General features: G+C 70.9%; 40 protein-coding genes and 3 tRNA genes (1 of these 43 running past the window's edge). 14 read left to right on the top strand and 29 right to left on the bottom strand.

The genetic code is table 11. The features are described from left to right. From FXO23_RS51450 to rplJ, 3 genes are all read right to left on the bottom strand, one after another. Positions 1-633: ABC transporter ATP-binding protein (locus tag FXO23_RS51450; protein ID WP_246256928.1), on the bottom strand; the 633-nt coding region annotated here is incomplete at its 3' end. A gap of 301 nt (positions 634-934) precedes the next feature. Then, positions 935-1,327: a 50S ribosomal protein L7/L12 gene (gene rplL, locus FXO23_RS05400; RefSeq protein WP_158881352.1), complete on the bottom strand. Its 393-nt coding sequence runs from the start codon at positions 1,325-1,327 to the stop codon at positions 935-937. A 53-nt stretch (positions 1,328-1,380) separates the two neighbouring features. After that, on the bottom strand, positions 1,381-1,941 hold the full coding sequence (gene rplJ, locus FXO23_RS05405; protein WP_158881354.1) for a 50S ribosomal protein L10: 561 nt from the start codon (positions 1,939-1,941) through the stop codon (positions 1,381-1,383). 316 nt (positions 1,942-2,257) lie between these two features. Here rplJ and FXO23_RS05410 point away from each other — a divergent pair, with 316 nt between their 5' ends. Then, the gene (locus FXO23_RS05410; RefSeq protein ID WP_158881356.1) at positions 2,258-3,187 is read left to right on the top strand and encodes a hypothetical protein; all 930 of its coding nucleotides are present in this window, start codon (positions 2,258-2,260) and stop codon (positions 3,185-3,187) included. 63 nt (positions 3,188-3,250) lie between these two features. Here FXO23_RS05410 and rplA read toward each other — a convergent pair whose 3' ends face one another. The 5 genes from rplA to FXO23_RS05435 all read right to left on the bottom strand — a co-directional run bounded on the left by rplA (position 3,251) and on the right by FXO23_RS05435 (position 6,004). After that, positions 3,251-3,970 carry a 50S ribosomal protein L1 gene (rplA, locus tag FXO23_RS05415; protein WP_158881358.1) on the bottom strand — a complete coding sequence of 240 codons (720 nt, stop codon included), beginning with the start codon at positions 3,968-3,970 and terminating at the stop codon, positions 3,251-3,253. Between the two features lie 76 nt (positions 3,971-4,046). Further along, positions 4,047-4,478 carry a 50S ribosomal protein L11 gene (gene rplK, locus FXO23_RS05420; RefSeq protein ID WP_158881360.1) on the bottom strand — a complete coding sequence of 144 codons (432 nt, stop codon included), beginning with the start codon at positions 4,476-4,478 and terminating at the stop codon, positions 4,047-4,049. A gap of 80 nt (positions 4,479-4,558) precedes the next feature. Then, on the bottom strand, positions 4,559-5,374 hold the full coding sequence (gene nusG / locus FXO23_RS05425) for a transcription termination/antitermination protein NusG (protein WP_158881362.1): 816 nt from the start codon (positions 5,372-5,374) through the stop codon (positions 4,559-4,561). A gap of 73 nt (positions 5,375-5,447) precedes the next feature. Next, positions 5,448-5,903, bottom strand: coding sequence for a preprotein translocase subunit SecE (gene secE / locus FXO23_RS05430; RefSeq protein WP_158881364.1), 456 nt, complete (start codon positions 5,901-5,903; stop codon positions 5,448-5,450). A 28-nt stretch (positions 5,904-5,931) separates the two neighbouring features. Then, positions 5,932-6,004, bottom strand: a tRNA-Trp gene (locus tag FXO23_RS05435). Positions 6,005-6,221: 217 nt separating this feature from the next. On the opposite strand from FXO23_RS05435, the gene FXO23_RS05440 reads away from it, so the two are divergent. From FXO23_RS05440 to FXO23_RS05450, 3 genes are read left to right on the top strand one after another with little or no spacing between them, the layout of a single operon-like run. Further along, positions 6,222-7,454 (top strand): pyridoxal phosphate-dependent aminotransferase, encoded by a 1,233-nt coding sequence (locus FXO23_RS05440; RefSeq protein ID WP_158881366.1) that lies wholly within the window; start codon positions 6,222-6,224, stop codon positions 7,452-7,454. Positions 7,455-7,462: 8 nt separating this feature from the next. Further along, positions 7,463-8,347: a TIGR03619 family F420-dependent LLM class oxidoreductase gene (locus tag FXO23_RS05445; RefSeq protein WP_158881368.1), complete on the top strand. Its 885-nt coding sequence runs from the start codon at positions 7,463-7,465 to the stop codon at positions 8,345-8,347. 54 nt (positions 8,348-8,401) lie between these two features. Further along, positions 8,402-9,307: an SGNH/GDSL hydrolase family protein gene (locus tag FXO23_RS05450; protein WP_158881370.1), complete on the top strand. Its 906-nt coding sequence runs from the start codon at positions 8,402-8,404 to the stop codon at positions 9,305-9,307. 73 nt (positions 9,308-9,380) lie between these two features. On the opposite strand, the gene FXO23_RS05455 is transcribed toward FXO23_RS05450, so the two are convergent. The 7 genes from FXO23_RS05455 to FXO23_RS05485 form a co-directional block, all read right to left on the bottom strand. Then, the gene (locus tag FXO23_RS05455) at positions 9,381-9,785 is read right to left on the bottom strand and encodes a MaoC family dehydratase (protein WP_158881372.1); all 405 of its coding nucleotides are present in this window, start codon (positions 9,783-9,785) and stop codon (positions 9,381-9,383) included. Beyond that, entirely contained in the window at positions 9,782-10,231 is a 450-nt protein-coding gene (locus tag FXO23_RS05460; RefSeq protein ID WP_158881374.1) for a MaoC family dehydratase N-terminal domain-containing protein, read from the bottom strand. Before FXO23_RS05460 ends, FXO23_RS05455 begins: the two co-directional genes overlap by 4 nt. Before the next feature lie 69 nt (positions 10,232-10,300). Continuing rightward, on the bottom strand, positions 10,301-11,383 hold the full coding sequence (locus FXO23_RS05465) for a S1 family peptidase (protein ID WP_158881376.1): 1,083 nt from the start codon (positions 11,381-11,383) through the stop codon (positions 10,301-10,303). A gap of 265 nt (positions 11,384-11,648) precedes the next feature. Then, entirely contained in the window at positions 11,649-11,813 is a 165-nt protein-coding gene (rpmG, locus tag FXO23_RS05470; protein ID WP_005152047.1) for a 50S ribosomal protein L33, read from the bottom strand. A 75-nt stretch (positions 11,814-11,888) separates the two neighbouring features. Then, a tRNA-Met gene (locus FXO23_RS05475) sits at positions 11,889-11,961 on the bottom strand. Between the two features lie 52 nt (positions 11,962-12,013). Beyond that, a tRNA-Thr gene (locus tag FXO23_RS05480) sits at positions 12,014-12,086 on the bottom strand. Positions 12,087-12,152: 66 nt separating this feature from the next. After that, positions 12,153-14,819 carry a putative bifunctional diguanylate cyclase/phosphodiesterase gene (locus FXO23_RS05485; protein WP_158881378.1) on the bottom strand — a complete coding sequence of 889 codons (2,667 nt, stop codon included), beginning with the start codon at positions 14,817-14,819 and terminating at the stop codon, positions 12,153-12,155. 294 nt (positions 14,820-15,113) lie between these two features. Between FXO23_RS05485 and FXO23_RS05490 the strand changes: the two genes are divergently transcribed. The 5 genes from FXO23_RS05490 to FXO23_RS05510 all read left to right on the top strand — a co-directional run bounded on the left by FXO23_RS05490 (position 15,114) and on the right by FXO23_RS05510 (position 21,356). Then, complete coding sequence (locus FXO23_RS05490; protein WP_158881380.1) at positions 15,114-16,052, top strand: GNAT family N-acetyltransferase; 939 nt, start codon at positions 15,114-15,116, stop codon at positions 16,050-16,052. A 171-nt stretch (positions 16,053-16,223) separates the two neighbouring features. Further along, entirely contained in the window at positions 16,224-17,087 is an 864-nt protein-coding gene (locus FXO23_RS05495; protein WP_158881382.1) for an SAM-dependent methyltransferase, read from the top strand. A 148-nt stretch (positions 17,088-17,235) separates the two neighbouring features. Continuing rightward, entirely contained in the window at positions 17,236-17,490 is a 255-nt protein-coding gene (locus tag FXO23_RS05500; RefSeq protein ID WP_158881384.1) for a hypothetical protein, read from the top strand. Positions 17,491-17,600: 110 nt separating this feature from the next. Next, entirely contained in the window at positions 17,601-20,006 is a 2,406-nt protein-coding gene (gene lon / locus FXO23_RS05505) for an endopeptidase La (RefSeq protein ID WP_158881386.1), read from the top strand. Positions 20,007-20,201: 195 nt separating this feature from the next. Further along, positions 20,202-21,356 (top strand): alkaline phosphatase PhoX, encoded by a 1,155-nt coding sequence (locus FXO23_RS05510; protein WP_158881388.1) that lies wholly within the window; start codon positions 20,202-20,204, stop codon positions 21,354-21,356. Between the two features lie 2 nt (positions 21,357-21,358). Here FXO23_RS05510 and FXO23_RS05515 read toward each other — a convergent pair whose 3' ends face one another. The 6 genes from FXO23_RS05515 to FXO23_RS05535 form a co-directional block, all read right to left on the bottom strand. After that, positions 21,359-22,000, bottom strand: coding sequence for a cupredoxin domain-containing protein (locus tag FXO23_RS05515; protein ID WP_246256965.1), 642 nt, complete (start codon positions 21,998-22,000; stop codon positions 21,359-21,361). Continuing rightward, positions 21,997-22,344: a hypothetical protein gene (locus tag FXO23_RS51455; RefSeq protein ID WP_246256930.1), complete on the bottom strand. Its 348-nt coding sequence runs from the start codon at positions 22,342-22,344 to the stop codon at positions 21,997-21,999. The genes FXO23_RS05515 and FXO23_RS51455 overlap by 4 nt, the downstream gene beginning before the upstream one ends. A gap of 76 nt (positions 22,345-22,420) precedes the next feature. After that, entirely contained in the window at positions 22,421-23,389 is a 969-nt protein-coding gene (locus FXO23_RS05520) for a cupredoxin domain-containing protein (protein ID WP_158881392.1), read from the bottom strand. Between the two features lie 28 nt (positions 23,390-23,417). After that, the gene (locus FXO23_RS05525; protein ID WP_158881394.1) at positions 23,418-24,332 is read right to left on the bottom strand and encodes a copper resistance D family protein; all 915 of its coding nucleotides are present in this window, start codon (positions 24,330-24,332) and stop codon (positions 23,418-23,420) included. Positions 24,333-24,335: 3 nt separating this feature from the next. Beyond that, complete coding sequence (locus FXO23_RS52200) at positions 24,336-24,911, bottom strand: hypothetical protein (protein ID WP_158881396.1); 576 nt, start codon at positions 24,909-24,911, stop codon at positions 24,336-24,338. A 304-nt stretch (positions 24,912-25,215) separates the two neighbouring features. Then, on the bottom strand, positions 25,216-25,872 hold the full coding sequence (locus FXO23_RS05535; protein WP_158881398.1) for a DedA family protein: 657 nt from the start codon (positions 25,870-25,872) through the stop codon (positions 25,216-25,218). A gap of 137 nt (positions 25,873-26,009) precedes the next feature. Between FXO23_RS05535 and FXO23_RS05540 the strand changes: the two genes are divergently transcribed. Both FXO23_RS05540 and FXO23_RS05545 read left to right on the top strand, forming a co-directional pair. After that, complete coding sequence (locus FXO23_RS05540; RefSeq protein WP_158881400.1) at positions 26,010-27,176, top strand: sensor histidine kinase; 1,167 nt, start codon at positions 26,010-26,012, stop codon at positions 27,174-27,176. Positions 27,177-27,255: 79 nt separating this feature from the next. Further along, entirely contained in the window at positions 27,256-27,900 is a 645-nt protein-coding gene (locus FXO23_RS05545) for a response regulator (RefSeq protein WP_158881402.1), read from the top strand. A 108-nt stretch (positions 27,901-28,008) separates the two neighbouring features. Here the strand turns inward: FXO23_RS05545 and FXO23_RS05550 are convergent, their stop codons facing one another. After that, the gene (locus FXO23_RS05550) at positions 28,009-28,845 is read right to left on the bottom strand and encodes an EamA family transporter (RefSeq protein WP_246256932.1); all 837 of its coding nucleotides are present in this window, start codon (positions 28,843-28,845) and stop codon (positions 28,009-28,011) included. 161 nt (positions 28,846-29,006) lie between these two features. Between FXO23_RS05550 and FXO23_RS05555 the strand changes: the two genes are divergently transcribed. Beyond that, positions 29,007-30,032, top strand: coding sequence for an ABC transporter substrate-binding protein (locus FXO23_RS05555; protein ID WP_158881404.1), 1,026 nt, complete (start codon positions 29,007-29,009; stop codon positions 30,030-30,032). 68 nt (positions 30,033-30,100) lie between these two features. Here the strand turns inward: FXO23_RS05555 and FXO23_RS05560 are convergent, their stop codons facing one another. The 7 genes from FXO23_RS05560 to entS form a co-directional block, all read right to left on the bottom strand. Beyond that, complete coding sequence (locus FXO23_RS05560; RefSeq protein ID WP_158881406.1) at positions 30,101-33,502, bottom strand: non-ribosomal peptide synthetase; 3,402 nt, start codon at positions 33,500-33,502, stop codon at positions 30,101-30,103. After that, positions 33,496-41,121, bottom strand: coding sequence for a non-ribosomal peptide synthetase (locus FXO23_RS05565; RefSeq protein ID WP_158881408.1), 7,626 nt, complete (start codon positions 41,119-41,121; stop codon positions 33,496-33,498). Before FXO23_RS05565 ends, FXO23_RS05560 begins: the two co-directional genes overlap by 7 nt. Beyond that, positions 41,118-45,485: a non-ribosomal peptide synthetase gene (locus tag FXO23_RS05570; RefSeq protein ID WP_158881410.1), complete on the bottom strand. Its 4,368-nt coding sequence runs from the start codon at positions 45,483-45,485 to the stop codon at positions 41,118-41,120. Before FXO23_RS05570 ends, FXO23_RS05565 begins: the two co-directional genes overlap by 4 nt. Further along, positions 45,482-53,386: a non-ribosomal peptide synthetase gene (locus tag FXO23_RS05575; protein WP_158881412.1), complete on the bottom strand. Its 7,905-nt coding sequence runs from the start codon at positions 53,384-53,386 to the stop codon at positions 45,482-45,484. The genes FXO23_RS05570 and FXO23_RS05575 overlap by 4 nt, the downstream gene beginning before the upstream one ends. A gap of 2 nt (positions 53,387-53,388) precedes the next feature. After that, positions 53,389-53,604 (bottom strand): MbtH family protein, encoded by a 216-nt coding sequence (locus FXO23_RS05580; protein WP_158881414.1) that lies wholly within the window; start codon positions 53,602-53,604, stop codon positions 53,389-53,391. A gap of 80 nt (positions 53,605-53,684) precedes the next feature. Beyond that, positions 53,685-54,488, bottom strand: coding sequence for an alpha/beta fold hydrolase (locus tag FXO23_RS05585; RefSeq protein WP_158881416.1), 804 nt, complete (start codon positions 54,486-54,488; stop codon positions 53,685-53,687). A 153-nt stretch (positions 54,489-54,641) separates the two neighbouring features. Continuing rightward, a complete protein-coding gene (gene entS, locus FXO23_RS05590; protein ID WP_158881418.1) occupies positions 54,642-55,916 on the bottom strand; it encodes an enterobactin transporter EntS in 1,275 nt (424 codons plus the stop codon). A gap of 77 nt (positions 55,917-55,993) precedes the next feature. Here entS and FXO23_RS05595 point away from each other — a divergent pair, with 77 nt between their 5' ends. Further along, complete coding sequence (locus FXO23_RS05595) at positions 55,994-57,592, top strand: (2,3-dihydroxybenzoyl)adenylate synthase (RefSeq protein ID WP_158881420.1); 1,599 nt, start codon at positions 55,994-55,996, stop codon at positions 57,590-57,592. Next, positions 57,589-57,671, top strand: the 5' end (the start) of a protein-coding gene (locus FXO23_RS05600) for a FecCD family ABC transporter permease (RefSeq protein ID WP_158881422.1). The gene runs 952 nt beyond the window's last position; the window shows 83 of its 1,035 coding nt (coding positions 1-83); the start codon lies at positions 57,589-57,591; its stop codon lies off the right edge, out of view. Before FXO23_RS05595 ends, FXO23_RS05600 begins: the two co-directional genes overlap by 4 nt.

Genomic DNA, 57,671 nt, shown 5'->3' on the forward strand with positions numbered 1-57,671 from the left:
CAGGTTGTCCGGCACGGTCCGGGCGACGTTGATGTTGTGCGTGACGATCAGGATGGTCGCGTCGATCTGCGCGTTCAGGTCGATCAGCAACTGCGACAGGTAAGCCGTGCGCACCGGGTCCAGACCGGAGTCCGGCTCGTCGCACAGGATGATCTCCGGGTCCAGCACCAGCGCGCGGGCCAGCCCGGCGCGCTTGCGCATACCACCGGAGATCTCGCCGGGGAGCTTCTTCTCCGCACCGGCCAGACCGGTCATCTCCAGCTTCTCGAGCACGATCCGCTTGATCTCGGATTCGGACTTCTTGGTGTGCTCGCGCAGCGGGGACGCCACGTTGTCGTACAGGTTCATCGACCCGAACAGCGCGCCGTCCTGGAACAGCACCCCGAACAGCTTCCGGGTCTCGTACAGCTTGTGCTCGGAGCAGGTCACGATGTCGACGCCGTTGATCACACAGCTGCCGCGGTCCGGCTTCAGCAGGCCGATCATGGACTTCAGGAAAACGGACTTACCGGTTCCCGACGGTCCGAGCATCACCGACACCTCACCCGGCGGAAGCGTGAGCGTCACATCCCGCCAGATGGCCTGCTTACCGAAGGACTTGGTCAGACCCTCGATGACCACCTCGGCACCCATCGCACCTCCTGGAGCTGTTCGGCGTCGTCGCACGTACCCGGCCCGCGAACCTGGTGTGGCCGCAGGCGGCAGCCGGCGCGTTTCCCGCGTCAACCAGGTGCAACGAGCTGAGTGCGAACAGGTTACTCACCAGTTTTCATTTCGGAACACCCTCTGGGGCATCGTCATCGGGCCGTGACCGGGGCCACCACCGCTCGCAGCACCGTAGTGCATACCCGGGTGGTTACCCACAAACAGCGCTCTGAAATGCGAAAAGGGACGACCACTCGGGCGAGTGGTCGTCCCTTTCGGGTGTTTCGAGTTACTTGACGCTGACCTTCGCGCCGGCAGCCTCGAGCTTCTCCTTGGCCGCGTCGGCGGCGTCCTTGTCGACCTTCTCCAGCAGCGCCTTCGGGGCGCCCTCGACGAGCTCCTTGGCCTCCTTCAGGCCCAGGCCGGAGACGACCTCGCGGACGACCTTGATGACCTGGATCTTCTTGTCGCCGGCGCCCTCGAGGATGACGTCGAACTCGTCCTTCTCCTCCTCGGCCGGGGCGGCGCCCGCGGCGGCGCCCGGGGCGGCGGCGACGACGGCGGCCGGGGCCGCGGCGGTGACGTCGAACTTCTCCTCGAACTTCTTCACGAAGTCGGACAGCTCGAGCAGGGTCAGGCCCTCGAAGGCCTCGAGCAGCTCGTCGGTGCTCAGCTTCGCCATGGTGGCGTTCCTCTCTGGATACGAACTCGGGAGTTCGGGGTGGGGTTTTCGGTTCAGCTCTCGGCAGGTGCTTCGGCCGCGGCAGCGCCACTGTCGGACTCGGACTTGCGCTTCTCCTCGAGCGCGGCGCCCAGGCGAGCGACCTGGGACAGCGGCGCCTGGAACAGCGCCGCGGCCTGGGACAGCTTCGCCTTGAACGCGCCCGCCGCCTTGGAAAGCAGGACCTCACGGCTGTCGAGATCCGCGATCTGCTGGATCTCTTCGACGGTGAGCGGACGGCCGTCCATGTAGCCGCCCTTGATCTTCAGGGCGGCGTTGTCCTTCGCGAAGTCACGCAGCGCCTTCGCGGCGTCGACCGGCTCACCCTCGACGAAGGCGATCGCGGTCGGACCGACGAAGAGCTCCGACAGGCCCTCGATCCCGGCGTCCTCGGCGGCACGCTTGACCAGGGTGTTCTTCGCAACGCGGTACTTGGCACTGGTGCCGAGAGCGCGGCGCAGCTGGGACAGCTGGGTCACGGAGAGGCCGGTGTACTCGGTGACAACGGTGGCCGAGCTGGTGCGGAACCGGTCCGCGATCTCGGCGACGGCCGCCACCTTGTCGGGCTTCGCCATGGGGTCGCCTCCTCTCTTGGCTAGGTGACCGCTGATGGTCATCCAGCCCCGGAAACGACGAAACGCCCCAGCGCAGCAGGCGCGGGGCGTCGTGGTGCACGCGTGTGCACGCGCGGCGAGCCTCGTTCCTCCTGCGCGGGCCGCCCGCACCTCGCGGGGCCTTCGTTCCCCGTGCCCTTCGGCACCGGGAAAACCAGCGGTCTTCGGTAGAACCGTCGACCAGAATACGCGACCCCCTTGCGCCCCAACACGCGGCCCTCGTTTAGCGGGCTAACCGTGTGCCCGGGCTCCCACTGACCGTAGGGGGACCGGCATCATGGGTGACGTGGCGGAGCAGCGACCTGACGAGCGGCGGCCTCCCGGCGAGCACGGGACGGAGCTGGAACGCGCCCAGTCCGCCGCGCCCGAGCAGCAGCCGCAGCAGCTCGACCCGGAACAGCTGCGCCAGTTCCAGCAGTTTCAGCAGTTCCAGGAGTTCCTGCGGTTCACCGAGGCGCAGAAGCAAGGGGGCGAGCTGACGCCCGCCCAGGCCCAGCAACCCGTCCCGGGCGCGGACCCCGGTCAGCAGGCGTGGCTCCCGGCGCAGCCGCCACCGCCCGGCGGGCCGCCCCAGGCCCGCCCGGACACCCTGCCCGCCCCGCTCCCCCGCCCGAAGGCGCCGCGCTGGCTCAAACGCCTCGGCGGCAAACTGCTCAGCGCGCTGCTGCTGCTCATCGTGCTCGCGATCGGCGGCAAGCTCGCCTACGACCACTTCTTCCCCAGCGCCGACGAGAACCTGCCCGCCGACATCGCGGGCAAGGGGACCTACAGCGCCACCGAGCTGCTGCAACCCAACCCGTACCGGGCCGTTCAGCTGGTGTACCAGCAGATCGCCCAGAACCGGCCCGACCTGGCCTGCGGCAACTTCTCGAAGCCGACCCAGCAGAAGTTCGCGGTGGACATGGGCTACGCCGACTGCAAGCAGGCCGTGGAACAGCTGAGCAAGCTCGTCACGAACAAGAGCGAGTACGCGCAGTCGATACCGTTCACCAGCTCGTCCCAGCCGCCGGGGGACGTCGTGCCGATCAGCTCCTGCGACTACGACATCAAGGGCGGCCGCCCGCTCGGATCGTTCACCGTCACCCGGCAGCACAAGGACACCTCGGGCGGCGACGTGAAGGGCGAGCAGTGGCTGATCACCGGGCACGAGCCGGGGGCCTCCCCCTGTGCCACACCGGTCTCGCCCAGCACCCCGCCGACCCGCTGAGCCGGGACAACGAAAGAGGGCGGCCCCGCTGAATGCGGGACCGCCCTCCTATCGGTGAAAGCCTTAGACGGCAGCTTCCTCGGCGAGGAGGTTGCGGGTCCGGGCCGGGTCCACCGGGATGCCGGGGCCCATGGTGGTCGTGAAGGTGACCTTCTTTACGTACCGGCCCTTGGCGGCGGACGGCTTGGCGCGCAGGATCTCGTCCAGCGCGGCGGCGTAGTTCTCCACCAGCTTCTCGGCGTCGAAGGAAGCCTTGCCGATCACCAGGTGCAGGTTCGCCTGCTTGTCCACGCGGAAGTTGATCTTGCCGCCCTTGATGTCGGCGACCGCCTTGGCGACCGCGGGGGTCACCGTGCCGGTCTTCGGGTTCGGCATCAGGCCACGCGGGCCGAGGATCCGGGCGATGCGCCCGACCTTGGCCATCTGGTCCGGCGTCGCGATCGCGGCGTCGAAGTCGAGCCAGCCACCCTGGATGCGCTCGATCAACTCGTCGGTGCCGACCGCGTCCGCGCCGGCGGCCTCGGCCTCGGCGGCCTTGTCGCCAGTGGCGAAGACGATGACGCGGGCGGTCTTACCGGTGCCGTGCGGCAGGTTCACGGTGCCGCGGACCATCTGGTCGGCCTTGCGGGGGTCCACGCCGAGCCGCATCGCGACCTCGACGGTGGCGTCCATCTTGGTCTTGGACGTCTCCTTCGCGAGCCGGACGGCCTCGAGCGGCGCGTACAGCCGCTCCCGGTCGATCAGCTCGGAGGCCTGGCGGTAGGCCTTGCTGCGCTTGGTCATGCTCTGTCCTTAACTTCGTAGATCTGGATCAGTTGTGGTGCGAGCCAGCGCTTGGCTCTTCCACGGTCGGCGCCGACTATTCGACGGTGATGCCCATCGACCGGGCGGTCCCGGCGATGATCTTGGCGGCCTGGTCGACGTCGTGCGCGTTGAGGTCGCTCTTCTTGGTCTCGGCGATCTCCTTGACCTGGTCCCAGGTGACCTTGGCGACCTTGGTCTTGTGCGGCTCGCCGCTGCCCTTCTCGATCCCGGCGGCCTTCAGCAGCAGCTTCGCGGCCGGCGGGGTCTTGAGCTTGAAGTCGAACGAGCGGTCCTCGTACACGGAGATCTCGACCGGCACCACGTTGCCGCGCTGCGACTCGGTCGCGGCGTTGTAGGCCTTGCAGAACTCCATGATGTTGACACCGTGCTGACCCAGCGCGGGGCCGACCGGCGGAGCCGGGTTCGCGGCACCCGCCTGAATCTGCAGCTTGATGATCGCTGCAAGCTTCTTCTTCTTGGGTGGCATTCCTATTTCCTATTCACTGCACAGGTTTCCCCGCGCACCTGCCGTCGGCGCGAGGACTGCCGGCCGCGAAGTTGCGACCGTCAGATCTTGGAGACCTGGTTGAACGACAGCTCGACCGGGGTCTCCCGGCCGAAGATCGACACCAGGACCTTCAGCTTCTGCCCGTCCGCGTTGACCTCGCTGATCGTGGCGGGCAGCGTGGCGAACGGGCCGTCCATGACGGTGACCGACTCGCCGACCTCGAAGTCGACCTCGACCGCCGGGGCGCCGAGCGGGGCCTGTTCGGCCGCGGTCTCGCCCTTGGCCTTCGCCGGAGCGGCCTTCTCGACCTGCGGGGCCAGGAACTTGAGCACCTCGTCGATGGTCAGCGGCGAGGGCCGCGAGGTCGCGCCCACGAACCCGGTGACCCCCGGGGTGTTGCGGACCGCGCTCCACGAGGCGTCGTTGAGGTCCATCCGGACCAGGATGTAGCCGGGCAGCACCTTGCGCTGCACCTGCTTGCGCTGGCCGTTCTTGATCTCGGTGACCTCTTCGGTGGGCACCTCGATCTGGAAGATGAAGTCCTCGACGTCCAGGGTCTGGGTACGGGTCTCGAGGTTGGTCTTGACCTTGTTCTCGTAGCCGGCGTAGGAGTGCACGACGTACCACTCGCCGGGCGCCGCCTTCAGCTCGGCGCGCAGCTTCGCCACCGGGTCGTCGTCGGACTCCGAAGACTCCACGGACTCCTCGACGGCCTCCGGTCCGGCGGCCGCGACGTCTTCGGCGTCCGCCTCGGGGGCGGCCGCCTCCACCGACTCGGTGTGCTCCGAGTCCTCGTCACCGGCCGCCGCGAACACCTGTTCGTCGGAAAGGCCGGTCAGTTCCTGACCGGCTTCTGCGCCGTTCTCGGAGGTCACGTTCCGTCCTCTCACTTGATCGCTTGTCCTGTTCGGGCGGGCCTGGTTCCGCTCGCGGCGGGAGAACCGGCCGTCAGCCGAACAGCCAGAACACGCCCTTGCGGAACGCGAAGTCGAGCAACGCGACCAGCGCGACCATGAAGGCCAGGAAGACCAGCACCACGGTGGTGTAGGTGACCATCTGCTTACGAGTCGGCCAGATGACCTTCCGCAGCTCGGCCCAGACCTCGCGGATGAACCGCATCAGCCGGGCGAACAGGGAGGCCTTCTTCTCCTTGCGATCCCGCTTGGGAGTCGCCCGTTCCTTACCCCCGGTCTTGGCCGGTTTGTCCGACGAGACCGCCTTGCCCTTGGCCGCGGGACGGGTCTTGTCCCCGTCGGCGTCCTGCTTGGCCTCGCCGGCCTTACCGGCCGGACGCGCGGAGGCGCGGCGCTCGCGCCGAGCCGCGGCGGTGACCGGACGGGAGGGGCGCTTGGCGTCCTTCTCCTGGTCCTTCTCGCCGCTGGCGTCGCTGTCGCTCACGACCACTCCTCCGCTTCACCAGTTGGGTACTACGCAGGGGTGACAGGACTTGAACCTGCAACCTGCGGTTTTGGAGACCGCTGCTCTGCCAATTGAGCTACACCCCTTCAACTCGACATCCGGCGGAGCCGACGGTCAAGTTATTGGCCGCATTCCACCCTCCCCACCGGCCGGTGGAGAGCAGGTTCACGCGTTCCAAGTTCGAGAGTCTACGGCAAGCCCTCGGAGGACTCGCAACCGCGCCCTTGATCGCCCCCGGAAGAAGGCGACCAAAGTACCGGGGTCTCGCGCGACCGTTGACACTCACCATGAAAAACTGTAGCCATGGCCACTCCCGGAACCACCGTCACCAGCCCCCGTTCGCGCGTCTCCGCCCGGATCGCCGGCATCAGGCCGTCGGCCACCCTCGCGGTCGACGCGAAGGCGAAGGCGCTGAAGGCCGAGGGGCGCCCGGTGATCGGCTTCGGCGCCGGCCAGCCGGACTTCCCGACCCCCGACTACATCGTCGAGGCGGCCGCCGCGGCCGTGCGCGACCGCGCCAACCACGGCTACACCGCCGCGGCCGGGCTGCCCGAACTGCGCGAGGCGCTGGCCGCCAAGACGCTGCGCGACTCGAACTACGCGGTCGAGCCCACCCAGGTCCTGGTGACCAACGGCGGCAAGCAGGCGGTGTATTCCGCGTTCGCCACCCTGCTCGACCCGGGCGACGAGGTGCTGCTGCCGGCGCCGTACTGGACCACCTACCCCGAATCGATCGCGCTCGCCGGCGGGGTGCCGGTGCAGGTCACCGCGGACGAGTCCACCGGCTACCTGGTGTCGGTCGAGCAGCTCGAGGCCGCCCGCACCGAGCGGACGAAGGCCCTGCTGTTCAACTCGCCGTCCAACCCGACCGGTTCGGTCTACTCGCGCGAGCAGGTCGAGGCGATCGGCCGCTGGGCCTACGAGCACGGCATCTGGGTCGTCACCGACGAGATCTACGAGCACCTCGTCTACGACGGGGTCAAGGCCGAGTCGCTGCCGGTCGTGGTGCCCGAGATGGCCGACCAGACCCTGGTGCTCAACGGGGTCGCCAAGACCTACTCGATGACCGGCTGGCGGGTCGGCTGGATCATCGGGCCGCAGGACGTGATCAAGGCGGCGTCGAGCTACCAGTCGCACCTGTGCGGGAACGTGGCCAACGTGTCGCAGCGGGCCGCGCTCGCGGCGGTCTCCGGGCCGCTGGACGCCGTCGCCGAGATGCGGAAGGCGTTCGACGCGCGCCGGAAGAAGATCGTCTCGCTGCTGTCGGAGATCCCCGGGGTGGAATGCCCGACGCCGGAGGGCGCGTTCTACGCCTACCCGTCGGTGAAGGCCCTGCTGGGCAAGGAGATCCGCGGCGAGCGGCCGCAGGACACCCTGGAGCTGGCGGACCTGGTCCTGCGGGAGGCCGAGGTCGCGGTCGTCCCGGGTGAGGCGTTCGGCACGCCCGGCTACTTCCGGTTCTCCTACGCGCTCGCCGAATCGGACCTGGTCGAAGGCGTGACCAGGTTCGGGCGCCTGGTCGCCGAGGCCAAGTAGCCACCGGGATGCGGATCGGGCTGGGCCTGCCGCACTTCGGTCCGCTCGCCGACCCCGGCGGGATCGGGCGGTTCGCCGCGGCCGCCGAGGAGTTGGGGTACGCGTCGCTGTGGACGGGTGACCGGGTGCTCACCCCGGTCGCCCCGAGCGATCTGTACCCCGGCGGCGGCACCCCGGAACGGCCGTACCCGCCCGAGTTCACCCGGTTCTTCGATCCCCTGGTCGCACTCACCGTCGCGGCCACGGCCACCACGTCGATCCGGCTGGGCACCAGCACGCTGACCGCGACCCTGTACCCGCCGGTCCTGCTCGGGCGCACGCTGACCTCGCTGGACGTGCTCAGCGGCGGCCGCCTCGACGTGGGCCTGGGCATCGGCTGGCTGCGCGACGAGTACACGGCCGCCGGGGTCCCCTGGGCCGGGCGCGGGAAGCGGCTCGAGGAGATCCTCGACGTGCTCACCGCGCTGTGGACGGCGGATCCGGTCCAGCACGACGGCCCACGCTGGCGCATCCCACCGTCCACAATGGACCTACGGCCGGTGCGGCGGCCGCATCCGCCGGTCCTGCTCGGCGGTTTCTCGCACGCCGCGCTGGAACGGGTCGGGCGGCGCGCCGACGGCTGGCTGCCCGGGCGGATGCCACCGGAGACCCTGGGCAAGCTCTGGGACATCGCGCGGTCCGCCGCCGAGCGGGCGGGCCGCGACCCGGATTCGCTGCGCCGCGTGCTGCGGCTCAACCCGCGGCGCGGGACCGCGCTGTCCCAGCTCGCCGACCAGTTCGCCGAAGCCGAGGCCGCCGGGGTCGAGGAGGCCTTCGCCGACCTGCACTACGTCGCCGATTCGATCGACCACGCCCTCGACCTGGCCGCCGGACTGCGCGCGCTGATCGCGTGAGCGTCACCCGGTTCGGCGAGCGGCCGGGGAGCCGTTCTCGCGTAAAAAGGACGCGTGGCAGGGAAAAAGGGCGGCGGCGGGTGCCTACTGCTCCTGGTCGTCGTGGCGGCGGTGATCGGGTTCGGGTACTACCGCTCGCAGGAGGGCGCGTCTTCGGACGCTCCGGAGCAGCCGGGATCCGGGACCGGGGGCGGCACCGGGCGGTACGTCGCGCTGGGCGACTCGTACACCTCGGCGCCGCGGACCGGGAAGCAGGCGGGTGAACCGCCGGGCTGCGCGCGTTCGGACAACAACTACCCGCATCTGCTCGCCGCCTCGCTCAAGCCGAAGGAGTTCGCCGACGTCAGCTGCAGCGGGGCGGTCACCGGGAACCTCGGCGGCGCCCAGCAGACCCGCGACGGCACGAACCCGCCGCAGCTGAACGCGGTGAACGCCGACACCACGCTGGTCACCCTGGGCATCGGCGGCAACGACGTCGGCTTCATCAGCCTGGCCGGGCAGTGCGCGACGAGCGATCCGAACAGCGCGAAGTGCCGGGCCCAGCTCACCGCGGGCGGGCGCGACCAGCTCGCCGAGCGGATCGACGCGACCGCCCCGAAGATCGCCGACGCGCTGGAGAAGATCCACGCCAAGGCCCCGAAGGCGCGGGTCGTGGTGGTCGGCTACCCGACCGTGCTGCCGGACGGGAACGGCTGCTGGCCGTCCCTGCCGTTCGGCGGCCCGGACGTGAACTACCTGCGCGATTCGCTGGACAAGCTGAACAGGATGCTCGCCGCGCAGGCCAAAGCGCACAAGGCCGGGTTCGCCGACACCGCGGCCCCGAGCAAGGGCCACGACATGTGCGCCGAACCCGCCCAGCGCTGGACCGAGGGGGTGCTCCCGGTGGACGCGGCCGCGTTGCACCCCAACGCCAAGGGCGAACGCGCGATGGCGGACGCGGTGCGCAAGGTGATCAGCTAGCGGATCGTGAGCCGCGACGCGGGTCGAAAGTGCGCGCGCTTTCGGCGCGTCCCGGCGGAGGCGACCTGCTCGGCTAGAGGCGGACCACCGCGGTGGCCTTGCCGAGCACGGTCTTCCCGTCGAACCGGGCGGTGATGTCCACCCGGGCCGTGCCGTCCTCGCGCACCTCGCCGATCTTGCCGCTCAGCTCGACCAGCGCGCCCTCGTCGTCGTCCGGCACCACGACCGGCCGGGTAAACCGGACGCCGTATTCGAGGACGCGGCCCGGATCCGGCAGCCAGTCGGTGATCATCCGCCCGGCGAGCGCCATGGTCAGCATGCCGTGCCCGATCACGTCCGGCAGCCCGACCTCCTTGGCGAACCGCTCGTTGTAGTGGATCGGGTTGAAGTCCAGCGAAGCGCCCGCGTACCGCACCAGGCGGTCCCGGGTGATCCGCACCTGGAGGGCGGGGAGTTCGGTGCCGACCTCGACGTTCATGAGCCCTCCCCCCGCACGACGAGCTGCGCGCGGGTGGTGCACACCAGCTCACCGGACTCGTCCTTGATCTCCGCGCGCACGTTGAGGAAGTCGTTGCCCGCGCGGGCCATGATGTTCTCGATGAACGTGGTCAGCAGCAGCCGGTCACCGGCGTGCACCGGCCGGGCGTGGGTGAAGCTCTGGTCGCCGTGCACCATCCGCCCGTAGTCGAGGCCGAGTTCGGGATCGGCGACGATCGCGTTGATCGCGGCGAGGTTGATGATCGTCAGGAAGGTCGGCGGCGCGATCACGTCCGGGTACCCGGCGGCGCGCGCGGCTTCCGGGTCGCGGTAGCAGGCGTTGTCGTCGCCGAGGGCGTCCGCGAACTCCCGGATCTTCTCCCGGCTGACTTCATAGGTACTGGTCGGCGGGTACGTCCGCCCGATGAACGACTGGTCCAGAGGCACGCCCGCACATTACCGGGCGGGGTCGTGAGCGGGCCCAGCCGCTCACGACCCCGCCCCGCCCGCTTGCCGCTACGGGGCGAGCGTGACGCCGTAGGCGCTCAGAGCCTCGTCGACCGGCTGGAAGTACGAGGTGCCGCTGCCCTTGCCGGAGGTGATGCCCAGCCCGACGCTGCCGGAGAACAGGCACCCGCCGGAGTCACCGGGGTTCGCCAGCGCGTTGGTCTGGATGAGCTGGTGCACCGAGCCCTCGGCGTAGTTCACGGTGACGTTCACCCGCTGCACCGAGCCCGAGGTGAGCCGGGTGGTGCTGCCGCTCTTCTGGATGCTCTGGCCCACGGTCGCGGCCGCGGACGAGCTGATCTTCTGGGTGCGGCCGTTGTACAGCTGCACCGCGCCCGGACCGCTGCCGGTGGTGTTGCGGATCAGGCCGTAGTCGTTGGTCGGGAAGCTGGCGCCCTGCGACGGGCCCACGTTCCACTGCGACACCGCGCGGGTGCAGTGCCCGGCGTCGACGATGTAGAGCTGGCCACCCTTGGTCGCGTTGAAGCCCACCGAGCAGCGGGTGCCGCCGCCGGTGATCGCTTCACCGTTGTAGATGGTGGTGTGGAACTCGCCGCTGACCCGCTCGACCCGAACCCGGTCGCCGAGGCGGTTCGCGGCGGCCAGCAGGCCCGCGACATCGCCCTTCGCGGCATCCGAAACGGTCAGCACGACCTGGTTGGTCTTCGGGTCCTGGCCGATCGAGGTGTGCGTCACCGCGGGCACGGATTCCAGCGCCTGCTGGGCCGAGGCCAGTGCGGCGGTGGAGTGCTTCACGAGCTTGGCGGTCGCGCCCGCCGCGCGAACCTGGTCGGCGGCCGCACCGTCGAGCACGTTCACCACGGGCAGGCCCTGGTCGTCGAGGTATCCCCCGGCGGACTGGAAGCCCAGGCGCCCGTCGAGGTCCTCGACGGTGCGCGCGCTGGCGTCCTGGATGCTCAGGATCCGTTCGGCGGCGGCTTCGGTGATGCCGCGTTCGGCGACGAGCGACGACACCGCCGAGCGCTGGACGTCACTGGAGTAGCCCGCCACCGCGGTCGCGGAGGCGACCGAGGGGGTCAGGAAACCGATGGCCGCGGCGCCCGCGATCATCGTGATTGCGATCTTGCGCATACCGGCAACTCACTTTCGCAGGGAAGCGCGGCGCGGATGAGCCGCGCTGTTCAGTGGGTTGACCGGCCACTTCGTGCGTGACCGGCACCGGTGCAAATCCGGTACGCACCAGGGTGTTCTGGGTCACGATGTCCCGATACCGACTTTCGTCGTTACGAGGCAAAAGATAGGTGATCACCGAGTTTTATAGGTAACGCGAACAGGCCGCCCCTCGATGAGGGACGGCCTGTTCGCGAAGTCGACCGGGCGCGAGCGCGCTACGCGCTCAGCGGGTCTCCTTGTGGGTCCGGTGCGTGCCGCAGTTCGGGCAGAACTTCTTCATCTCCAAGCGGTCCGGGTTGTTGCGCCGGTTCTTCTTGGTGATGTAGTTGCGGTGCTTGCACTCCTCGCACGCGAGCGTGATCTTCGGTCGCACGTCGGTGGCAGCCACAGCAAAGCTCCTCTAACTAAGTTTCTGGTCCCCGCCTGCGCGGGGTTCCGGGGCTCGGCCCCAGGGCTATCGGCGTAGCGGTGGCCGGACTTGAACCGACGACACAGCGATTATGAGCCGCTTGCTCTACCAACTGAGCTACACCGCCTCACATGGTCGAAGCCGCGATACCAGTGCAAGCATCGCGGCTCTGGCCACCGAGCCCCTTTACGGAATCGAACCGTAGACCTTCTCCTTACCATGGAGACGCTCTGCCGACTGAGCTAAAGGGGCAAGCTCAACGTTCAAGCCTCGAAAAGATTACATGGCCTGTTCGAGCGAGCGCGAGGGGGGTCCCCTTTACGTCAGCAGGGTCAGCACGGTCTCCTGGTGCCGACCGGGTGAACGGGCCGTTCGTGCCTGCAGCCACGCCTCCAGCCGCTCCTCGGACAGCGGCCGCGAGATCAGGTAGCCCTGCGCGACGTCGCAGCCCATCGCCTCCAGCTGATCGCGTGCCACGTCCTCCTCGACACCCTCGGCGACCACGGTCAGCCCGAGCGAATGGCCCAGTTCGACGATCGAGCGCACCACCGCGAGGTCGCCGAGGTCGGTGCCCATGCCGAGCACGAAGCTCTTGTCGATCTTGACCTGGTCGACCGGGAGTTGCCGCAGGTAGGCCAGCGACGAGTAGCCGGTGCCGAAGTCGTCCACCGCGAGCACGATGCCCAGCGCGTGCAGCTCGCGCAGGATCGGCAACGCCTTCTGCGGATCGGCCATCACACCGGATTCGGTCAGCTCGAAGGTGAGCAGCTCCGGTGGCACGTCGAAGCGGCGCAGCGCCTCGACGACCTTGCCCGGGAAGTCGGCGTCGGCGAGGTTGCGCACCGACAGGTTGACCGCCGCGGAGATCCGCAGGCCCTCGTCGAGCCACTTGCGCACGCGGCGCAGCGACTGCTCGAGCACGAACGACGTGAGCACGCCGATCAGCCCCGCGGCCTCCACGGCCGGGACGAACTCGTCCGGATCGAGCTTGCCGAATTCCGGATGCTGCCAGCGAACCAGCGCCTCGACGCCCTGCACCTGCCGGTTCGGCAGCGAGACCTTCGGCTGGTAGTGCACGCTGACCTGGCCGTCCTCCAGGGACTGCCGGAACTGGGTGACCATCTGGAAACGGCGCATGAAGATCTGGCCCATGCTCGGCACGTAGCCGCGGACCTCCTCGCCGCCGCGGGTCGCGCGCACCGCCACGTCGGCGCGTTGCAGCAGCGCGTCGACGTCCACCGCCTCGCCGTTCTCCTCCAGCGCGGGCGAGGCGTAGCCGACCATCGCGTTGGCCTCGACGGTGAGCCGGTCGACCGGGTAGGGCGCGGACAGTTCGGCGCGCAGCCGTTCCGCGGCCTGGTGCGCCTGCTGCGGCGTGCAGTCGATCAGCAGCGCGGCGAACGAGGCGCCTTCCAGCCGGGCGAGCGGGACCTCGGGCCCGAGCGCGTCCCGGATGCGGCGGCCGGCGGCGATCACCATCCGGTCCGCCCACACGTATCCCAGCGCGTCGCTGACCGTGGAGAACACGTCCAGGTCCACCCGCAGCACCGCGGAATTCGCCCGCTCCCGCAACGGTTCCCGGGCCACCTGGCGGAAGCCGGGCCGGTTGAGCAGGCCGGTCAGTGGATCGTGGTAGGCGTCGTGGCGCAGGGTGGCCAACAGGCGGCGGTTGTCCAGCGCGGTGGCCAGGTGGCTGGCCATGGTGCCGAGCAGTTGCACGTCGTACTTGCCGAAACCGCGCCAGCGGGACAGCCGGTCGTGCGCCTCGACGACGCCGAGCAGCTGGTTGGCGCTGCGCAACGGGACGACCAGGGCTTCCTGTGCGCCGCGGTCGAGCAGGGCGGCGCGGACATCGGGATTGGCCTCGGTGATCCGGAAGTGCCGGACGTGCGCGCCGGGCAGCCGCAGCAGCGGATCGTCGGCGGGCGGTTCGTAACCGGGCAGCGGATCCCCGGCGACGACCGCGCGCATCGCCTCGGTGGGCTCGAGCCGGAGCCGCAGCACCACCCGGCCCGCGGCGAGCTGGTCCTTGATCCGTTCGGCGATGGTGGCCCATTCGCTGACATCGACACCGCCGACCAGATCGTCGGCGCGGCTGGCGGGCCGGGCGGCGGCCTGCTGCCCGGACCGGGCGACCATCAGGCTCACGTCGGAAAGCGCCTCCATGTCGCGCTGTTCGCGCAGCAGGTCCGAATAGGCCCAGTAGAGCGCGGACAGGCCGAGGAACACCGCGAGCACCAGCGGCCAGGCCTTCGGCGTCCCGGAGATCACCAGGTAGCCGGACAGGCCGACCGACGCGTTGACGAAGCCGACCACCAGGATCCGGCCGGTGAGCCGCAACGCGGTGCTCACCCGCATCCGGCGGCGCAGCACGCGGACCGCGGCCAGCGCGAGCAACGTGCTGGTGAGCGGCGCGGTGAGGGTGCCCGCGAGCGCGGCGGGCCAGGGCATGTCGTGGGCGTTCATGGCCTGCTTGACCAGTCCGGCGACCGCGAAGGCGCTGGTGATCTCGAGCAGGAAGGCGCCGGCGTTGTAGAGCACGCGCCCGGACACCTTGCGGGCCAGCAGGGTGCTGATCCCGGCGACCAGGTGCGCGGCGAGCACGACTTCGAAGGGCGCCACGAAGAAGCCGATGACCAACGGGATCTCGGTGAACGAGATGGTCCACGAGATGCCGCTGCGCACGTCGACGTTGATGCCGAGCTGTTCGGCGAGCAGGAAGGAAAGCGCCAGCAGCGGGCCGATCCACCACAGACTCGCCGATCCCTCGAACGGCAGCCACAGGGATACGGCGGCCGCGGTGGCCAGCCCGACGGTGAGCACGCTGAGGGTGTAGATCCGGAACCGGCGCTCGTCGGAACGGGCCTCGCCGCCCTGGATCTGCTGCGCCCGGCGCCCCGCCGACGGCGAACCGCCGCCACGCATGGCAGAGTCGCTGGCTGCCGCCGGGATGTGGCCCGCGGGCCTGCCACCCGAGTCCGGCATGCAACCTCCTTCCCGGCTGCTCGCCCGAAGGCAACGCACCGGTTCACCGCCGCCCAAAGCCTTCACGCAGCGGTCCCAACCGCCGCGTGAAAGTGGGCCTCACTGTACCCCGGAGGGCGTATTTCGGCCTCTTTCCGGCCGAGATGAGATCACCTCAGGGTTAACACTGACCCAACCGCGCTGACCTGCGCCGACCACCGGGTGAAACGAGAGCATTCTTCGCGTTTGCCTTGGTTGCCATGGGTAACCGACCTGGCCGGACCCCGGAACGGCCCGGCCGCTTCAATAGGCGGCATGAACGTGGACGCGATAGCCGCCGAACACGCCACTCGGTTGCGCGACGTCGACCCGCTTTTACCTGCCCCGGCTCGGTTCGGACCGGAGTCGCCGGGAACCGTGCTCACCGCGGCCGCGGCGGGTTCGGCCGCCGCCGGGCTCGCCAGTTTCGCCGAAGTCGCCGCGGACGCCCGTGACGCACTGTGGCGCCCGCTCATCGAGCACCGGCTGAAGGTGCGGCTGGGCGGTCCGGATCCGGCGGCCGCGATGGAGGCATTGCTCGCCGACTGGGAGACCCACCTCGCCGAGACCGTGGCTTCCGGGGACTGGGACACCGCCGCCGTGGTGCCGCGCCCGAGCCGGGATTCGACCGGATCCGCGGAGTTGCTGCGGCACGGTTTCGCCCCGGCCCGCGTGGTCGCGGTGCGGCCCGCGGACCGGCTCGCCGCGGCGGGCCCGGACACCACGCCCGGGGTGCGGATCCGGCCCGCCGAACACGACGATCTGGCGACCGCGGTCCGGCTGCGGCTCGACCTGGAGCGCTACGACGCCCAGTTCGGCATCGTGACCCTGCGGGCGAACGCCGAGCAGGAGGTCACCGCGGAACTGGCCGAGCTGCTCGACGCCGACGAGCCGACGCTGTGGATCGCCGAGTTGTACGGGCAGCCGCTGGGGATCGTGCAGGTGCAGTTGCCGCCCGCGTCGGGCTGGATCGAACCGCTCGTCGCGGCCGACCGGGTCGGCTACCTGACCGCGCTGAACGTGGCCGGGGAGGCGCGCTCGACCGGTGTCGGCTCGGCCCTGGCCGCGCACGCGCACCAGGTGTTCGACGAGGCGGGGATCGAGGCGGTCCTGCTGCACCACGCGCTGGCCAACCCCCGCTCGACGCCGTTCTGGTACGCGCAGGGCTACCGTCCACTGTGGACATACTGGTACCGCCGCCCCGCGGTCCGGTAACCGGATTTCCGGCCTTGGGCCATTTGGCGGATAAGGGCGGGCATAAGGTTCACATTATGCGGTCGTCAATTCCGACCGTTGTTCTTGACCCGAATTCCGATTAGGCGGAGATCGGAAACGAAAGTGCGCACCTGCTGGTACAGACCACCCGCGGTGCGCTACAACTTGGGGGTGACTCAGAGCAGCAGCGCCGCGCCGGAGGCTCCGCAGGGCGTTGACACGGAAAAGCCCTCTGCCGCGCGGGTTTACGACTGGCTGCTGGGCGGGACCCAGAACTGGGCCGTCGATCGGGAATTCGGCCGCCGGGTCGAACGGATGTGGCCGCCGATCAAGCCCGGGGCCAGGCACAATCGCGAATTCCTGCACCGCGCGGTGCGCGCCGCGCTGGATGCCGGGATCCGGCAGTTCCTCGATCTCGGTTCCGGAATGCCCACCGCGGGCAACGTGCACGAGGTGGTCGCCGATTACCTGGCCGACGACGAGCGGGCGACCGTGGTCTACGTCGACTACGAACCGGTCGCCGCCGCGCACGCCACGCTGATCCTGGAACGGCAGAACGCGACCGAATGGGCCGGGCTGGTGCAGGCGGACGTCCGCGACCCGGACGCGATCCTCGACCACGAGACCACTCGGCGGCTGATCGACTTCGACCGGCCGGTGTGCGTGCTGATGGTGGCCGTGCTGCACTTCGTCGGCCCGGACGAGGATCCGGGCGGGGTGGTGGCGGCCTACCGGGACGCGGTCCCGCCGGGCAGCCGCCTCGTGCTGTCGCACATGACCGTCGGCGACGCGACCGGCGAGGCCGCCGCGGGTGTCGAATGGTTCGCCGCGCAGTACCGGCACACCACCAACCCGGTCTGGCTGCGCGATCGCGCGGAGATCGAATCCTGGTTCGCCGACTGGGACGTGACCGAACCCGGGGTGACGCACCTGCCGGACTGGCGCCCGGTCCGTGAACTGGCCCCGGAAGAGGAGATCGCCCGCCCGTTCGCCTGGTGCGGCGTCGCGGTGAAACCGGGGCCGGGCGAACGGTAAGTGACGATCACCCGGTGGTGCGGCACGGCCCGGTGAGGTCCCCGCACAGCCGGGTGACCTGGTCTGGCGGGTCGAGCGGCGGTCGCGGTGCACTGGCCGGTGCGCGAAATCCCGCGCGCCGATCAGGGAGGTTCTCGTGCTCAGATCCATGGTCAGAACGTTCATTCCGGCAGTGCTGCTCGCCGCGACCGCGGTGGCGGCTCCGCTCACCGCTTCGGCGTCGACCGCTCCGCGCAGCTTCGGCGACTGCATGGACCTCGCGGTCGCCGAACACGGCGTCGACCCGTGGCTGGCCCACGACGCGTGCGACGCGGTCAGCTTCGAGGACTGCTACTGGACCTTCCGCCACGAGTACGTGCCCGCGACGCTGGCGGCTGCCGCATGCCGCCTCCGCGACAAGTAGGGCCCGCTTTATTCCCGGAGTGGTGCTCGCTACGGGCGAACAACCAGCGGAAACAAACCAGCGCTCGCGAAAGTTGAGCTGATCAGACTCAACTAGAAGGAGCGCAACCGATGAGCGAAACACGCCTCCTGCCGGTCCTGCCCCTCGACGACGACGTGGTCCTGCCCGGCATGGTCGTCCCGCTCGACCTCACCGACACCGAGACGCGGGCCGCGGTGGAGTCCGCGCAGGCGCGGGTGCCCAGCGCGGCCTCCTTCCCGGGTATCCGGTCGGGGAGCACGGCCAAGGGCGAGGTCCTGATCGTGCCGCGGGTCGACGGCGAGTACGCCGAGCTCGGCACCGTGGCGACCATCGATCGGATCGGCCGGGTCCCCGGCGGCAAGGCCGCGGCGCTGCTGCGCGGTACCGGGCGCGCGAGCGTCGGGGACATCGGCGACGGGCCGGGCGCCGCCCGCTGGGTGTACGCCACCGACGCGGCCGAACTGTCCGACGACACCGCGAAGACCCTGGCCGCCGAGTACAAGTCGCTGGTCATCTCGATCCTGCAGCAGCGCGGCGGGTGGCAGATGATCGACGCCGTCGGTCAACTCGAAGAACCCTCGGCCATCGCCGACCTCGCGGGCAACGCGCCGTACCTGAACGTCGAGCAGAAGCTGGAACTCCTGCGCGCGCTGGACGTCTCGGCACGGCTGGAGAAGGCCCTGGAATGGAGCCGGGAGCACCTGGCCGAACTCGAGGTCTCCGACACCATCCGCAAGGACGTCCAGGAAGGGATGGAGAAGCAGCAGAAGGAGTTCCTGCTGCGCCGCCAGCTCGAGGCGATCCGCAAGGAACTGGGCGAGCTGGACGGCAGCAACCCCGACGAGGACGACTACCGCGCCCGCGTCGAGGCCGCCGACCTGCCCGAGCACGTCCGCAAGGCCGCACTGTCCGAAGTGGACAAGCTGGAGCGGACCTCGGAGCAGTCGCCGGAGGGCGGCTGGATCCGGACCTGGCTGGACACCGTGCTGGAAATGCCGTGGCAGACCCGGACCACCGACGTGCACGACATCGCGGGCGCGCGGGCCGTGCTGGACGCCGACCACGCGGGCCTGGACGACGTGAAGGAACGGATCATCGAGTACCTGGCCGTGCGCAAGCGCCGGGCCGAGTCGGGCAAGGGCCAGGTCGGCGGCCGCCGGTCCGGGGCCGTGCTCGCGCTGGTCGGGCCGCCCGGGGTCGGCAAGACCTCGCTCGGCGAGTCGGTCGCGAAGGCCATGGGCCGCGAGTTCGTCCGGGTCGCGCTCGGCGGCGTGCGGGACGAGGCCGAGATCCGCGGGCACCGGCGCACCTACGTCGGCGCGCTGCCGGGCCGGATCGTGCGGGCCATCAAGGAAGCCGGGTCGATGAACCCGGTGGTCCTGCTCGACGAGGTGGACAAGGTCGGCGCGGACTACCGCGGCGACCCGACCGCGGCCCTGCTCGAGGTCCTGGACCCGGAGCAGAACCACACGTTCCGCGACCACTACCTGGAGGTCGAACTGGACCTCTCGGACGTGGTGTTCCTGGCCACCGCCAACGCGCTGGAGACCATCCCCGGCCCGCTGCTGGACCGGATGGAACTGGTCACCCTGGACGGCTACACCGAGCACGAGAAGGTCGTCATCGGCCGGGACCACCTGCTGCCGCGGGAACTGGACCGGGCCGGGCTGGGCGCGGACGACGTGCGGATCACCGACGCGGCGCTGAGCCGGATCGCCGCCGAGTACACCCGCGAGGCGGGCGTGCGCGACGCGAACCGGACGATCGCGAAGGTGCTGCGCAAGGTCGCGACCAAGGCCGCGCTGGACGAGGTCACCCTGCCGGTGACGATCGACGCCGAGGACCTGGCCACCTACCTCGGGCGGCCGCGGCACCTGCCGGAGTCGTCGCTGCCCGCGTCGACCCAGCGCACCTCGATCCCCGGGGTGGCGACCGGGCTCGCGGTCACCGGGGCCGGGGGTGACGTGCTCTACGTGGAGGCGTCGCTCGCGGACGCGGAATCCGGCGGCGCCGGGCTGACGCTGACCGGGCAGCTCGGCGACGTGATGAAGGAGTCGGCGCAGATCGCGTTGTCCTACCTGCGGTCGCGCGGCGCCGAACTGGAACTGCCGGTGGGCGATCTCAAGGAGCGCGGCATCCATGTGCACGTGCCCGCGGGCGCGGTGCCGAAGGACGGGCCGTCGGCCGGGGTCACCATGACCACGGCGCTGGCGTCCCTGCTGACCGGCCGGGTCGTGCGGGCCGACGTGGCGATGACCGGTGAGGTGTCGCTGACCGGCCGCGTGCTGCCGATCGGCGGGGTGAAGCAGAAACTGCTCGCCGCGCACCGGGCCGGGATGAAGACCGTGATCATCCCGCGGCGCAACGAACCGGATCTGGACGACGTGCCCGCCGAAGTGCTGTCCGAACTGGACGTGCACCCGGTGGCGAGCGTGCGGGAGGTGCTCGAGCTCGCGCTCGCCCCGGCTACCGCCCCGGTCGCCCACGCCGCCTGATCGCGAGCACGAACTGTCATGAGGGGACCCCTCCGGACAAAATTTGTCCGGAGGGGTCCCCTCATGACACACGCGCCACTCGGGGCCGCTTTTGCCCGTAGTTCATCTGCGGGTCTGGTTCGCGCGGCCTTGCGTACGTACTCTCCGTTCCGCTCCTGACCGCACCACCACGAAGCGGAATCCTTGGAGGCACAAGTGAAGAGACGCAACTTCCTGCGCGCGGCCGTCGTCGGCACCGGGGTCACGGTGTTCGGCAACAGGTTCACCCCCGCCGCCCTGGCCGATCCCGCGCAGAACGCGCCGAGCCCGTACGGCCCGCTGCAGGCCGCCGACGCGAACGGCATCCAGCTCCCGGCCGGGTTCACCAGCCGGGTGGTCGCGCGGTCCGGCCAGCAGGTCGCGAATACCGGCTACACCTGGCACCACGCCCCGGACGGCGGTGCGGTGTTCGCCGACGGCTCCGGCTGGATCTACGTGTCGAACTCGGAGATCGAACCCGGCGGTGGCGCCAGCGCGGTGAAGTTCGACGCCAACGGCAACATCACCAGCGCCTACCGGATCCTGTCCAACACCCGGCGGAACTGCGCCGGTGGCGCGACGCCGTGGAACAAATGGCTGTCCTGCGAGGAAGTCGATCTCGGGTTCGTGTACGAGACGGACCCGTGGGGCGGGGCCGCCGTGCAGCGGCCCGCGATGGGCCGGTTCAAGCACGAGGCGGCGGCGGCCGACCCGGTGCGCAAGGCCATCTACCTGACCGAGGACGTCTCCAACGGCTGCTTCTACCGGTTCGTCCCGACCGTCTGGGGTGACCTGTCCGCGGGCACGCTGCAGGTGCTCAAGGCCGGCACCGCGACCTCGGGCAGCTTCACCTGGGGCACCGTCCCCGATCCGGACGGCTCCCCCACCGCGACCCGCGACCAGGTCTCCGGCGCCAAGCGGTTCAACGGCGGCGAGGGCCTGCACTACGCCAACGACACCGCGTGGTTCACCACCAAGGGCGACAACCGGGTCTGGCAGATCAACCTGGCGTCGAGCACCTACGAACTCGCCTACGACGACAAACTGGTCAACCCCGGCCCGGCGCCGCTGACCGGGGTGGACAACATCACCGGTTCCACGTTCGGGGACCTCTACGTCGCCGAGGACGGCGGCAACATGGAGATCTGCATGATCACCCCGGACGACAAGATCTCGGTGTTCCTGCGGATCAACGGGCAGAGCTCGTCCGAGGTCGCCGGCCCGGCGTTCACCCCGGCCGGGAACCGGCTGTACTTCTCGTCCCAGCGCGGCACGTCCGGCTCGTCCAGCGGTGGCATCACCTACGAGGTCACCGGTCCCTTCCGGACCTGAGGTCACTCCCGTCGCCGGGATCCCAGCAAGAGCAAGCAGAAGACCGCGACCCCGGTGACCACCCCGGCCACCAGCAGCATCGGGTCCAGCGACGGCCCGGTGGCGGCCTGCTGGGCCACCGCCGCCCCTTCGGTGGGCGGTGGCGCCGGGGACGCGGGCTCGGCGGGGACGGAAGAAGGCAGCGAAGGACCAGGTCCGGCGGAGGGCGCCGGGCCGGGCGGGGCCACCGCGTGGTTCGACGAGACCGGTGGCCTCGCCGCCGGACGTGTCGGCGCCGGGGCCGCACTTGGTTTCGGCGCGGCCGGTGCGGGCGCCGGGGTGTCCGCGGGCAGCACGGTGATCTGCGCGCGCATGTCCGGGTGCACCGAGCAGTAGTACGAGTACGTCCCGGCCTGCCGGAACGTGTAGCTCCAGCTCTGCCCCTGCGACAGCAGCGGGCTGCGGAACGCCGCCGGCGCGCTCGTGGTCACCACGTCGTGCGGTGCCGAGTCGTGCTGCATCCAGGTCACCGTGTCCCCGGCCCGCACGGTCAGCGAGGCGGGCGAGTACGCGTAGTTCCGCATCATCACCTGCTGCGTGGCCGCCCGCGCCGCCGGAGCGAACAGTCCACTGAGGACGAACAGGGCGGCGAGCAGGAAGGTCAGGCGGCCCGGAACTCGGCGGCCAGCTCGACGTGCAGGCGTCGCAGCACGCCCCGGGCGTGCAGCACCACCTCCCCGGGGCCGGACCTGATGAACCGGATCTCTCGAAATTCCGAAACGCATCGCGCCCTCTCGCCGGTCAGTGTCATTCGGAGCAAAGGAATGTTGGTGCGCAAGGATTTCGAGCCCAGCTCGACTTCCAGCACCGGTTCGTCGCCGTCCTCGCCGAGATCGAGCCATCCGCGCCTCGCCGGGAACCGGCCCCAGACCACCGGGCGGCCCAGCACGCGGATCGAGAGTTCCGCCACGCAGTGGCGCAAGGTCAGGACTCGGGTGTCCGCGGACATCGCTCACCTCCATACTGGGGTGGTGGCCCGGCCGAACGGTCCTCGGCCGGGCCACCTCTTCGGCGACGATGCCCCGCTAGCAGGTCGCCTGTCCGAGCAACGGCGTGAGCACGTTCTCCAGCCACACCGTGTGCGTCTTGAGGTACTGATCCAGGTTCAGCAGATCGGCCACCTGTTGCCCCAGCGGGGTTTCCAGGTGCGCGGTCTTGATGTGGTCCAGGATCGGTTTGAGGGTGTCCACGAGCACCTTGTCCACGCTGCCGTCGAACACCGGTTTGAGCACCGTCTCCAACCAGACCGTGTGCGTCTTGAGGTGCTGGTCCAGGTTGAGGATGTCCTGCACCTGCTGCCCCAGCGAGGTCTCCAGGTGCGCGGTCTTGATGTGGTCGATGATCGGCTGCAGCACGGCCTTCGGGACGCACGGCCCGCCCGGTGCCGGTGTGGTCGGCGGCATCGTGTGGGTCGGCGGCGTGGGATCCGTGCTCGGCGGCGTCGTCGGGTCCGAGCCGGGCGGCGTGGTCGGCGGTGCGGTGGTCGGCGGCGTCGACGACCCTTCGACCGTCAGCGTGGCCTTCATGTCCGGGTGCACCGAGCAGTAGTACGAGTACGTCCCGGCCTGGGTGAAGGTGTGGCTGAAGGACTGCCCCTGCTGCAGCAGCGGCGAGCTGAACTTCTCCGGCCCGTCGGTGACCACCACGTTGTGCGGCGCGGAATCGTGGTTGGTCCAGGTGACCGTGTCGCCGACCGCGATCTTGGCGCTCGCCGGGGCGAACTTGTAGTCCATCGCCTCGACGCTGGTCGCCCCGGCCGCCGCGGGAGCCGCCCCGCCCTGCTGGGACAGCCGCTGGTAGATCGGCACGGCGAGCGGGCTCCGCTGGGACAGTGCGGCGAGGTCGACGTCACCGGTCTGCGCGGGCGTGTCCGAACTCCGCAGCGTCGCCAGGCTGAACATGGCGACGCCCAGCGCCAGGATCGCCACCGCGATCGGCCACCGCCGGCGGCCACCTGCCTCCGGTGGCCGCTCGGTGGATTCGGGGTTGTCCATGCACGGACTCCTTTCGGATGTTGTTCGGTCACCGGCCGGGGTTGGCCGTGACGAGGAAGCTCGCCGCGAGCAGCACCATGAGCACGAGTGAGGTCTCCGCGGCGACGGAAACCAGGAACGGCCGGACGGTCACCGCGTCCCCGCGCAGGACGACGGCGAAATCGAGGCGGCGGGACACCCAGGCGCGGCTGGCCTGCGCGGCGATCAGCACGACCACGAGCAGGGCGAGTTTGGTCAGCAGCAGCCGCCCGTAGCCGGTGGTGAACAGCCGATCGACCGAGCCGATCAGCGGCACGGCCAGGACCGTCCCGCCGGCCACGATGAGCAGCATGGTGATCATCGCCAGCTTCGAGTAGCGGGGCACGACCCGGGCCAGTTCGCCGGGGTCCCGGCGGGCGAGCACCCCGAACAGCAGCATCGCCAGCCCGCCGATCCACGCGCAGATTCCGGCCAGGTGCACGAAATCGGCGAGCTGGGTCAGCAGCGGGGTGGCGCTTTCCGAGGTGTGGCCGGTGAGTCCGGTGGTGCGCAGCAGCCCGATCGCGACGGCGGCCGCGCCGATCCGCCAGGCCAGGGACACCGCGGCGCGTTCGCCGCGCTGCAGCAGATCGGCCAGCACCACACCGCCCAGCAGCCACAGCAGTGCCTTCGCGAACCAGATCCGTCCGAATTGGACATCGAGCGCCTGGCTGAGCACCTGCCAGTCGAACATCGCCGAAGGCGGTCGCTGCGCGGTCCAGGCGCCTTGCAGGCCGATTCCGGCGAGCGTGCCGAGGAATCCGAGCAGCCAACCGGTGATCAGCACGCCGCGGGCCTTGGCGACCGAACCGCCGCGCGGCCAGAGCAGCGCGAGGAAGAACAGGCCGCCGAGGAACAACGTCATGCCGAGGTAGTCCGCGCAACGCGCGAGCACGTAGCAGACTTTGGCCGGGGTCAGGTCCATGGCTCAGCCCGCCCCCGGCACCGGGGTCGCGGGAACCGCGGGCGGCGGGCAGTAACCGACCAGGACGTGCAGCAGGCCGTCCGGCCCGGTCACCCCGAGGCCGGTGGTGAGGCCGCCGAGCAACGGCAACGCGCCCACGATGTCCACTGTGGACTGCAGGAGCCCGGGGTCGCAGGCGGGCGGCGTGCCGGGTGGCTGCGGCGGGATCGGGCCGGGCGGCGTCGGGCCGGGCGGCGTGGCCGGGGTGGTCGGCGGCGGGACCACGGGCGGGGTCGAGGGATCCGGCGGCGGCACGGTGGGCGGGGGCGTGGACACCTCCACCGTTCCCGGTTGGTCGCCGCCGGGCACCTCCACCCCGGGCAACGGCTGGACCGCGCCCGGCGGTGGCGGCTGGCTGGACGGCAGCTGCTGCTCGCCGGGCGGCGGCGTCGCGGGCTGGGGTTGCGGGGCTTCCTGCGCGGCGGCGGGCGGCTGCGGGCTCGAACCGGGGTTGAGGCCCAGGCCCGAGGCGTAGCCGACGACCACCACCACGGCGCCCACCAGACTCGCCGCGATCACGTGTTCCCGCCCCACCGGCACCGGTTCCTCCTTGTTTTACGCGATCCGGGAACTTCCCCGGGCCCGCGAACGACAACTGAGCTGGGGCAGAACCAAACCAGTTACCGCGTTTCGCGGTATGTTCCTTTCGTGAACTGCGCGTAAAAGAAGGGACTTCGCAATCTCCGGCGCCGGTGAGATCGGCGTGGCAGGTTGCTGCTCAAGGGTGACGGATTCGCGTCCGAACGGCCCTGGCCGGTACGGCAGAGGGCCGAATCGGCGGCCGCGGTGCGAATCCGTTTACGCGGCCGTTGCGCGGCGAAACATCGCCGATCACAAGGAATCGCTACTTTTTGAGTGTTTGCTTCCGACGGTCCCGCAGCCGCGTCACAACAAACAGCACGATCGCCAGGGCGACCAGGCCGATCACGAGTTTCTGGAACACGTCCGCGTATTTCTCGACCAGCCGCCAGTTCTCGCCGAGGGCATATCCGGCGACGATGAAGACGAGGTTCCAGAGCAGGCTGCCGAGCGTGGTCAGGGACAGGAACCGCCAGAACGGCATCCGTTCGATTCCGGCGGGCAGTGAAATGAGGCTGCGGAAGATCGGCACCATCCGCCCGAAGAACACCGCCTTCGTGCCGTGCCGGTGGAACCACGCCTCGGTGCGGTCGAAGTCGGCGGCCTTCACCAGCGGGATCTTGGTGAGCAGTGCGCGGGTCCGGTCCCGGCCGAGCAGCAGCCCGAGGTAGTACACGATGACCGCGCCGAGCACCGAACCCACAGTGGTCCAGACCAGTGCGCCGGTGAGCGAGAAGGTGCCCCGGCTGGCGCTGAACCCGGCGAGCGGGAGCACGAGTTCGCTGGGGATCGGCGGGAACAGGTTGTCCAGGCCGACGATCACCGCCGCCCCCGGGCCACCGAGGTGGTCCATCAGGTCGACGGCCCAACCGGCGAGCCCGCCCATCGGCTCGGCGGCGGCTTCGGCGAGATACAGGTTCATGAACGGCCCTTTCGAAGATCGCTGTCGTCGGGGTCGAAGCTAGGAATCCAGCCGCCCGCCGACCATGAGGTGCGGCACCCGAACTTCCTGTGGAAAACCTCAGTCCACCGCGCGCGCACCCCGGCTAACCTGGCCTTATGCCGGACACCGAGCTCGCCCGCCGCCACCCCGCCGCACTGGCGGTCCGAGTGCTGCGCGTCGGGACGGCGCTCGCGATCGGCGGCGGGACGGCGTTCGCCGAACTGGCCTACGTCATGGCCGCGCTGCCCGCGTGCGCGTTCCCGGCGGCCCGGAAAGCGGTGTTCGCGGGCGCGCGCCGGTTCGCCGAGTTCGAACGCCACCGGGTGGCGAAGTACCTGGGCGCCGGGAGTTCCGGGGACTTCAGCGGGCGGCGGGCGCTGGAATACCTCGCGGTGCGCTGGCTGGTCGGCGGGCTCGGCGCGGGGGTCCTGCTGCTCATCGCCGGTGGCGCGGCGACCGGGGTGGTGATGATCGGGCAGCTGGTGACCGGGCAGTCGCTCGGCGGCGGCTCGGAGCCGCGCGACTGGTACGACCCGATCACGTTCCTGCTGTTCGGCACCCTGCTGGTCTTCGTGACCTTGCAGGGGGCGATCGGGGTGGCCGCGCTGGACCGCCGCCTGGCCCGGCACTTCCTCGGCCCGACCCGGCAGGAGCTGTTGCAGCGCCGGGTTTCCGAGCTGTCCACGACCCGCGCCGAGGTGGTCGACGCGGTCAACGACGAGCGCCGCCGGATCGAGCGGTACCTGCACGACGGCGTGCAGCAGCGGCTGGTCGCACTCGGCATGCTGCTCGGCCGGGCCCGGCGCGCGGACGACCGGGAGCGCGGGAACGCGCTGCTGCACCAGGCGCACGAGGAAGCCCAGGAGGCGCTGCGGGAACTGCGCGAGGTCACCTGGCGGATCTACCCGATCGCGCTGGACGAGGGCGGCCTGCACACCGCGCTGGAGGCGCTCGCCGAACGGTCCAGCGTGCCGGTGACGCTGACCTACGCGCTGCCGGAGCGGGCGGACACGGCGACCGAAACGGTCGCGTACTTCGTGGTGTCCGAGGCGGTCACGAACACGATCAAGCACGCGAACGCCACCCGGATCGAGGTCACCGTGGAGCGGGCGGCCAGGATGATCGTCGTGCGCATCCAGGACGACGGCATCGGCGGGGCCCGCCCCGAGGGCCGCGGGCTGTCCGGCCTCGCCCGCCGGGTCGCCGCCGCGGACGGCGAGTTCACAGTGGACAGTCCCCCGGGCGGTCCCACGATCGTTGTCGCCGAGCTGCCATGCGCGTGATCCTCGCCGAAGCTCTGCCCATCTGGGGAGCGACCCCCAGACCCCCGCATGTCCTCGGCCATCACCCTGCGGAGCCGCTATGCGCGTGATCCTGGCCGAGGACTCCACGCTTCTGCGTGAAGGGCTCATTCGCCTCCTGGCCGAGGAAGGCCACGAGGTGGTGGCCGCGGTCGGCGACGGCGACGCGCTGGTGGCCGCCACCGGAGAACACCGGCCGGACGTGGTGGTCACCGATGTCCGCATGCCGCCCACGCACACCGACGAGGGCCTGCGCGCCGCCCTGGAGATCCGCAGCGCGTGGCCGGACATCGGCGTGCTGGTGCTCTCGCAGTACGTGGAGAAGCGGTACGCCACCGAACTGATCACCGGCGACCGGGGCCGGGTGGGCTACCTGCTCAAGGACCGGGTCGCGCAGGTCGGGGAGTTCCTGGACGCGCTGGACCGGGTCGCCGCGGGCGGGGCCGCGTTCGATCCCGAGGTCGTGCGGCGGCTGCTCGCCCGGACCACGCACACCGATCCGCTGACCCGGCTCACCGACCGTGAACGCCAGGTGCTGGAGAAGATGGCGCAGGGGCACACCAACGCGAGCATCGCCGCGGCCCTCTACGTGTCGCAGAGCGCCGTGGAGAAGCACGTGAACTCGATCTTCGACAAGCTCGACCTGTCGCACACCGCCGGGTACAGCCGCCGCGTCCTCGCCGTCCTCCGCTACCTGGGCTCCTGACCACGGGCTCACCCGGCGGCAGGAAGGGACCTTTGCTCACGTTCAACCGTAGTAAATCTCCCTTGCTCCCGTTTTCGAAGAGCGAAGGTCCCTTCCTGCCGGTTCGGTTCAGCGCAGGGCGATCAGGGCGATCGCGGCTCCGGCGCAGACCAGGCCGGTGACCTGGCGGCGGTTGACCCGTTCGGACAGCACGATCAGCCCGAGCACCACCGGAATCGCCGGGAACAGGGCGGCGAGCACGGTCGCGATCGACATCAGCTGCTGCTGGGTGGCGAAGAGGTAGCACAGGATCGCCGCGGTGCCGATCGCCCCCGAGGCGAACACCGGGCCCGGGCGGCGGAACGTCCACGGCGCCCCGGTGGCCGCGACGAGCGCCGCGAGCAGGAGCACCGACGAGACCCGGCTGACGACCACCGGCCACAGCCCCGCCTCCGCCGGGATCCGCGCCATGGCGAGGAACTGCACGGCGAACCCGGCCCCGGCGACGAGCGCGTCGGCGAGCCCGCCGCGGGCGCGGGCGCCGTCCCCGCGGGAGACCAGCCAGATCGCCGGGAGCGCCGCCACCATCCCGGTGAGCGCGAGGGCCGAGGGGCGTTCGCCGAGGAAGGCCAGGCCCACCGCCACCGGCAGCGCGACGGCGCCGACGTCGCTCAGCGGCACGACCACGCTCAGCGCGCCCTTGCCGGTGGCCCGGAACAGGAAGCCCACCCCGACCCCGGTGCCCAGACCGGACAGCGCACCCCACATCAACGCTGAAGAGTCCAGTGTGGACGGACCGGCGAGCAGGGCCACCAGCACGCTCAGCGCGGTGCCGCTGAGCTGCCCGTACAGCGCGACGGTCAGCCCGTTGACCCGCCGGGACGCCAGCCCGCTGAGGAAATCCGTGGTGCCGAAGCACACCGCGGAGGCCAGGGCGAGAAGTTCACCCATCATCGCCGCTTTCATGCATGACTCATGCATAACACTTGAAGAGGCAGGCTTCAACCCCGTAGCCGCCGACCTCGTTATTTCCGCACGTCAGAACCCGAATGGAGGTGACCGAATGGTGACTCGCGTCCCAATCGGACGCATTGATTTCTTAGGGCAGCCTTGCTTCACTTGCTGCCATGTCAAAACGCCCCCCGCTGTTCCGTGCCCGTGCCCGCGCCTCGCTCGCCGCCCTCGCGGCGGGAGCCCTCAGCCTCGGCCTCGTCGCCTGCGGCAACGTCCAGGACTCCTCCAGCCAGCCGTCGTCCGCGCCCGCCGCTCAGCCCGGGGCGTTCCCGGTGAGCATCACGCACAAGTTCGGCACCACGACGATCGACAAGTCCCCGGCCAAGGTCGTGGTGGTCGGCACGTCCACCGATGACCTGGACGCGGCCCTCGCCCTCGGCGTCACGCCGGTCGGCTTCTTCTCCAAGACCTCGTCCCCGGAGAAGGTGCCGAGCTGGCTGACCGGCAAGCTCGACCCGGCCAAGACGCAGATCGTCAACGCGACCAACGGAGTGGACGCCGAAGCCGTCCGCAAGCTGAGCCCGGACCTGATCCTGGCCACCGCCGACTACGGGCTGGAAGACGAGTACCCGAACCTGGTCAAGGTCGCGCCGACCATCGGTTTCGAGAAGGAATGGGGCGGCCAGAGCTGGCAGCAGCACGTCCAGGTCGTCGGCAAGGCGCTGGGCAAACCCGCCGAGGCCGAAACGCTGATCAAGGACACCGAGGCCAAGATCGCCAAGGCCAAGGCCGACCACCCGGGCGCGCAGGGCAAGACCTTCACCGCGTCCGTGGGCAACGCGCCGGGCAAGATCTTCACCCTGGTGTCCAAGGACGACTTCGCGGTGAAGCTGGTCGAGCAGCTCGGCCTGACGCTGAACCCGGCGGTCGCCGACGCCACGAAGAACGAGGCCGGCAGCCCGACCGGCACGCTCACCCCCGAGCAGTACGACAAGCTCGCGTCGAACCTGGTGATCATCGCGTTCACCTCGCCCGAACTGCGGAAGGCGTTCGAGGACAACCAGCTCGTGCAGAACGTGAAGAACGGCAACTACCTGGTGGTCGACATGGAGACCATCAGCCAGCTGCGCGCCCCGTCCGCGCTGGGCATCCCGTGGGTCATCGAGAAGCTGAACCCCGGCCTGCGGAAGCTCACCTGATCACCGGCTCACTTTCATGAGGGGACCCCTCCGGACGAATTTCGTCTGGAGGGGTCCCCTCATGAAAGCTAGGAGAGTTCCGAGTCGAGTTCTTCCGCGGAGAGGGCCTCGACTTCGAGGTAGATCTCGGCGACCTGGGTGAGGCGGCCGGGTGTGGATTCGTTCGCCAGCAGGCGGGCGGCCATCGCGCGGACGGTCAGGCTGGCGAACAGCGTGCGCACGGACACCTCGGCGGTGTCCAGGGCCTCCCGCAGCCGCCCGACGATCATGGTGGCGAGCACCGAATCCCCGCCGAGCGCGAAGAACGGGTCGTCCAGCCCGATCCGCTCGGCGCCGAGGACCTCGCCCCACACCAGCGCGAGCACCTTCTCCAGCGGGGTTTCCGGCGCCGCGTAGTCCGCGCCCGCCTCGGTTTCCCAGTGCGCGGCCACCGCGCGGCGGTCCGCCTTTCCGTTGGCGGTCAACGGCAACTCGTCCAGCACGACGATCCGGGACGGGGTGAGGTGCGGCGGCAGCACGGTCGACATCCATTCCCGGACCTCGTCCCCGCAGACCGCGCCGGCGACCGCGGCGACGAGCTGGTTCCCGTGCACCCCGGCGACCCCGCGCCGGACCGACGGATGCTCGGCGAGCGCCGCCTCCACCTCGCCCAGTTCGATCCGGACACCGCGCACCTTCACCTGGTTGTCGCGGCGGCCGAGGAATTCCAGGGTGCCGTCCGGCCAGTAGCGGGCCAGGTCACCGGTGCGGTACCAGCGCGTCCCGTCGCGTTCGACGAACCGGTCCGCGGTGCGCCCGGGGTCCCCGCGGTAGCCCAGCGCCACCCCGTCGCCGCCGATCCACAGCTCGCCGCCGACCCAGTCCGGGCAGTCGCGCCCCCGGGCGTCGACCACGCGGCAGGCCACGTTGCGCAGCGGTGTCCCGTACGGCACCGAGCGCCAGTGCGCGGGCACCGGCCCGGAAACCTCGCACACCGTGGAGTGGATCGCGGTCTCGGTGGTGCCGCCGAGTCCCGCGAAGCGGCACGCGGGCGCGTGCTCGGCGACCCGGCCGGGCAGGTCGGTGCCGACCCAGTCGCCGCCGAGCAGCACGGTCCGCAACCCGGCCAGTTCCCCGGGCCGGGCGGCGAGCACCAGCATGTCCAGCAGCGCGGGCACGCAGTTGACCAGGGTCACTCCGCGGGTGGCGACGAGTTCGGCCCACGGCCGCGCGTCGCGCTTGTCGCCTTCGCCGACGAGCACCACGGCTCCCCCGGCGGAGAACATGCCGAAGAGGTCGTACACCGACAGGTCGAAGTCCAAAGCGGACACCGCCAGGCAGCGATCCCCAGGCCCCACCGCGAACCGGTCGTTCAGGTCCTCGATGGTGTTCATCGCGGCGCGGTGCGGCACCTCCACGCCCTTCGGTTCCCCGGTGGAGCCGGAGGTGAACAGCACGTACGCACTGTCCTCTTCGGACACGCGAACCGGTTCGGCGAGCGGCGCCGCGGTGAGCGCGTCCTCGATCGAGGTCAGTTCGACGGCCGCGCCCGCGGTGCGGTGGATGCGCGCGCGGCGGGCCGGGGGCTGGTCGACCCCGATCGGCACGTACGCGCCACCCGCGGCGAGCACGCCGAGCACGGCGGCCACCTGGTCCGGCCCCTTCGGCAGGCTCACCGCGACGGTGTCGCCCGGGCGGACGCCGCGTTCGGCGAGGTGCGCGGCGATCCGCAACGCGCGGTCGGCGAGTTCGCCGTAGGTCAGCTCGCCGTCGGCGCCCCACAAGGCCGCGGGCGCGTCCGGATTCCGGGCCGCGTGCGCGAAGAACCCGTCGTGCAGCAGGTTCCCGCTGCGCGGCGCGGTGGTCGCGTTGACCCGGGCGCGGACCTCGGCCTGCGCGGCGGGCAGCGCGTCGGCGACCGGGCGTTGCCACGCCTCGCCGTCCTGGCCCAGCCGCGTGATCAGTTCGTGGAAGGCCGCGAACATCTCGTCGATCATCCCGGCCGGGAAGGCGTCCTCGCGAACGTCCCAGTTGATCAGCAGGCCCTCGTCGACCTCGGTCACCTGCGCGTCGAGCAGCACCTGCGGGCCCTGCGAGATGATCCACACCGCCTCGCCGAAGCAGCTCCGCACACCCGCGCCGAACAGCTCGCCCAGGTTCAGCGCGCTGGTGAACACCACCGGCGCGAGCACCTGCTCGCGTGCGTGCCGAGACAGATCGCGCAGCACCTCGACGCCCGAGTAACTCGAGTACGCGGCATCGGCGTGCAAGCGGTCCTGGACCGCCCGCGCGTGCTCGGCGAACGTGCCCGGTTCGCCGAAGTCCACGTCCAGCAGCATCGAACTGGTGAAGTCGCCGACCAGCTGGTCGACTTCCGGGTGGGTGCTCGCGCGGTCGAACATCGGCAGGTTGAGCAGGAACCGCGGCTGCGCGCTCCAGCAAGCGAGCGCCTCGGCGAACGCGGTGGCCACCACCATCGCCGGGGTGAGGCCGTGTTCGTGCGCGCGCGAGGCGAGGTTCTTGCGGTCCTCGGGGGCGAGCCAGTGGTGGCGGCGGGTCACCCGGGTCGGGTTGGCGCGCTCGGCGTCCGGGACGAGCGGCAGATCGGGCGCGCTCGGCAGTTCGGGAATCCGCCGCTGCCAGTACTCGCGGGCGCGTTCGGTCTCGTCGCCCCGGGCGGCCGCCTTTTCCGCGAGGTAGCGCGGATAGCTGTAGCCGATCGGCGCGGGTTTCTCGTCCGGGTTCTGGTAGAACCGCGCGAGATCGGTGAGCAGCACGCGGTAGCTCAGGGCGTCGGCGGCGAGCATGTCCACGTCGACGTGCAACCGGGTCCGCCCGCCGGGCAGCAGGCTGAGCGCGATGGCGAAGACCTCCCCGGCGGCGACGTCCAGGCGCGCGTGGGAGGACCGTTCGCGCAGGCGTTCCAGTTCCGCCTCGACAGCGGTTTCGTCGTCGCCGCGCAGGTCGTGCACGACCAGGGCGGGCTGCTCGCGGGCGGGCAGGATGCGCTGGGTGCCGTCGTCGCCGAACCGCGCGCGCAGCATGCCGTGCCGCGCGACGAGCGCTTCGACCGCCCGCTCGAGCCGCCCGGGATCCACCTCGTGGCCGTCGAATTCGACGTACAGGTGCGCGGCGACCGCGCCGAGGGTGGTCTCCTCGTCCCGGCCGATCCAGTAGGCGTGCTGCATGAGCGCGAGCGGGAACGGTTCGGTCTCGTCGACGTCGATCTCGACGGCCGGTTCGGGTTCCACGCCCGGCTGCGCCTCGAGGAGTTCGCGCCACTGCGCCAGGGTCGGGTGCTTGGCCAGTTCGGCGAAGCTGACCTTGATCCCGCGCCGGCGCCAGCCGTTCGCCACCCGCATGAGCTGGATCGAGTCGAGCCCGAACTCGATGAGGCTGTCCCGCTCGGTCAGCGATTCGGCTTCCGGCCCCAGGAGATCGGTCACCTCCCGCAGGAGTTCCCCCGCGGTCGGTTGCGCTTGACTCACCACGTGCTTGTCTCCTCTTCTTCCCATTCGTCGAGGTCGTCCTGGCTGACGTCGGCCAGCGTCAGATCGAGAAGGACCCGGCCCGCCAGGTCGTCCTCGGTGAAACCGCCCAGTTCCACGCGCAGGGCCGCGGCGAGTTCGTCCACATCGGACTGATCGAGCGTTCCGGCGTGCCAGGCCAGGCCGATCCGCAGTTCGGACCCGATGGTCACCGCGTTGATCTCCAGCGCGAAGTCCACCGGGCGGTCGGGCCGCGGCGGCACGCGCAGCATCGGCGCTTCCGGCGCGACGGACCACGGCGACCCGTCACCCGCGCGGACGCGGCCGAGGTAGTTCACCACGATCGCCGGTTCGGGCAGGCCGCCCAGCGCGCCGTCGCGGTGCGCGAGGAGGCCGTAGCCGAGGCCGTGATCGGGGAGTCCGCGCAGGATTTCCTTGACTCGCTTGAAATCGGCGCCCGCCGGTAGGCGGACCGGAAACATCGTGGTGAACCAGCCGACGGTCGCGGACAGATCGGCGCCGAGCTGCTCCTCGCGGCCGTGGCCTTCGACGGCGACCACCACGTCTCCCTTGACCCGCAACGACTTCGCGAGCGCGGTCAGCAGGACCTCCTGGACCCCCGCCTGCTCGGCGCCCGCGGGCAACCCGACGGTGAGTTCGGTGTCCCGGACGTCCGCGGCGATCCCTTGGGGCGCGGGGAAAACCGGGTCGGCGCCGTCGAGCATGCCACGCCACAGCTCGAGTTCACCGGTGCGGTCCTGTTCGGCGAGAACCTGGCTCCAGCGCCGGAACGAGGTACCGGTACGCGGCAGTTCCCGCCCGCGGGCGGCTTCGGCGAGGTCCTCGGCGAGCAGGCGCCAGGACACCCCGTCCACCACCAGGTGGTGCGCGACGAGCAGCAGGCGGCCGGGCCGGAACCACACCGCCTCGAACATCCGTCCGGCAGGAGGGGACAACCGGTCGCGGGCGGCGCGGAGTTCGGCGTCCAGGGATCCGGTCGCCCGGGTGAGGACCGGCCGCACGCCCGGTTCGGGGACGACCAGCCCGCCCCCGGCCCACCGCGCGCGCAGCAGGTCGTGGCGGTCGAGCACGGCTTGGAGCGCGCGCACGAGTTCCGGTTCGCGCAGGTCTGCCGGGACGACCAGCAGCAGTGCCTGGCTGAGCCCGCCGAAGGTGGGATCGTTCCGGGACGCCCAGCGCATGATCGGCGTCGGTTCGATCCGGCCGTACGCCGTTGCGGGCGCCTCGGCTTCGGCGGATTCCGTCGCGACCGCCGCCAGCCCGGCGGGCGTGCGGAGTTCGAAGACCTGCCGCGGAGTGAACACGATCCCGGCCCGCCGGGCCCGGCTGACCAGTTGCACGGACACGATGCTGTCCCCGCCGAGTTCGAAGAAGCTGTCCTCCGCGCCGACCTCGGGCAGGCCGAGGGTTTCGGCGAACAGCCCGCACAGCAGGGCTTCCCGCTCGGTGCGCGGTTCGGCCGCCCCGGCGAGCCGCCCGAAGTCCGGCTCCGGCAGGGCTTTCCGGTCCAGTTTGCCGCTCGGGGTGAGCGGCAGCTCGGCCAGGACGACGATCGCGGCGGGCACCAGGTGGACCGGCAGCGTCGCGGCGAGTTCGCGCCGCAGGGCGAGCGGATCGGTGTCCGGTGGCGCGACGACGTAGGCGTCCAGCCGTTGCTCCTCGCGCCGGGCGACGACGACCGCGTGCCGGACCGCGTCGAGGCGTTCCAGCGCGGCCTCGATCTCGCCGGGCTCGACCCGGAAGCCGCGGATCTTCACCTGATCGTCCGCGCGGCCGAGGAATTCCAGCGCCCCGGCGTCCGTCCAGCGCACCCGGTCGCCGGTGCGGTACAGCCGGGCCCCCTTGGGCCCGAACGGGTCCGCGACGAACCGGGACGCGGTCAGCCCGGCGCGCCGGGCGTAGCCGCGGGCGAGTTGCACGCCCCCGAGGTACAGCTCGCCCGCGACCCCGGGAGCCACCGGCCGCAGGGCGGAGTCGAGCACGTACACCCGGGTGTTCCAGACGGGTCGGCCGATCGGCACGGTGACCGTGCCGAGGCCCTGATCCGCGGGCCAGGACGTGACGTCCACCGCGGCCTCGGTCGGACCGTACAGGTTGTGCACCGCCGCGCCGAGTTCCGCGCTCGCCCGGCGCGCGAGCCCGGACGGCAGCGCCTCACCGCTGCAGAGCACGCGGCGCAGGGAGCCGAGCGGACCGGGCTCGCTCTCGACGAAGGCCCGCAGCATCGACGGTACGAAGTGAACGGTCGTCACGCGTTCCGCTTTGATCAGGTTCGCCAGGTAGGCGGGGTCCTTGTGCCCCTCGGGGCGGGCGACCACGAGCGTGGCGCCGGTGATCAACGGCCAGAAGAACTCCCACACCGAAACGTCGAAACCGGCGGGGGTCTTCTGCAGCACCCGGTCGTCCGCGGTGAGCCGGTACTCGGCCTGCATCCACTGCAACCGGTTGACGATCGCGCCGTGCGAGACCACCACGCCCTTGGGCCTGCCCGTCGAGCCGGAGGTGTAGATCAGGTAGGCGGGGTGGTCGGGGCGGACCTGCTGCTGGGGTCGTGAGTGTTCAGACCGGTTAGAACCGGCCAGAACACGCACGACCCCACCCCACCCGGCCACCTCCGCGCACACCGCATCCCCGAAGGCCTCGCCGCCACTCGCCGAGGTCAGCACCACCGCGGGCGCGGCATCCTCCACCATGAACCGCAGCCGGTCCGCCGGGTAGGAGGGGTCCAGCGGCAGGTAGGCGCCCCCGGCCTTCAGCACCGCGACCAGCGCCACCACCAGCTCGACCGAGCGGTCCAGGTGCACGCCCACGATCGACTCCGGCCCCACCCCGTGCTCCACCAGCACCGCGGCCAGCGCCTCGGCCCGCCGGTCCAGTTCCGCATAGGTGAGAGCACTGCTCTCGAAACAGAGCGCTGTCCTCTCGGGAGAGCGGGTGACCTGTTCCGAGAGCAGTGCTCTCAGAGTTTCGGCGGGCAGGGGGTGGTCGGTGGCGTTGCGGGTGCGCACCAGTTCCGCGCGTTCGGCCTCGGTGACCACGGTGGTCGCCGACAACGGGCGGTCCGGCGCCGCGGCGAGGTCCGCGACCAGGCGCACCAGCCGGTTCGTGAAACCCTCCACTGTGGACCGGTCGAAGAGGTCGCGGCTATAGACCAGCCAGCCGTCGATCCCGGCGGCGCCGTCCCGTTCGAAGAGGTGGAAGGACAGGTCCAGCCGGGCCGCGTAGAAGCCGACGTGCTCCTCGCGCAGCGACAGCGCGCCGAACGGGACCGGGCCGCCGGGCGCCCGCTGGTAGGCCATCATCACCTGGAACAACGGGTGCCGGGCCATCGACCGGGCCGGGTTCAACGCCTCGACCAACCGCTCGAACGGCAGGTCCTGGTGCGCGAGGGCGTCCAGGTCCGTCCCGCGCACCCGCTCGACCAGGTGCCGGAAGGTCGGATCCCCGGACAGGTCGGTGCGCAGGACGAGCGTGTTCACGAAGAACCCGACCAGGCCGTCCAGGTTGTCGTCGGTCCGGCCGGCGACCGGGGTGCCCAGCGGGATGTCCTCGCCCGCGCCGAGGTGGTGCAGCAACGTGGCGACCGCGGCCTGGACCACCATGAACACCGTCGCGCCGGTGTCGCGGGCGAGTGCGGCCAGTGCCGCGTGCGCCTCGGCGGGCAGGGTGAAGGCGACCGCGTCCCCGTCGAACGTCGGCGTCGCGGGGCGAGGCCGGTCGGCGGGGAGGGTCAGCTCGTCGGGCAGTTCGGCGAGCCGTTCGGTCCAGTGGGCGAGCTGGGTCGCGAGCAGGCTCCGCGGATCCGCCTCGTTGCCGAGCAGGTCCCGTTGCCACAGCGCGTAGTCGGCGTACTGCACCGGCAGCGGTGTCCAGTCCGGGCGGCGACCGCGTTCCCGCGCCGCGTACGCGGTGGTCAGATCGGCCAGCAGCCGCTCGCCGGACCAGCCGTCACTGGCGATGTGGTGCGTGAGCAGGGACAGCACCTGCGTGCGGTCGTCCAGGGTGAACAGGCGAGGCGCGAACGGCGGTTCGCGGTCGAGGGCGAACGCCTGCGCGGCGGCGTCGCGCAGCCGGTCCGCGAGCGCGTCTTCGGTGCAGGGTTCGACGCTCAGCGCGGGCGGGGTGTCGAGCACCCGCTGGTACGGCTTCCCCTCGAACTCGGGGTAGACGGTCCGCAGCACCTCGTGCCGACCGGCCACATCGGACAGTGCGGCGCGCAGCGCGTCGATGTCCAGGCGGCCGTCGAGCCGCACGGCGAACGGGATGTTGTAGGTGGGGCTCGGCCCCTCCAGCCGGTACAGGAACCACAGCCGCCGCTGCTCCGAGGACAGCGGAATCCGGCGGGGGCGCGGCATCGGGGTGAGCGCGGGCCGCTTCTGGCCGTCGTCGGTGAGCACCGCGGCGAGCCGGGCGACCGTGGGCGCGTCGAACACCGTGCCGATGGGCACCTCGATGCCGAGTTCGGTGCGGATCCGGCCGACCAGGCGGGTGGCCAGGATGGAATGCCCGCCGAGCGCGAAGAAGTCGTCGTGCACGCCGATCCGGTCGAGCCCGAGCAGTTCGGCGAACAGGTCGCACAGGGCCTGCTCGCGCGGGGTGGCGGGTTCGGCCGAGGTGGTCGCCTCGGCGAAATCCGGTTCGGGCAGGGCCTTGCGGTCGAGCTTGCCGCTCGGGCTCAGCGGGAGCGCGTCCAGCACGAGCACCGCGGACGGCACCAGCTGATCGGGCAGCGACGCGGCCAGCTCCCGGCGAACCGCCGCGGGCTCGAGCCGCGCCCCCGGCGCGGGCACGACGTAACCGACGAGTTGCTGCTGTTCGGCGCGTGCGACGACCGCGGCCGAGGCCACCCCGTCGAGCGCGGTCAGCGCGGCCTCGACCTCACCCAGCTCGACCCGGAAACCCCGGATCTTCACCTGATCATCGGCACGCCCCAGGAACTCCAGCACCCCATCGGCCCGGAACCGCGCCAGATCACCCGTGCGGTACAGCCGGGAACCGGGCGCACCGAACGGATTCGCCACGAACCGCGACGCGGTCAACCCAGCCCGATTCAGGTAGCCGCGCGCCAACTGGACGCCACCGAGGTACAACTCCCCCGCCACCCCAGGCGGAACCGGACGCAGGAACGCATCCAGCACATACACCTGGGTGTTCCACACCGGACGACCGATCGGCACCGAACCCGTCGGCGAATCCACCCCCGCCTGAGCAGGCCACGCGGTGACGTCGACGGCCGCTTCCGTGGGCCCGTAGAGGTTGTGCAGCTTGTCGAACCGCCGAGCCAGCTCCGCGGGCAACGCCTCACCGCTGCAGATCACCCGCCGCAACGACGAACACCGCCCCTCCGCCTCCTCCGCGAACGCCCGCAACATCGACGGAACAAAGTGGACGGTCGTAACCCGCTCCTCCTCGATCAACTTCACCAAGTACGCGGGATCCTTGTGCCCCTCCGGCCGGGCCAGCACCAACTCCGCCCCCGTGACCAACGGCCAGAAGAACTCCCACACCGACACATCAAAACTCGACGGCGTCTTCTGCAACACCCGATCACCCGCAGTGAGCCCAAACTCCGCCTGCATCCACCGAAGCCGATTGACGATCGCCCCATGCGACACCACCACACCCTTCGGCCGCCCCGTCGAACCGGAGGTATAAATCACGTAAGCCGGATGCTCAGGCCGAACCTGCTGACTGGGTCGTGAGTGACTAGACCGGTTAGAACCGGCCAAAACACTCACGACCCCACCCCACCCGGCCACCTCCGTGCACACCGCACCCCCGAAGGTCGCGTTGCCACCCGCCGAGGTCAGCACCACCACAGGCGCCGCATCCTCCACCATGAACCGCAACCGACCCACCGGATACGACGGATCCAACGGCAAATACGCCCCACCCGCCTTCACCACCGCGACCAACGCCACCACAAGATCAACCGAACGATCCAGATGCACACCCACAACCGACTCCGGCCCCACCCCGTGCTCCACCAACACCGCCGCCAACGCCTCCGCCCGCCGATCCAACTCCACATAAGAGAGAGCACTGCTCTCGAAGCAGAGCGCTGTCCTCTCGGGAGAGCGGGCGACCTGGTCCGAGAGCAGTGCTCTCAAAGTAGGGCGGGGAACATCGGTGGAAGTGCGGTTCCAGGAGGTCAGGATGCGGTCGAGTTCGGATTCGCCGAGGTACTCCAGGCGGCTCACGCCGCGGCGCGGATCGTCGAGCGCGGCGGCGAGGAGGCTCTCCAGGTGCCCGAGGAACCGGTCGATCGTCTCCCGGGCGAACAGTTCACTGCGATAGGTGGCCTCGATCCGCAGCCGCCCGTCGGTGAGGAACGCCTCCAGCGCCAGATCGAACTGGGTGGTGTCGTTGTGCACGGTCTCCCAGCTCGCGGTCACCCCGGGCAGCTCGAGCCCCTGCAACCCCTGGGTCAGGAACAGCAGCATCACGTCGAACAGCACCGACCGGCCCGCCTGCCGCGGCGGCCGCAACCGCTCCACCAGCAGGTCGAACGGCAGGTCCTGATGCGCGTACCCCGCGGTGCACACCGCGCGCACCCGATCCACCAACTCCCCGAAACCCGGATCGCCGGACAGATCGGCACGCAGCACCAGCGTGTTGCCGAAGTTCCCGATCAGCCGCTCCAGCTCGCCCGCGTCCCGGTTCATCGACGCCGAGCCGATCGGCACGTCGGTGACCCCGGTGTAGCGGTGCAGCAGTGCGGCATACCCGGCGAACACCACCATGAACGGCGTGGTGCCGCGCTCCTTCGCGAACGCGGTGAGCCGCCGCGTCAGATCCGCGTCGAAGGTGTGGAAGCGGCGGTCACCCCGCGCCGACGGGTTGGCGCCGCGCGGCGCGTCGACCGGCAGCGGCAGGGGTTCGGGCAGCGGGTCGAGCGCCCGGCGCCAGTGCTCGAGGTCACCGGCGAGCCGCTCGTCGGTCAGCGTCTTCCGCTGCCACACCGCGAAGTCCGCGTACTGCACCGGCAACGGGTCCAAACCGGACGGTCGCCCGGTGGTGTCCTCGCGGTACAGCGCGGACAGGTCGGCGGACAGCGCGTTGAAGGTGAACCCGTCCCAGGCGATGTGGTGCACCACCAGGACCAGCACGTAGTGGTCGTCCCCGGGCCGGAGCAGCCGCAGCCGCATCGGATGGTCGGCGTCCAGCGCGAACGCCCGCGCCGACTCCTGCCGGGCGATCGCGCCGACCGCGCGTTCCCGCTCGGCGGCGGGCAGCCCCCGCAGATCGGTTTCCGCCATGGTGACCACGGAATACGGGTCGACGACCTGCCGCGGCTCCCCGTCGGCCCCGGCGACGTACCGCGTCCGCAGGATTTCGTGCCGCTCGACCAGGCGCTGGAAGGACCGGTGCAGGGCGGCGGTGTCCAGCGCGCCGCGCAGCGTGATGGCCAGGCACACGTTGTAGGCCGCGCTGCCCGGATCGAGCTGCTGCAGGAACCACATCCGCGACTGCGCGAACGACAACGGCAGGTCGTCGTCGCTCTCCCGCTTGGGGATCCGCGTGCTCCCGGTCAACCCGGCCTGCGCGAGCCTGCGCCGCAGCAGTTCCCGCTTGCGGGCGGCCAAATCCGGCTTGTTCACGCGCCATCCCCTTTCCGCACCAGTGCCAGCGCCGCGAACCACTCCCGCGACAACGCGAGGATCCGCTCCTCGGTGAACAGCGCGCCCGGCCACTGCCAGTCGGCTTCCAGCACCGGACCTTCGGCGCCGTCTCGCACCAGGGCGTTGAGGACCAGGCAGTACGGCGCGGGCGCGGCGTCGTCCACACCGCCGCCCATCGCGCCGGCCTCGGGGGCGCCCGACCACGGTTCGCCACCGGTTTCGCCCGCGGTCAGGCGGCCGAGGTAGTTGAACTCGACCTGCGGTTCGGGCAGTGCTTCCAGGACCGGACCGGTATCCGGGTTGAGGTAGCGGAGCAGGCCGTGCCCGATGCCCTTGTCCGGGACCGCGAGCTGCTCGGCCACCCGCAAAAGTCCTTTGTGGACGCCCGTTCGGCCCAACTCCCCGGGATCGACCCGGACCGGGAAGACGCTGGTGAACCAGCCGACCGTGCCGGACAGGTCCGCGCCCTCGACGAGCTGTTCCTCTCGTCCGTGGCCTTCGAGCGCGAGCAGCAGCGAGGTGTCGCCGTCGCCTCGCCACCGGGAAACCGCCACGGCCAGCGCGGTGAGCAGCACCTCGTTGACGCCCACCCCGTGTTCCGCGGGCACCGAGGTGAGCAGCGCGGCCGTGGTGTCCGCGTCCAGCGCGGTCCGCGCCGAGCGCACGGTGGCCCGGGTGTCGACGCGCGGATCGAGCCGCCGGGCGCCGAGCACGGGATCCGGACCGTCCAGGATTTCGCGCCAGAGGCCGAGTTCCGGGGCCCGTTCGCGGGCGGCCGCGGGCAGCGCCCGCGCCCAGGTGCGGAACGACGTGGCCACCGGCGGCAGGTCCCGCCCCCGCCAGAGATCGGCGAGTTCGGGCACCAGGATGCCCCAGGAAGCCCCGTCCACCACGAGGTGGTGCAGCAGGACCAGCAACCGTCCCGGCCGCCGCGGCCCGGTGTCGAACCACACGAACCGGGCCATGTCCCCGGTCGCGGGCCGCAACCGCCCCAGCGCCTCTTCCAGCACTTCGGGCAGTTTCGCGGCGATCTCGTCGTAGTCCAGCCCGCTCGCGTCGATCCGGTCCACAATGGACTCCACGTCGACCGCGCCGCGCGGCCGGGTGGTGAAGACGGAATCCGCGAAGGTCGCCCGCAGCACGTCGTGCCGGTCGAGCAGCGACCGGATCAATCCGTGCAGCGCGGGCAGGTCGAGATCCGCCGGGGTGCACAGGAACCGGGCCTGGCTGAGCCGATCGTGCGGCGCGTCCTGGCGGGCGAGCCAGGTCAGCATCGGCGTCAGCGGCACCTCACCGACACCTTGATCGTCACCCGCCGGGGCGACCGCCTCCTCCGCGACGAGGGCGAGTTCGGCGACCGTGCGGCGGTCGAACACGTCCCGGGGCGAGAACCGGAAGCCCGCGGCGCGGGCCTTGCCGACCAGGCGCATCGACACGATGCTGTCGCCGCCGAGCGCGAAGAAGCTGTCGTCGATCCCGACCGCCGGCACGCCGAGCACCTCGGCGAACAACGCGGCGAGCCGGGCTTCGACCTCGGTGCGCGGTTCGGTGCGCTCCCCGGCCGGGGTCCAGTCCGGCGCGGGCAACGCGCCCACGTCGAGTTTGTCGTTGCGGGTCAACGGGAAATCGTCCACCTCGACGATCGCCGCGGGCACCAGGTACTCGGGCAGCTTCGCGGCGACGGCCTCGCGGAGCCCGTCGAGTCCCGAACGCGGCACGACGTAGGCGACGAGCCGCCGCACCCCCGGGGTGTCCTCGCGCACGACGACCACGGCCCGCTCGACCCGGTCGTCGGCGAGCAGCGCGGCCTCGATCTCACCCGGTTCGATCCGGAAACCGCGGATCTTCACCTGGTCGTCGACCCGTCCCCGGCAGTCCAGCAGCCCGTCGGCGGTCCAGCACGCCACGTCCCCGGTCCGGTACATGCGCTCGCCCGGGGCGCCGAACGGATCGGCGACGAACCGTTCGGCGGTCGTCGCGGCCCGCCCGAGGTAGCCGCGGGCCAGCCCGGCCCCGGCGAGGTACAGCTCGCCGAAAACCCCGACCGGGCACGGATTCAGGTGGCGGTCCAGCACGTAGGCCCGCGCGTTGCCGACCGGCGAGCCGATCGACGGGCGGTCGCCGAGCGCGAAATCGCAGGCCGCCGAGTCCACTGTGCACTCGGTCGGGCCGTAGAGGTTGTACACGGACAATCCGGGTTCCGCGCGCAGCATGCGCCACAGCTCGGCCGGGACCGCCTCGCCGCCCACCCCGAGCACCTGGAGACCGGCCCGCCAGCCGGGTTCGGCGGCCACCTGCGCCAGCAGCGAGGGCGACAGTTCGACGAACTCGATGCCGTGCCGGGCCAGGAAGTCCCGCAGCAGATCCGCGTCGCGGCGCACGTCCGGCGGCACCAGGTGCAGTTCGTGCCCGGCGAACATCCACAGCATCGGCTGCCAGGACGCGTCGAACGCCATCGGCCAGGCGTGCGCCACCCGCAACGGGCGGCCCAGCCGTTCCCGGGCGGGATCGAACAGGTCGGTCCGGTGGCTGACCAGCAGGTTGACGATCGAGCGATGCGGCACGACCACGGCCTTCGGCGCCCCGGTCGAACCGGACGTGTAGATGACGTACGCCGGATTGTCCGGCGATGCCAGGGGCGGGAGGTTTTCCGCGGACCGCGCGGTGACCTCCGGCAGTTCGGTCAGCACGACCACCGGTTTCGCGTCGGCGATCATCACCTCGATCCGCTCGGCGGGCCATTCCGGATCCAGTGGCAGGTAGGCGGCCCCGGCCTTGAGCACCGCGACCAGGGCGACCAGGAAGTCCGGTCCCGGCGGCAACGCGAGGGCGACGATCCGCTCCGGACCGGCGCCCCGTTCGGCGAGTTCGCGGGCGAGCCGGTTGGCGTGCGCGTTGACCTCGGCGAAGGTGAGCCGCCGGTCCCCGGACACCACGGCCGTGGCGTCCGGGGTGCGCGCGGCCTGCTCGGCGAACACCGCGGCCATCGTTTCGTCCGGTGTGGACAGTCGCTTGCCGGTGCCGAATGCGCGCAGTCGCCCGCTTTCCGCCGGGTCCAGCAGGTCCAGCCCCGCGACCGTCGGGTTCGCGCCCGAGGCGAGGGCCTCCACCGCGCGCCGGAACTGCCCGGCGAGCGCCTCGATCGGCGCGGTTTCGAAGACGTCCGGCCGGTATTCGAAGGTCACCTCGAGCGTGGCCTCGGCGGCGACCGCCAGGGCGAGCGGGTAGTGCGTGGCGTCGTCGATCTCGACCCCGGTGATCCGCAGCCCGGCGCCGCTCTCCCCGTCCGCCACGGCATCCGTGTCGATCGGGTAGTTCTCGAAGACGACCAGCGTGTCGAACAGGTCGCCGATGCCCTGTGCCCGCTGGATCTCGGTGAGCCCCAGGTACTGGAAGTCGATCAACCCGGACTGCTCGCCCTGCACCGCGCGCAGCACGTCGAGCACCGCGTCCCCGGCCCGCGCCCGGACCCGCACCGGCACGGTGTTGATGAACAATCCGATCATCGAGTCCACACCGGACAAATCAACCGGACGTCCGGACACGGTCGCCCCGAACACGACGTCGTCGCGGCCGGTGCGGCGGCCGAGCACGAGCCCCCAGAGCCCCTGCACCACGGTGTTCACGGTGAGCCCGGCCGCCCGCGCCACGGCGTACAGCCGCGCGGTCGCGTCCTCGCCGAACGCCAGCCGCAGCTTTTCCGGGCGGACCGGCACCCGCGACGGCTCGACCGGCGCGAGCAAGGTGGGCTCCTCGACCCCCGCGAGCGCCTTGGCCCAGGCTTCCCGCGCCCGGTCGTCGTCCCTGGCCGCGAGCCAGGCCAGGTAGTCGCGATACGGGCGCACCGGCCGCGGCGCCCGCCCGGCGTACAGCTCGAGCAGCTCGCGCACCAGCAGCGGGACCGACCAGCCGTCCAGCAGGATGTGGTGGTTCGACAGCACCAGCCGGAAATCCCCGGCCCCGAACCGCACCAGGGTCATCCGCAGCAACGGCGGCTCGTCCAGCGCGAACCGAACCCGCCGATCCTCGGCCAGCAACTGGTTCAGCGCCGCCTCGCGATCGTCCACACCGGACAGATCGACCTCCGCCCACGGCAGCTCGACGCCGTCGATCACCAGCTGCACCGGCTCGTCGACGTCCTCGTGCACGAAGCAGGCCCGCAGATTGGCGTGCCGGGTCAGCAGTTCGTTCGCCGCCCGCCGCAACCGCTCGGCGTCGACGTCCCCGGCCAGCCCGAGCACGAACTGGACCGTGTAGACGTCGTCGGCCTCGGCGTCGAACACCGCGTGGAACAGCATTCCCTGCTGCAGCGGGGAAAGCGGCAGGATGTCGGCAACGCTCATTTCTTCTTGCCCCACTTCGCGGAGATCTTGTCCAACTGCGACTGGCTCAGCGACACCAGCGGCACGTCCGACGGGGTGAACCCGGCCGTCTCGCCGTCCCGCGCCTGCCGGACGAGCGCGCGCAGCGCCCGCACCCAGTTCCGCGACAACTCCTCGGCATCGGCCCGCACGCACCCGTCCCCGGCCCACGCCCAGGTGGCGCGCAGCACCGGCCCGCCCGCGCGGTCCTCGACGACGACGTTGACCTCCAGCCCGTGCCGGGGCGCGGAACCGTCCGGGACCCGCTCCCCCGCCGGGACCCAGAACCCGTCCACACCGCGCACGTCGAACCGGCCGAGGTAGTTGAAACTCACCGCGGGCCGGACCTCCGGCCGCTGACCGGTGTACTCGAGCAGCCCGAACCCGATCCCGTTGTCCGGCACCGCGCGCAACCGCTCCTTGATCCGCTTCAGCGCCGCCCCGGCCGCCGCCTGCCCGTCCCGGGCCGCGGCGACGTCGATGCCGTCGAGGTCCAGCACCACCGGGTACACCGTGGTGAACCAGCCGACCGTGCGGGACAGGTCGGCGCCGGGCACCAGGTGTTCCTCGCGGCCGTGCCCCTCGAGCTGGACGACCGCGGTCTCGCCCAGCGCCAGGGCCAGCGCGGTGAGCAGCACGTCCCGCACCTCGGCGTGGAACGCGGCCGTGACCTCGGTGAGCACCGGCTCCACCTCGCCACTCGCCAGCTCCACCACCAACTCCCCGGGCTCCCCCAATGTGGCTTTCGGGGCACTGGAAGTACCCAATGCGGCGTTCGGGGCGTTGAACGTCCCCAATGCCGCATTGGGGGCTTCGGTGATTTGGCGCCAGTAGGCGGCTTCGGGGAGGCGGGTGGTGGCGAGGGTGGGGAGTTGGGTGGCCCACCAGCGGAAGGAGGTGGCGACGGGTTCGAGTTTCGCGGGGCGGCCCGCCGACCGTTCGGTCCACGCGCGGGCCAGGTCGTCGGCGAGGATCCGCCACGACACCCCGTCGACCACCAGGTGGTGCAGCACGAGCAGCAGCCGCCCCGGCCGCTCGGCACCGAAGTCGAACCACACGGCGCGCACGAGCGAACCGGCGGCGGGGTCGAGTTCGGCGACCGCGGTTTCGTAAGCCGCGGCCACCTGGGCTTCCAGGTCCGCCTCGGCGGGGACCCGGCGCAGGACGTCCCGCGCGGTGACCGCGCCCGGTGGGCGGACCTCGAGGGAGTCGGCGTCCAGCCGGGCGCGCAGGACGTCGTGGTGGTCCAGCAGGTCCCGCAGGATCCCGTCCAGCACGTCCGCGGTGAGTGCCGGGACGCGGAGGAGGGCGGACTGGCACAGGTGCGGATCGGCGGTTTCCGCCCACCAGCGCATGATCGGGGTGAACGGGAACGTGCCGACGCCGTTCGCCCGCTCGAAACCGTCCTCTGTGGACTTCGCCGCCGCCGGTCCGGCGGCCCGGGCGAGGGCGGCGACGGTCTGGTGTTCGAAGACCTGGCGGGGCGAGAGCGGGATACCGGCGGCACGGGCCCGGCTCACCAGCTGGATCGAGAGGATGCTGTCGCCGCCCAGGGTGAAGAAGCTCGCGTCCGGGTCGACGGCGGGGAGTTTGAGCACCCCGGCCATGAGATCGCACAGGACCCGTTCGGTGTCGGTGGCCGGGGCGCGGCCGTCGGCCGGATGTTCCGGTTCGGGTTCGGGCAGCGCGCGGCGGTTCACCTTCCCGGACGGCAGGAGCGGGAAGTCGTCGAGGAACACGAACGCCTGCGGCACCATGTGCTCGGGCAGGCGGGTGCGCAGCCAGTCCCGGACGCGGTCCGCCAGGCCCGGTTCGGCCGGGGCAAGGCAGTAGCCGACCAGGCGTTTGGCGCCCGGCTGATCCTCGCGGACGAGGACGACCGCGCGCCGGACGAGGTCCTGCTGCTCGAGGACGGCTTCGATCTCCTCGAGTTCGACCCGCATCCCGCGGATCTTGACCTGGTTGTCCGCGCGGCCCAGGAATTCGAGGGTGCCGTCCGGCTGCCAGCGGGCCAGATCGCCGGTGCGGTACAGCCGGGAACCGGGCGGGCCGAACGGATCCGCGACGAAGTGCGCGGCGGTCCGGCCCGGGTCGTTGACGTAACCGCGGCCGAGGTAGACCCCGCCCGCGTACAGCTCGCCCGGGACGCCGACCGGCGCCGGGAGCAGGTGCCGGTCCAGCACGTGCAGCCGCGTGTTGCCGTTGGGGCCGCCGATGGAGATGGCGCCGCGGATCGCGGACTTCTCCCGGTACACCACGTGCGAGACGCCGATGGTCGCCTCGGCCGGGCCGTAACCGTGGTACATCACCGCGTCGCTGGCGGCGCGGAACCGGCCGAACAGTTCCGGGGTCAGCACCTCGCCGCCGCACCACACGTGGTTGAGCGACCGCGCCTTCGCCGCGAACCCGGGCAGTTGCAGCAGCAGGTCGAGGATCGACGAGGGCAGGTAGGTGAACGTGACCCGGTGCCGCTCGATCAGGCCGAGCAGGTAGTCGATGTCGCGTTCGCCGCCGGGTTCGGCGATGACCAGGCGGCCGCCGGTGGTCAGCGGCAGGAACACCTCGTTGATCGAGATGTCGAAACCCAGGGGCGCCTTGAACAACGCGGCGTCCCCGGCGCCGAAGCCGAGCAGTTCCCGCTGCCACAGCAGCCGGTGCGTGATCGCGCGGTGCCGGATCATCGCGCCCTTGGGGGTTCCGGTCGAGCCGGAGGTGTAGATGACGTACGAGAGTCCCTCGGGCTGGATCGCGATCGCCGGGTTCCCGGGGTCGGGTTCGGTCTCGTCGAGGGTGACGTCGACGATCGGGATGTTCAGCTCGCGGACCGGTTCGTCATGGTTTTGTCCACTGAGGATGGCGGTGAGCCGGGCGCTCGCGGCGACTTCGGCGATCCGCAGGCGCGGCCAGGACGGTTCGAGCGGCACGAAAGCGCCGCCCGCCTTCTCGACGGCGAGCAGGCCGACGACCATTTCCGGGGAACGTTCCCAGTGCACGCCGACACAGCGTTCCGGGCCCACCCCGAGGTCGGCGAGCTTCCGGGCGAGCCGGTTCGCTTGCGCGTTGAGCTGCGCGTAGGTGAGGCGCTGCTCGTGGAACTCGACCGCGACCGCGTCCGGGGTGGCCGCCACCTGGGCCTCGACGAGTTCGGTGAGGGTCGCCTCCGGCCGGGTTTCGGCGGTGTCGTTGAACGAGCGCAGGAGCGCGTGCTCGTCCGGACCGAGCACGTCGACCAGGCCGATCCGCCGATCCGGATCGGTGACCAGCGCGTCGAGCAGGCGGAGCAGGCGCGCGCCGAATCCCTCCACAGTGGACTTGTCGAACAGGTCCGTGGCGTAGGAGATGACGCATTCGGACTGTCCGAAGTGGAAGGCGAGATCGAACTTGGCGTGTTCGACGCCGGGATCGAGAAGGGTCGCGGTGAGGCCGGGCAAGGCGAGTTCCGCCCCGGCGGGGTCGCGGTGCGAGACCATGACCTGGAACAGCGGGTGCCGTGCGGCGGATCGCGCCGGGTTCACCGCCTCCACCACCCGCTCGAAGGGCAGGTCCTGGTTCGAGTACGCGTCGAGGTTGGCTTCCCTTACCCGGGCGATGAGTTCGCGGAACGACGGGTTGCCGGTGACATCGGTGCGCAGCACCAGGGTGTTCACGAAGTACCCGACGAGTTCGTCCAGCGCGTCGTCGCCGCGCCCGGCCGCGGGTGCGCCGAGGGGGATGTCGTCCCCCGCGCCGAGCCGGTGCAGCAGCACCGCGACCGCGGCCTGCGCGATCATCAGGTCACTGGCGCCGAGCGTCCGCGCGAGCCGCCGCACGGCGGTGGCCAGCGGGGCCGGGATCGGCACGGCGACCTCGGCGCCCCGGTGGGTCGGGGACGCGGGGCGGGCGCGGTCGGCCGGGAGCGGGAGTTCCTCGGGCAGCCCTTCCAGCCGCCGCAGCCAGAAGGCGCGCTGCCGGGCCGCGAGGCTCGCCGGATCGGTTTCGTCGCCGAGGAGTTCCCGGTGCCACAGCGTGTAATCCGCGTACTGCGCGGGCAGCGGGCGCCAGGTGGGTTCGGCGCCACCGGCTCGGGCGGCGTAGGCCTCGCCGAGGTCGCGCAGCAGGGGGCGGGCGGACCATTCGTCCCCGGCGATGTGGTGCACGAGCACCACGAGTACGTGCTCGTGCTCGCCGAGTTCGAGCAGTTCGGCCCGGATCGGGGGTTCCGCGTCCAGCCGGAACCGGTGCCCGTTGATCCGCGCGAGCTGAGCGGGCAGGTCGTGGTCGGCGCATTCCGTTCGGCTCAGCGGCACTTCGGCGTGCTCGAGCACCTGCTGGCGTGGTTCGCCGTCGGTCTCCGGGAACACGGTCCGCAGGGACTCGTGCCGACCGGCCACATCGGACAGTGCGTGGCGCAGCGCGGTGCGGTCGAGCGGGCCGGTGAGCCGGGCGGCGAACGGCAGGTTGTAGGTGGGGCTGGGGCCTTCGAGGCGGTAGAGGAACCACAGGCTGCGCTGCGCGGCGGACAGCGGCATCGGTTCCGGGCGCGGGCGCGGTTCGAGGGCTGGACGGGAGCCGCCGCCGTCGAGTGCGCGCGCGAGCCCGGCGACCGTGGGCGCGTCGAAGACGGACCGGATCTCCAGGTCCGCGCCCAGGTTCCGGCGGATCCGGGCGACCAGGCGGGTGGCCAGGATGGAATGCCCGCCGAGCGCGAAGAAGTCGTCGTGCACGCCGATCCGGTCCCGGCCGAGGACGTCCGCGAACAGGCCGCGGAGAATCTCCTCGCGCGGGTTCCGCGGTTCGCCACCGGGGCCGTCGGGCAGATCCGGTTCGGGGAGTGCCTTGCGGTCGAGCTTGCCGCTCGGGGTGAGCGGAAGTTCGTCGAGGAGGACGAACGCGGAAGGCACGTAGTGCTCGGGGAGGGCTTCCGCCAGTTTCCGGCGGAGCGCTGCGGGGTCCGGACCGGCGCCCGGTGCCGGGACGACGTAGCCGATGAGCTGCTGCCGTTCGGCGCGTGCGGCCACCGCGGCCGAGGCCACCCCGTCGAGCGCGGTCAGCGCGGCCTCGACCTCACCCAGCTCGACCCGGAAACCCCGGATCTTCACCTGATCATCGGCACGACCGAGGAATTCCAGGGCGCCGTCGGGACGAAGCCGCGCGCGGTCGCCGGTGCGGTACAGGCGGGCCCCCTTGGGCCCGAACGGATTCGCCACGAACCGAGATGCGGTCAACCCAGCCCGATTCAGGTAGCCGCGCGCCAACTGGACGCCACCGAGGTACAACTCGCCCGGCACGCCAGGCGGAACCGGACGCAGGAACGAGTCCAGTACGTACACCTGGGTGTTCCACACCGGGCGGCCGATCGGGACGGGATCGGTTTCCACGCCGCACGGCCACGCGGTGACGTCGACCGCGGCCTCGGTCGGGCCGTAGAGGTTGTGCAGCTTGTCGAACCGCCGGGTGAGATCGGCGGGCAACGCCTCACCGCTGCAGATCACCCGCCGCAACGACGAACACCGCCCCTCCGCCTCCTCCGCGAACGCCCGCAACATCGACGGAACAAAATGGACAGTCGTGATGCGCTCGGTTTCGATCAGATCGGCCAGGTAGCGGGGATCCTTGTGCCCTTCCGGTTTGGCCAGCACGAGTTCGGCGCCGGTGATCAACGGCCAGAAGAACTCCCACACCGACACATCAAAACTCGACGGCGTCTTCTGCAACACCCGATCACCCACGCCAAGCCCAAACTCCGCCTGCATCCACCGAAGCCGATTGACGATCGCCCCATGCGACACCACCACACCCTTCGGCCGACCCGTCGAACCGGAGGTATAGATCACGTAAGCCGGATGTTCCGGCCGAACCTGCTGACGGGGTCGTGAGCGTTCAGACCGGTTAGAACCGGCCAAAACACTCACAACCCCACCCCACCCGGCCACCTCCACACACACCGCATCCCCAAAAGCCGCACTACCCCCAGCGGTAGTCAGCACCACCACAGGCGCCGCATCCCCCACCATGAACCGCAACCGATCCACCGGATACGACGGATCCAACGGCAAATACGCGCCCCCGGCCTTCAGCACCGCGACCAGCGCCACCACCAGCTCGACCGAGCGGTCCAGGTGCACACCCACAATCGACTCCGGCCCCACCCCCCACTCCACCAACACCGCCGCCAACGCCTCCGCCCGCCGATCCAGTTCCGCATAAGAGAGAGCGGCGCTCTCAAATGAGAGCGCTGTCCTCTCCGGAGAGCGGGCAACCTGATCCGAGAGCAGTGCTCTCAAAGTAGAGCGGGGCACATCGACAGCAGTGCGGTTCGGCGCGATGACGGCCTGACAGCGCTCGGCAGCGGAGAGAAGATCGAGGGCGGCAACCGACTTTTCAGGCGCGGCAAGGAAAACTTCAAGAATGCGCCGAAAGCGTTTGGCGAGATCAGTGATCTCGGGAAGACCATCCGGGGGCCACTCGACGAGAGCAGCGCTCTCGGAAACACCGCCCCGAGCACGCTCGGCGAGAGCGGTGCTCTCGAAATTGGCACGCCCAGCTTCACCATCGAGAGCAGTGCCCTCGGAGATGCCGAGTACGGAACACTCGGTGAGATCAGTGCTCTCGGAAACGCCGACCTGAGTACGCGTGGTGAGAGCAGTGCTCTCGGAGGCGTCGCTTTCAGCACGTTCGGCGAGAGCGGTGCTCTCGGAAGGATCGGTCCGGGGGTGGGCGTGGCCGAACAGGGTGGGATCGTGGTCGAAGCGGAGCAGGAGTTCCGCGCCGGGCACGACCACCAGGGCGAGCGGGTAGTGCGTGGCGTCGCGGACGGAAACCTCGGTCAGCACCGGCCCGCCGGGGCCGGCCGCGTGCGCCAGTTCCGCCTGATCCGCCGGGTAACTCTCGAAAACCACGAGCGTGTCGAACAGGCTCCGCTGCTCCGCGGCGCGCTGGATGTCCGCCAGCCCGAGATGCTGATGCTCTAGCAACTCCGCCTGCTCGGCCTGGATCCGGCCGAACAGCCCGGCCAGCGACTCCCCGGCCCGCAGCCGCACGCGCACCGGCACCGTGTTGATGAACAAGCCCACCATGGACTCGACCTCGGGCAGTTCCGCCGGACGCCCGGAAACCGTGGCCCCGAACACCACGTCGTCCCGCCCGGTGAGCCCGGACAGCAGCAGCGACCACGCGCCCTGCACGACCGCGTTGACGGTCAGCCCCCGCGAACGCGCCGCCCGGTACAGCCGCTCGGTGAACTCCGCGGGCAGGGTGACCTCATGACGTGCGGGCGCCCCGGCCGGAACGTGCTCCGGTCCGGCCAGCAGTGTGGGCTCGTCGAGGTCCGCAAGCGCTTGCGCCCAGGCGTGTTCGGCGGCGGCTCGATCCTGTCCGGCCAGCCACGCCAGGTAGTCGCGGAACGGCCGCACCCGCGGCAGCGCCCCCGGGTCCGCCGCGGCGGCGTAGAGCCGCAACAGCTCCCGCACCAGGATCGGCGCGGACCAGCCGTCCCACAGCAGGTGGTGCGCGGAAAGCACGAGCGCGTGCTGCCGGGATCCGGTTCGCACCAGGGTGAACCGCAGCAGCGGCGGGCGGGCGAGGTCGAACGGCTCGGCCCGGTCGGCGTCCAGCAGCGCCGGGAAATCGGCGGGTTCCGCCACCACCCGCCACGGCACCCGCACCCGGCGGCGCACCACCCCGACGAACTGGCCCGAGGACTGGGTCCGGAACGCGGCCCGCAGGTTCGCGTGCCGATCCACCAGCGCATGCGCGCAGCGGTGGAGCAGTTCGGCATCCAGCTCACCCTCGAGCCGCAGGACCGTCTGCACGGTGTAGACGTCCCGCCCGCCGAGGGCGTGGAACACCATGCCCTGCTGCAGCGGGGTGAGCGGAAGGACGTCCTCGACGTTCGCGCCCGCCACCCTCAGGACTCGCCACCCATCGCCTCGACCAGGCTGCGCGGCCGCATGTCGGTCCAGTTCGCCTCGATGTGGTCCAGGCAAGCCTGGCGGCTGTCCGCACCGAAGACGATCTGCCACCCGGCCGGGACCTCGGCGAACGCGGGCCACAGCGAGTACTGGCCCTCGTCGTTGACCAGCGCGTAGAACCGGCCGGAGTCGTCATCGAACGGGTTGGTCACCGGTGTCACTCCTAAGGTAAGGCTCAGCCAAGTTAGCCGAGCCTTACCTTAAGCACCGATTCGGACAGAGTCCACCGCCGTCAGGTGCGGAAGAACGTGAGGATCGCTTCGTTGACCGCCTCGGGCCGTTCCAGGTAGCCGTAGTGACCGCAGTCCGCCAGCTCGAGATACCGGGCGGACGGGATCGCGTCGGCGACCTCGCGGGCGAGGTACGCGGGCAGCCGCATGTCGTCGGCGAACCCGATGACCAGGCACGGGACCGTGATCGCGCGGTACGCGTCGAGCCTGCTGGCGCCCAGATCGAGGGCGAGCTGCGCCCGGGCCCCGGGGGTCCACGCCGTGGGCGAAAGCTCGAAGATGTCCAGCCAGTCCCGCACCTTGGCGTCGTCGTTGAGCGTGGCCGGTGAGAGATTGTGCACGGCCTGGACCACGGCCTCGTACTTCGCGGGCACGTTGAAGTCCCCGTTGCGCAGCTCCGATTCGGCGTCCCGCATCGCGGCGCGCATCGCGTCCTGCCGCCCGCGGGTCGCCATCAGGACCGCCTGGGTGACCAGATCCGGCCGGGCCAGCGCGAGCTCCTGCACGACCTGCGCGCCCATCGACGTGCCGACCAACCGGCACGGTCCCAGCCCCAGGTGCTCGATGAGCCCGGCGGTGTCCGCGACCAGATCGCCGATGGTGAACCCCTCGGGGCATTCGTCGGTCGGCGCGATCCCGCGGTTGTCGAAGCTGATCGCCCGGTACCCCGCGCCGACCAGCGCGGGCACCTGGTGCAGCTGCCACACCCGGCCGCTCGCCGCGGTGCCCATGACCAGGACGACCGGCTCCCCCGAACCCGTGTCGTCGTAGCTCAGCTTGATCCCGTTGACTTGGCAGAACGGCATTTCTCTCCATCTTTCGAGCCGCGCGGTCGACGAACGCGTGTACGGATCGCTCCTTTACATGATCCGCTCACCTCAAGCACATGGGCGACCCGCACCCGCGTTCACGAGGCCTTCGGCCGAGGCGCGCGGCCCTGGGCCGCTCTGCCTTCACCCTCAGTGCTTTGCCAAGTCCTCCGCCCCATCTTCGTCGGCGGGCGACAGCAGGCTCGCCCTCCGCAAGCCTGGCATGGTCGCCGCGACCAGGCACACGCCCAGGACGCAGACCACGCCACCGGCCACCACCGCACCCGGTGCGCCGATCAGCCGCGCGGCGAACCCGGCCTCGGCGTTGCCGACCGCCGTGCCGCTGGTCGCCTGGGCCAGCCACAGGCTGCCGACCCGGCCCTGCAGGTTGTCCGGGGTGTAGTGCTGCAGCAGCGCCCGGCGCAGGATCTCCGAGGTCGTGTCGCCGAGCCCGGCCAGCGCCAGGAACAGCAACCCGATCCACAACTGTCCACTGAGGCCGAAGCAGGTGATCGCCAGCCCCCACACCAGCACCGACGCGATCAGCGCGCGCCCGCTGTGCCGGACCCGGCCGGTCCAGCCGCTGCCCAGCGCGCCGAGGAACGCGCCGACCGCCGGCGCGGTGTAGAGCAGGCCCACCGCGGTCGGCCCGCCGCCGAACACCTCGGTGCCCAGTTGCGGGAACAGCGCGTACGGCATCGCGAACACCATGGCCCACACGTCGATCAGCAGCAGCCCGCCGACGACCTGGTTGCGGCGCACGAACTTCAGCCCCTCCACCAGGGACCGCAGCGGATGCTGCTGGGACGCGTCCGCGTCGGCGGGGCGCAGCGGCGGCAGGAACCACATCAGCACGACCCCGGCCACATACCCCAGGGCGTCCACCGCGAAGCACACCGCCACCCCGGGGCCGGCCGCCACCAGACCCGCGATCGTCGGCCCGACCATCGCGCCGAACTGGCTGGTCGTCGTCAGCAGGGCCCCGGCGGCGGCCAACTGCTTCGCGTCGACGAGCGCGGGAATGGCCGCCATCAGCGCCGAGCCGCCGAGCCCGTTGATCCCGCCCGCGAGCACCGCGGCCACGTAGACGAACCACAGCAGGGGGCTCGGGCTCGCCGCGTTGATCGCCAGCCCGGCGAGAACGACGGCGACCACGGCCCGCGTGCTCAGCACCAGGCGACGGCGGTCCATCCGGTCGGCGAGCACACCCCCGGCGAGCAGGCCGCCCAGCAGGGCCAGCCCGAACACCAGGCCGACCAGTCCGACCTGCACCGAAGACCCGGTGAGCTGGTACACGTGCAGGTTGATCGCCACGTTGGTCAGCGCGGTGGTCAGCACGGTGAGCGTCTGCGCGCCGAAAACGAGGCGGTATCCGGCGCTGGTCCGTAACGGCTTGACGTCGATGACCAGCTCTCCGAGCCGCACGGGTCCCCTTCCGGTATAAGAACTGTCCGTAGCCTAACCTAAGTTTGGATTACCTTACGAGCCGCTGGGAGCCGACGATGCTGGACGGGTGCGTGCCCTGGCCCACGGAATTCGCCGACGCCTACCGGGCCGCGGGCCACTGGGCCGGGCAACCCCTCGACGTGCTCCTGCGCGACGGCGCCCGCGATCATCCGGACCGGATCGCCCTGGTCGACGCGGCCGGATCCCGGTGGAGCTACGCCGAACTCGACGCGCGCGCGGACCGGGTCGCGGCGGGGCTGCACGGGCTCGGCCTGCGCGCCGGTGACCGGATCGTCGTGCAACTGCCCAATATCCCCGAATTCGTCGTGCTGATCTTCGGGCTGCTGCGGATCGGCGCGCTGCCGGTGCTCGCGCTGCCCGCGCACCGGGAGAGCGAGATCGCGCCGCTGTGCGAGCTCAGCGAGGCCGTCGCCTACGTGATCGCCGATTTCGACGAGGCCGGATACGACTACCGCGCGCTCGCGCGGAGCGTGCGCAAATCCGTGCCGTCGGTCGAACACGTCCTGGTCGTCGGGGACCCCGAGGAGTTCACCGCGCTGCCCGAGGCCGAACCGATCGCCCTGGCCGCACCCGACCCCGGCGAGGTCGCGCTGTTCCTGCTGTCCGGCGGAACCACCGGCACGCCGAAGCTGATTCCCCGCACCCACAACGACTACCTCTACAACGCGCGGGAAAGCGCGCGGGTGTGCGGGCTCGGCGAGCACACCGTCTACCTGGTGGCGCTGCCCGCCGCGCACAACTTCGCGTTCGCCTGCCCCGGAATCCTGGGCACCTTCGCCGCGGGCGGCACGGTCGTGCTGGCCCCGGATCCCAGCCCGGACGGCGTTTTCCCGTTGATCGAACGGGAAAAGGTCACGATCACCGCGGTCGTCCCGCCGGTCGCCCTGCTGTGGATGGACGCCGCCGAATTCGCCGACGAGGACCTGTCCAGCCTGCGCCTGCTGCAGGTCGGCGGCGCGAAGTTCAGCGCGGAACCGGCGAGCCGCGTGCCGGAGGCGCTGGGTTGCGCGCTGCAGCAGGTGTTCGGGATGGCCGAGGGCCTGCTCAACTACACGCGCCTGGACGATCCGGCGGAGCTGGTGATCACCACGCAGGGCCGCCCGATGTCCGGAAGCGACGAGATCCGGGTCGTCGACGAGGACGGCGAAGAGGTCGCCCCCGGCCAGAGCGGCGAACTGCTCACCCGCGGGCCGTACACCCTGCGCGGCTACTACCGCGCGCCGGAGCACAACGCGCGCTCGTTCACCCCGGACGGTTTCTACCGCTCCGGTGACCTGGTGCGCGTCCTGCCGTCCGGCCACCTGGTCGTCGAAGGCCGGGTGAAGGACCAGATCAACCGCGGCGGCGAGAAGATCCCGGCCGAGGAACTGGAGAACCACCTGCTCGCGCACCCCGCGGTGCACGACGCCGCAGTGGTCGGCATGGCCGACGAGATCATGGGCGAGCGCACCTGCGCGTTCCTGATCGTCAAGGGCGAGGCGCCGACGCTGCGCGAGGTCACCGCCTTCCTGCGCGAACGCGGGGTCGCCGCGTACAAGCTGCCGGACCGGATCGAGGTGCTCGACGCCTTCCCGCTCACCACGGTCGGCAAGGTCAGCAAGAAGGCGCTGGGGAAGCTGCTGGAAACCGAGTGACCGCGCAGGTCGTCGAGGCGCCCGCCCCCGCGCGGGGCCGCCACACCGCGAAGGCGCTCGGGCTGGTCGCCGCGTTCGC

It is taken from the genome of Amycolatopsis anabasis, assembly GCF_009765355.1.
Lineage (GTDB): Bacteria > Actinomycetota > Actinomycetes > Mycobacteriales > Pseudonocardiaceae > Amycolatopsis > Amycolatopsis anabasis.

What these genes read in the sequence shown, in the direction of transcription:
- FXO23_RS05525 (WP_158881394.1), bottom strand. Translation starts at nt 24,332, where the DNA reads ATGGACCTGACCCCGGCCAAAGTCTGCTACGTGCTCGCGCGTTGCGCG.
- FXO23_RS05485 (WP_158881378.1), bottom strand. Translation starts at nt 14,819, where the DNA reads ATGCCGGACTCGGGTGGCAGGCCCGCGGGCCACATCCCGGCGGCAGCC.
- FXO23_RS05540 (WP_158881400.1), top strand. Translation starts at nt 26,010, where the DNA reads ATGCCGGACACCGAGCTCGCCCGCCGCCACCCCGCCGCACTGGCGGTC.
- FXO23_RS51455 (WP_246256930.1), bottom strand. Translation starts at nt 22,344, where the DNA reads ATGTCCGCGGACACCCGAGTCCTGACCTTGCGCCACTGCGTGGCGGAA.
- FXO23_RS05520 (WP_158881392.1), bottom strand. Translation starts at nt 23,389, where the DNA reads ATGGACAACCCCGAATCCACCGAGCGGCCACCGGAGGCAGGTGGCCGC.
- FXO23_RS05465 (WP_158881376.1), bottom strand. Translation starts at nt 11,383, where the DNA reads ATGCGCAAGATCGCAATCACGATGATCGCGGGCGCCGCGGCCATCGGT.
- FXO23_RS05535 (WP_158881398.1), bottom strand. Translation starts at nt 25,872, where the DNA reads ATGAACCTGTATCTCGCCGAAGCCGCCGCCGAGCCGATGGGCGGGCTC.
- FXO23_RS05440 (WP_158881366.1), top strand. Translation starts at nt 6,222, where the DNA reads ATGGCCACTCCCGGAACCACCGTCACCAGCCCCCGTTCGCGCGTCTCC.
- FXO23_RS05585 (WP_158881416.1), bottom strand. Translation starts at nt 54,488, where the DNA reads ATGCCGTTCTGCCAAGTCAACGGGATCAAGCTGAGCTACGACGACACG.
- FXO23_RS05555 (WP_158881404.1), top strand. Translation starts at nt 29,007, where the DNA reads ATGTCAAAACGCCCCCCGCTGTTCCGTGCCCGTGCCCGCGCCTCGCTC.
- FXO23_RS05445 (WP_158881368.1), top strand. Translation starts at nt 7,463, where the DNA reads ATGCGGATCGGGCTGGGCCTGCCGCACTTCGGTCCGCTCGCCGACCCC.
- FXO23_RS05500 (WP_158881384.1), top strand. Translation starts at nt 17,236, where the DNA reads ATGGTCAGAACGTTCATTCCGGCAGTGCTGCTCGCCGCGACCGCGGTG.
- lon (WP_158881386.1), top strand. Translation starts at nt 17,601, where the DNA reads ATGAGCGAAACACGCCTCCTGCCGGTCCTGCCCCTCGACGACGACGTG.
- FXO23_RS05550 (WP_246256932.1), bottom strand. Translation starts at nt 28,845, where the DNA reads ATGAAAGCGGCGATGATGGGTGAACTTCTCGCCCTGGCCTCCGCGGTG.
- FXO23_RS05410 (WP_158881356.1), top strand. Translation starts at nt 2,258, where the DNA reads ATGGGTGACGTGGCGGAGCAGCGACCTGACGAGCGGCGGCCTCCCGGC.
- rplA (WP_158881358.1), bottom strand. Translation starts at nt 3,970, where the DNA reads ATGACCAAGCGCAGCAAGGCCTACCGCCAGGCCTCCGAGCTGATCGAC.
- FXO23_RS05545 (WP_158881402.1), top strand. Translation starts at nt 27,256, where the DNA reads ATGCGCGTGATCCTGGCCGAGGACTCCACGCTTCTGCGTGAAGGGCTC.
- FXO23_RS05490 (WP_158881380.1), top strand. Translation starts at nt 15,114, where the DNA reads ATGAACGTGGACGCGATAGCCGCCGAACACGCCACTCGGTTGCGCGAC.
- FXO23_RS05570 (WP_158881410.1), bottom strand. Translation starts at nt 45,485, where the DNA reads ATGAGCGTTGCCGACATCCTGCCGCTTTCCCCGCTGCAGCAGGGAATG.
- rplL (WP_158881352.1), bottom strand. Translation starts at nt 1,327, where the DNA reads ATGGCGAAGCTGAGCACCGACGAGCTGCTCGAGGCCTTCGAGGGCCTG.
- FXO23_RS05455 (WP_158881372.1), bottom strand. Translation starts at nt 9,785, where the DNA reads ATGAACGTCGAGGTCGGCACCGAACTCCCCGCCCTCCAGGTGCGGATC.
- rplJ (WP_158881354.1), bottom strand. Translation starts at nt 1,941, where the DNA reads ATGGCGAAGCCCGACAAGGTGGCGGCCGTCGCCGAGATCGCGGACCGG.
- rplK (WP_158881360.1), bottom strand. Translation starts at nt 4,478, where the DNA reads ATGCCACCCAAGAAGAAGAAGCTTGCAGCGATCATCAAGCTGCAGATT.
- FXO23_RS05595 (WP_158881420.1), top strand. Translation starts at nt 55,994, where the DNA reads ATGCTGGACGGGTGCGTGCCCTGGCCCACGGAATTCGCCGACGCCTAC.